At 72.0% G+C, this 57,671-nt stretch carries 50 protein-coding genes (1 of these 50 running past the window's edge); 32 read left to right on the top strand and 18 right to left on the bottom strand.

Annotation, left to right across the window (positions count from 1 at the left end; all coding sequences use genetic code 11):
* Window positions 1-33: 33 nt before the first annotated feature.
* The 5 genes from FH610_RS11605 to FH610_RS11585 form a co-directional block, all read right to left on the bottom strand.
* Complete coding sequence (locus tag FH610_RS11605) at window positions 34-933, bottom strand: ABC transporter ATP-binding protein (protein ID WP_240808903.1); 900 nt, start codon at window positions 931-933, stop codon at window positions 34-36.
* Window positions 930-1,859, bottom strand: coding sequence for an ABC transporter ATP-binding protein (locus FH610_RS11600; RefSeq protein WP_139574329.1), 930 nt, complete (start codon window positions 1,857-1,859; stop codon window positions 930-932). Before FH610_RS11600 ends, FH610_RS11605 begins: the two co-directional genes overlap by 4 nt.
* Window positions 1,849-2,838: a branched-chain amino acid ABC transporter permease gene (locus FH610_RS11595; RefSeq protein WP_139574328.1), complete on the bottom strand. Its 990-nt coding sequence runs from the start codon at window positions 2,836-2,838 to the stop codon at window positions 1,849-1,851. Before FH610_RS11595 ends, FH610_RS11600 begins: the two co-directional genes overlap by 11 nt.
* Before the next feature lie 13 nt (window positions 2,839-2,851).
* On the bottom strand, window positions 2,852-4,138 hold the full coding sequence (locus FH610_RS11590) for a branched-chain amino acid ABC transporter permease (RefSeq protein ID WP_240808902.1): 1,287 nt from the start codon (window positions 4,136-4,138) through the stop codon (window positions 2,852-2,854).
* A gap of 451 nt (window positions 4,139-4,589) precedes the next feature.
* Entirely contained in the window at window positions 4,590-4,970 is a 381-nt protein-coding gene (locus FH610_RS11585) for a PaaI family thioesterase (protein ID WP_139574534.1), read from the bottom strand.
* A 98-nt stretch (window positions 4,971-5,068) separates the two neighbouring features.
* Between FH610_RS11585 and polA the strand changes: the two genes are divergently transcribed.
* Window positions 5,069-7,750, top strand: a complete 2,682-nt coding sequence (gene polA, locus FH610_RS11580) for a DNA polymerase I (RefSeq protein ID WP_139574327.1) — start codon at window positions 5,069-5,071, stop codon at window positions 7,748-7,750.
* A gap of 117 nt (window positions 7,751-7,867) precedes the next feature.
* Here polA and FH610_RS11575 read toward each other — a convergent pair whose 3' ends face one another.
* Window positions 7,868-8,665: a DUF2127 domain-containing protein gene (locus FH610_RS11575; protein WP_205825702.1), complete on the bottom strand. Its 798-nt coding sequence runs from the start codon at window positions 8,663-8,665 to the stop codon at window positions 7,868-7,870.
* A 74-nt stretch (window positions 8,666-8,739) separates the two neighbouring features.
* Between FH610_RS11575 and FH610_RS11570 the strand changes: the two genes are divergently transcribed.
* The 4 genes from FH610_RS11570 to coaE all read left to right on the top strand — a co-directional run bounded on the left by FH610_RS11570 (window position 8,740) and on the right by coaE (window position 12,704).
* Window positions 8,740-9,786, top strand: a complete 1,047-nt coding sequence (locus tag FH610_RS11570) for a polysaccharide deacetylase family protein (protein ID WP_139574325.1) — start codon at window positions 8,740-8,742, stop codon at window positions 9,784-9,786.
* 207 nt (window positions 9,787-9,993) lie between these two features.
* Window positions 9,994-11,460, top strand: coding sequence for a 30S ribosomal protein S1 (gene rpsA, locus FH610_RS11565; protein ID WP_139574324.1), 1,467 nt, complete (start codon window positions 9,994-9,996; stop codon window positions 11,458-11,460).
* Window positions 11,461-11,614: 154 nt separating this feature from the next.
* Window positions 11,615-12,088 carry a GNAT family N-acetyltransferase gene (locus FH610_RS11560; RefSeq protein WP_139574323.1) on the top strand — a complete coding sequence of 158 codons (474 nt, stop codon included), beginning with the start codon at window positions 11,615-11,617 and terminating at the stop codon, window positions 12,086-12,088.
* 10 nt (window positions 12,089-12,098) lie between these two features.
* The gene (gene coaE, locus FH610_RS11555; RefSeq protein WP_139574322.1) at window positions 12,099-12,704 is read left to right on the top strand and encodes a dephospho-CoA kinase; all 606 of its coding nucleotides are present in this window, start codon (window positions 12,099-12,101) and stop codon (window positions 12,702-12,704) included.
* A 54-nt stretch (window positions 12,705-12,758) separates the two neighbouring features.
* Here coaE and FH610_RS11550 read toward each other — a convergent pair whose 3' ends face one another.
* Window positions 12,759-13,958, bottom strand: a complete 1,200-nt coding sequence (locus FH610_RS11550; RefSeq protein ID WP_205825701.1) for an aromatic ring-hydroxylating oxygenase subunit alpha — start codon at window positions 13,956-13,958, stop codon at window positions 12,759-12,761.
* Window positions 13,959-14,025: 67 nt separating this feature from the next.
* Window positions 14,026-14,619: a TetR/AcrR family transcriptional regulator gene (locus tag FH610_RS11545; RefSeq protein ID WP_240808901.1), complete on the bottom strand. Its 594-nt coding sequence runs from the start codon at window positions 14,617-14,619 to the stop codon at window positions 14,026-14,028.
* A 149-nt stretch (window positions 14,620-14,768) separates the two neighbouring features.
* Between FH610_RS11545 and FH610_RS11540 the strand changes: the two genes are divergently transcribed.
* Both FH610_RS11540 and FH610_RS11535 read left to right on the top strand, forming a co-directional pair.
* On the top strand, window positions 14,769-15,605 hold the full coding sequence (locus FH610_RS11540) for an alpha/beta fold hydrolase (RefSeq protein ID WP_139574321.1): 837 nt from the start codon (window positions 14,769-14,771) through the stop codon (window positions 15,603-15,605).
* On the top strand, window positions 15,598-16,158 hold the full coding sequence (locus FH610_RS11535; protein WP_139574320.1) for a TetR/AcrR family transcriptional regulator: 561 nt from the start codon (window positions 15,598-15,600) through the stop codon (window positions 16,156-16,158). Before FH610_RS11540 ends, FH610_RS11535 begins: the two co-directional genes overlap by 8 nt.
* An 11-nt stretch (window positions 16,159-16,169) precedes the next feature.
* On the opposite strand, the gene FH610_RS11530 is transcribed toward FH610_RS11535, so the two are convergent.
* Window positions 16,170-21,944 carry a WD40 domain-containing protein gene (locus FH610_RS11530; RefSeq protein WP_139574319.1) on the bottom strand — a complete coding sequence of 1,925 codons (5,775 nt, stop codon included), beginning with the start codon at window positions 21,942-21,944 and terminating at the stop codon, window positions 16,170-16,172.
* A gap of 78 nt (window positions 21,945-22,022) precedes the next feature.
* Here FH610_RS11530 and FH610_RS11525 point away from each other — a divergent pair, with 78 nt between their 5' ends.
* Window positions 22,023-23,213 (top strand): ArsB/NhaD family transporter, encoded by a 1,191-nt coding sequence (locus FH610_RS11525; protein ID WP_139574318.1) that lies wholly within the window; start codon window positions 22,023-22,025, stop codon window positions 23,211-23,213.
* 50 nt (window positions 23,214-23,263) lie between these two features.
* Here FH610_RS11525 and FH610_RS11520 read toward each other — a convergent pair whose 3' ends face one another.
* Window positions 23,264-23,665 carry a winged helix-turn-helix transcriptional regulator gene (locus FH610_RS11520; RefSeq protein ID WP_139574317.1) on the bottom strand — a complete coding sequence of 134 codons (402 nt, stop codon included), beginning with the start codon at window positions 23,663-23,665 and terminating at the stop codon, window positions 23,264-23,266.
* A gap of 109 nt (window positions 23,666-23,774) precedes the next feature.
* On the opposite strand from FH610_RS11520, the gene FH610_RS11515 reads away from it, so the two are divergent.
* The 6 genes from FH610_RS11515 (at window position 23,775) to FH610_RS11490 (ending at window position 29,182) form a co-directional block, all read left to right on the top strand.
* Entirely contained in the window at window positions 23,775-24,620 is an 846-nt protein-coding gene (locus tag FH610_RS11515) for an NAD(P)H-binding protein (protein ID WP_139574316.1), read from the top strand.
* A gap of 133 nt (window positions 24,621-24,753) precedes the next feature.
* A complete protein-coding gene (locus FH610_RS11510) occupies window positions 24,754-25,365 on the top strand; it encodes a biotin transporter BioY (RefSeq protein ID WP_139574315.1) in 612 nt (203 codons plus the stop codon).
* A gap of 28 nt (window positions 25,366-25,393) precedes the next feature.
* Complete coding sequence (locus tag FH610_RS11505; protein WP_240808900.1) at window positions 25,394-26,758, top strand: AMP-binding protein; 1,365 nt, start codon at window positions 25,394-25,396, stop codon at window positions 26,756-26,758.
* Window position 26,759: 1 nt separating this feature from the next.
* Entirely contained in the window at window positions 26,760-27,905 is a 1,146-nt protein-coding gene (locus FH610_RS11500; RefSeq protein ID WP_139574313.1) for a thiolase family protein, read from the top strand.
* Complete coding sequence (locus FH610_RS11495; protein ID WP_139574312.1) at window positions 27,906-28,580, top strand: energy-coupling factor ABC transporter ATP-binding protein; 675 nt, start codon at window positions 27,906-27,908, stop codon at window positions 28,578-28,580. It abuts the gene before it with no gap.
* On the top strand, window positions 28,577-29,182 hold the full coding sequence (locus tag FH610_RS11490; RefSeq protein ID WP_139574311.1) for an energy-coupling factor transporter transmembrane component T family protein: 606 nt from the start codon (window positions 28,577-28,579) through the stop codon (window positions 29,180-29,182). The genes FH610_RS11495 and FH610_RS11490 overlap by 4 nt, the downstream gene beginning before the upstream one ends.
* Before the next feature lie 38 nt (window positions 29,183-29,220).
* On the opposite strand, the gene FH610_RS11485 is transcribed toward FH610_RS11490, so the two are convergent.
* The 3 genes from FH610_RS11485 to FH610_RS11475 are packed head-to-tail and all read right to left on the bottom strand — an operon-like array spanning window position 29,221 to window position 31,732.
* The gene (locus FH610_RS11485; protein ID WP_139574310.1) at window positions 29,221-30,063 is read right to left on the bottom strand and encodes an inositol monophosphatase family protein; all 843 of its coding nucleotides are present in this window, start codon (window positions 30,061-30,063) and stop codon (window positions 29,221-29,223) included.
* Window positions 30,036-30,698 (bottom strand): hypothetical protein, encoded by a 663-nt coding sequence (locus FH610_RS11480; RefSeq protein ID WP_139574309.1) that lies wholly within the window; start codon window positions 30,696-30,698, stop codon window positions 30,036-30,038. Before FH610_RS11480 ends, FH610_RS11485 begins: the two co-directional genes overlap by 28 nt.
* Complete coding sequence (locus FH610_RS11475; RefSeq protein WP_139574308.1) at window positions 30,695-31,732, bottom strand: hypothetical protein; 1,038 nt, start codon at window positions 31,730-31,732, stop codon at window positions 30,695-30,697. The genes FH610_RS11480 and FH610_RS11475 overlap by 4 nt, the downstream gene beginning before the upstream one ends.
* Before the next feature lie 242 nt (window positions 31,733-31,974).
* On the opposite strand from FH610_RS11475, the gene uvrB reads away from it, so the two are divergent.
* From uvrB to FH610_RS11445, 6 genes are all read left to right on the top strand, one after another.
* Window positions 31,975-34,086, top strand: coding sequence for an excinuclease ABC subunit UvrB (gene uvrB, locus FH610_RS11470; RefSeq protein WP_139574307.1), 2,112 nt, complete (start codon window positions 31,975-31,977; stop codon window positions 34,084-34,086).
* A gap of 442 nt (window positions 34,087-34,528) precedes the next feature.
* On the top strand, window positions 34,529-35,065 hold the full coding sequence (locus FH610_RS11465) for a hypothetical protein (RefSeq protein WP_139574306.1): 537 nt from the start codon (window positions 34,529-34,531) through the stop codon (window positions 35,063-35,065).
* A gap of 329 nt (window positions 35,066-35,394) precedes the next feature.
* Window positions 35,395-35,877 carry an RrF2 family transcriptional regulator gene (locus FH610_RS11460; protein WP_139574305.1) on the top strand — a complete coding sequence of 161 codons (483 nt, stop codon included), beginning with the start codon at window positions 35,395-35,397 and terminating at the stop codon, window positions 35,875-35,877.
* 106 nt (window positions 35,878-35,983) lie between these two features.
* Window positions 35,984-37,249, top strand: coding sequence for a sensor histidine kinase (locus FH610_RS11455; protein ID WP_240808899.1), 1,266 nt, complete (start codon window positions 35,984-35,986; stop codon window positions 37,247-37,249).
* A gap of 334 nt (window positions 37,250-37,583) precedes the next feature.
* Complete coding sequence (locus FH610_RS11450) at window positions 37,584-38,171, top strand: hypothetical protein (protein WP_205825699.1); 588 nt, start codon at window positions 37,584-37,586, stop codon at window positions 38,169-38,171.
* Window positions 38,172-38,360: 189 nt separating this feature from the next.
* Window positions 38,361-38,966, top strand: coding sequence for a DUF4126 domain-containing protein (locus FH610_RS11445; protein ID WP_139574303.1), 606 nt, complete (start codon window positions 38,361-38,363; stop codon window positions 38,964-38,966).
* Between the two features lie 49 nt (window positions 38,967-39,015).
* On the opposite strand, the gene FH610_RS11440 is transcribed toward FH610_RS11445, so the two are convergent.
* Together FH610_RS11440 and FH610_RS11435 are read right to left on the bottom strand one after the other, a co-directional pair.
* Window positions 39,016-39,603 carry a Uma2 family endonuclease gene (locus FH610_RS11440; protein WP_139574302.1) on the bottom strand — a complete coding sequence of 196 codons (588 nt, stop codon included), beginning with the start codon at window positions 39,601-39,603 and terminating at the stop codon, window positions 39,016-39,018.
* Between the two features lie 100 nt (window positions 39,604-39,703).
* A complete protein-coding gene (locus FH610_RS11435) occupies window positions 39,704-40,399 on the bottom strand; it encodes an acyltransferase (RefSeq protein ID WP_139574301.1) in 696 nt (231 codons plus the stop codon).
* A 156-nt stretch (window positions 40,400-40,555) separates the two neighbouring features.
* Here FH610_RS11435 and FH610_RS11430 point away from each other — a divergent pair, with 156 nt between their 5' ends.
* The 9 genes from FH610_RS11430 to FH610_RS11390 all read left to right on the top strand — a co-directional run bounded on the left by FH610_RS11430 (window position 40,556) and on the right by FH610_RS11390 (window position 50,228).
* The gene (locus FH610_RS11430; RefSeq protein ID WP_139574300.1) at window positions 40,556-42,226 is read left to right on the top strand and encodes a CTP synthase; all 1,671 of its coding nucleotides are present in this window, start codon (window positions 40,556-40,558) and stop codon (window positions 42,224-42,226) included.
* Between the two features lie 14 nt (window positions 42,227-42,240).
* Entirely contained in the window at window positions 42,241-42,852 is a 612-nt protein-coding gene (locus tag FH610_RS11425) for an NUDIX domain-containing protein (RefSeq protein ID WP_240808898.1), read from the top strand.
* Window positions 42,853-42,887: 35 nt separating this feature from the next.
* Window positions 42,888-43,826: a site-specific tyrosine recombinase XerD gene (locus tag FH610_RS11420; protein WP_240808897.1), complete on the top strand. Its 939-nt coding sequence runs from the start codon at window positions 42,888-42,890 to the stop codon at window positions 43,824-43,826.
* Between the two features lie 98 nt (window positions 43,827-43,924).
* Window positions 43,925-44,812 (top strand): ParA family protein, encoded by an 888-nt coding sequence (locus tag FH610_RS11415; RefSeq protein ID WP_139574298.1) that lies wholly within the window; start codon window positions 43,925-43,927, stop codon window positions 44,810-44,812.
* Between the two features lie 44 nt (window positions 44,813-44,856).
* The gene (locus FH610_RS11410; RefSeq protein WP_139574297.1) at window positions 44,857-45,732 is read left to right on the top strand and encodes a segregation and condensation protein A; all 876 of its coding nucleotides are present in this window, start codon (window positions 44,857-44,859) and stop codon (window positions 45,730-45,732) included.
* A gap of 97 nt (window positions 45,733-45,829) precedes the next feature.
* Window positions 45,830-46,522: an SMC-Scp complex subunit ScpB gene (scpB, locus tag FH610_RS11405; protein WP_139574296.1), complete on the top strand. Its 693-nt coding sequence runs from the start codon at window positions 45,830-45,832 to the stop codon at window positions 46,520-46,522.
* The gene (locus tag FH610_RS43635; protein WP_205825698.1) at window positions 46,522-48,501 is read left to right on the top strand and encodes a pseudouridine synthase; all 1,980 of its coding nucleotides are present in this window, start codon (window positions 46,522-46,524) and stop codon (window positions 48,499-48,501) included. The genes scpB and FH610_RS43635 overlap by 1 nt, the downstream gene beginning before the upstream one ends.
* Window positions 48,502-48,616: 115 nt before the next feature.
* Window positions 48,617-48,976 (top strand): chorismate mutase, encoded by a 360-nt coding sequence (gene aroH, locus FH610_RS11395; protein ID WP_139574295.1) that lies wholly within the window; start codon window positions 48,617-48,619, stop codon window positions 48,974-48,976.
* A 157-nt stretch (window positions 48,977-49,133) separates the two neighbouring features.
* Entirely contained in the window at window positions 49,134-50,228 is a 1,095-nt protein-coding gene (locus FH610_RS11390; RefSeq protein WP_139574294.1) for a prephenate dehydrogenase, read from the top strand.
* Here FH610_RS11390 and FH610_RS11385 read toward each other — a convergent pair.
* From FH610_RS11385 to FH610_RS11375, 3 genes are all read right to left on the bottom strand, one after another.
* Entirely contained in the window at window positions 50,185-51,645 is a 1,461-nt protein-coding gene (locus FH610_RS11385) for an MFS transporter (protein ID WP_139574293.1), read from the bottom strand. The two genes, FH610_RS11390 and FH610_RS11385, sit on opposite strands and share 44 nt — an antisense overlap.
* Window positions 51,642-52,814 (bottom strand): MerR family transcriptional regulator, encoded by a 1,173-nt coding sequence (locus tag FH610_RS11380; RefSeq protein WP_240808896.1) that lies wholly within the window; start codon window positions 52,812-52,814, stop codon window positions 51,642-51,644. The genes FH610_RS11385 and FH610_RS11380 overlap by 4 nt, the downstream gene beginning before the upstream one ends.
* A 155-nt stretch (window positions 52,815-52,969) precedes the next feature.
* Window positions 52,970-55,150, bottom strand: coding sequence for an MMPL family transporter (locus FH610_RS11375; protein ID WP_139574291.1), 2,181 nt, complete (start codon window positions 55,148-55,150; stop codon window positions 52,970-52,972).
* 127 nt (window positions 55,151-55,277) lie between these two features.
* Here FH610_RS11375 and FH610_RS11370 point away from each other — a divergent pair, with 127 nt between their 5' ends.
* The 3 genes from FH610_RS11370 to der form a co-directional block, all read left to right on the top strand.
* Window positions 55,278-55,922 carry a MerR family transcriptional regulator gene (locus FH610_RS11370; protein ID WP_139574290.1) on the top strand — a complete coding sequence of 215 codons (645 nt, stop codon included), beginning with the start codon at window positions 55,278-55,280 and terminating at the stop codon, window positions 55,920-55,922.
* A 154-nt stretch (window positions 55,923-56,076) separates the two neighbouring features.
* Window positions 56,077-56,724, top strand: coding sequence for a (d)CMP kinase (gene cmk, locus FH610_RS11365; protein ID WP_240808925.1), 648 nt, complete (start codon window positions 56,077-56,079; stop codon window positions 56,722-56,724).
* A 156-nt stretch (window positions 56,725-56,880) separates the two neighbouring features.
* Window positions 56,881-57,671: the 5' portion of a ribosome biogenesis GTPase Der gene (der, locus tag FH610_RS11360; protein WP_205825697.1), read on the top strand. Its footprint extends 628 nt past the window's final position; the window shows 791 of its 1,419 coding nt (coding positions 1-791); its start codon is at window positions 56,881-56,883; the stop codon falls past the right edge of the window.

The raw sequence follows: 57,671 nt of genomic DNA, 5'->3' as shown, positions 1-57,671 counted from the left end.
GGCGGGATCCGCCGGGGCCCTCGCGAGAGCGGCTCAGGCCCGGGCGAGCGTGCCCAGGTAGAGCTGGATGACCTTCGGGTCGTTGATCAGGTCGCGACCGCTGGCCATGTAGGCGTTGCGGCCCTGGTCGAGCACGTAGCCCCGATGGCAGATCTGCAGGCAGCGACGCGCGTTCTGCTCCACCATGATCACGGTCACGCCGGCCTTGTTGATCTGCTGGGCCTGGATGAAGACCAGGTCCTGCAGCTTGGGCGACAGGCCCGCGGACGGCTCGTCAAGCAGCAGAACCGACGGCTCGGTCATGAGCGCCCGGCCCATGGCGACCATCTGCCGCTCACCGCCGGACAGCGAGCCGGCGCGCTGCTTGCGGCGCTCCCGGAGGGCGGGGAAGATCTCGCAGACGAACTCGAACCGCTCCTTGAACTTGCCGGGCACCTGGAAGGCGCCCATCTCCAGGTTCTCCTCGATGGTGAGGCTGGGGAAGACGTTGTTCGTCTGCGGGACGTAGCCGACCCCGCGGGCCACCAGCGAGTGGGCCTTGAGGTTGGTGATGTCCTCGCCGTTCAGGGTGACCGAGCCGGTGCGCACCGGCACGAGCCCGAACAGGGTCTTCAGCAGGGTCGACTTGCCGGCGCCGTTCGGGCCGATGATGCCGATCAGCTCGCCCTTCTTCACGTACAGGTCGGCGCCGTTGAGGATGTTGACGCCGGGGACGTAGCCGGCGTACAGCTCGTCGGCCCGCAGCAGCGCGCTTTCGGCTCCGGCGAGGTGGTCGGCGCGGTCGACGACGGCCGCCCGCGAGGCGGTCGCGGCGCCGTCCTCGTCCGCCGCCGCGACCGGCTCGGCCACGCCGGTGCCGTCCGTCGCGGCGACCTCGTCCGGCGTGGGCGCGCGGTCTGGCTCTGCGTGGTTTTCCGGCGTGGGGGCGGTCATGCCTTCTCCTCGATCTCGGACTCCAGCTCGGCCTCGGCCTCCTGCAGCTGCTCCTCGAACTCCTCGGCGGACATCGGCGCGTCGTGGTGGGCGCCCAGGTAGGCGTCGATAACGCGCGGGTCCGACATGATGGTGTCCGGCGGCCCCTCCGCGATCACGGCGCCCTGGGCCATCACGATCACCCAGTCGCTGATGTCGCGGACCATGTCCATGTCGTGCTCCACGAAGAGCACGGTCATGCCCTCCTCGCGCAGGTCCTTCACGTGACCGAGGAGCGACTGGGTCAGGGCCGGGTTCACACCCGCCATGGGCTCGTCCAGCATGACCAGCTCGGGGCCGACCATCAGGGCCCGCGCCATCTCCAGCAGCTTGCGCTGGCCGCCCGACAGCGAGCCGGCGAAGTCGTCGCGCTTGGCGTCGAGCTTGAAGCGCTCGAGGAGCTCCTCGGCGCGTTCGGTGATCTCGTCCTCCTGGCGGCGCCAGCTGCCGGGGATCAGCGCGCGGAAGAAGTTCTCGCCGCGCTGGTTCTGCGCGCCGAGCCGCATGTTCTCCATCACCGTGAGCTTCGACAGGGCCTTGGTGAGCTGGAACGTGCGGACCATGCCCGAACGGGCCACGCGGTGGGCGGGCACGCCCTTGAGCTGCTTGCCGTTGAAGGTCCACGACCCCTCGTCGGCGCTGTCGAAGCCGGTGAGCTGGTTGAAGAACGTGGTCTTGCCGGCGCCGTTCGGGCCGATGAGCGCGGTGATCGACCCGCGCTGGACCTCCACGTGATCGACGTCGACGGCGGTGAGGCCGCCGAACCGGCGGACGACCTTGTCGACGACGAGGATGGGGTCGGGCTTGGCGACCCCCGGCTCGCGATCGAGGCCCGCGAAGGCGGCCAGCGCCGCCGCCTTCTTCGTCGTGGTGCTGTCAGCGTGCATCGAGCGCGATCTCCCTCTTGTCACCGAAGATGCCCTGAGGCCGGAAGATGAGCAGGAGCATCAGGCCGAGACCGACCAGCATGAAGCGGACCGCGCCGATGTTGTTCACGGTGAACAACGAGGGGAGCATCCCCGCGCTCACGGCCTCGCTGAGCGTGTTCCCCACGAAGACCAGCAGCACCCAGAAGAGCGCGGCGCCGACGACGGGGCTGAAGACGCGGGCCGCGCCGCCGAGGATCACGATCGTGTACGCGTAGAAGGTGAACTCGGTGCTGAACAGGTCGGGCTGCACCGACGCCTGGCCGAGCGCGAACAGGAAGCCGCCGAGGCAACCGACCACGCCGCCGAGCACGAGCGCCTGCATCTTGTAGGAGAAGACGTTCTTGCCGAGGCTGCGCACGGCGTCCTCGTCCTCGCGGATGGCCTTGAGCACGCGGCCCCACGGGCTCTTCATGAGCAGGTAGACCAGCCCGCAGGCGATCGCGATGAGCACCCAGCCGACGGTCAGCACCCACGTCACCCGCTCGTTGAAGCTGATCGGGCCGATGCCGTACGTGCCGGGGGAGTAGGGGTTCATCGCGAAGAAGTCGCCGGAGAAGTTCTGCCGGCCGTCCGAGCCGCCGAAGACGCTGCTGAACTTGACCGACCTGAAGACGAGCCGGACGATCTCGGCCGCCGCGATGGTGACGATGGCGAGGTAGTCGGCGCGCAGCCGCAGAGTGGGGATGCCGAGCAGGAAGGCCAGCACGACGGTGGCCGCCAGGCCGATCAGGATGCCGAGCCAGAACGGCAGGTGGAAGGTGGCCACGGTGACGGCCATGCCGTACGCTGCGACGCCGAGGAAGGCCGCCTGGCCGAAGTTGAGCAGCCCGGCGTAGCCGAACTGGATGTTGACGCCGATCGCGGCGAGCGCGTAGACGACGGTCTCCAGGCCGATCGAGGCCTTGACCGTGGTGACGAAAATGGTGTTCCAGTCCACGTGTGGTCTCCGATCAGCCGATGCGCTCGCGCCGGCCGAGAATGCCCTGCGGCCGGAAGAGCATGACGAGGATGAGCACCAGCAGCGCGCCGACGGTCTTCAGCTCGGTCGGCACCACGACGGTGGACAGCTGGATGAACAGGCCGACGACGATGGAGCCGACGAGGGCGCCGAAGGCGGTGCCGAGCCCGCCGAGGGTGACCCCCGCGAAGACGAGCAGCAGGATCTGGAAGCCCATCTGGAAGCTGACGTTCTGCGACAGGCCGAGCATGACGCCCGCGAGCGACGCGACGGCGCCGCCGACGGTCCAGATGATCCGGATGACGCCGTCGACGTTGATGCCGGAGGAGGCCGCCAGCGCGGGGTTGTCGGCGACGGCCCTGGCGGCCTTGCCGAGGCGGGTCTTGAGGAGCGCGAGCCCGACGATCACGAGCACGGCGAGCTCGATGCCCATCGCGATGAAGTTCTTCGGCGCGGCGGAGATCGGGCCCACCTGGATGCCCGGCTGGGCGTTGTAGTCCGCGTACGGAGCGCCCTCGCCGCCGAAGAAGAACAGGAAGACGTAGCGGAGGAACAGGGCCAGGCCGATCGAGATGATCATCATGGCGACCAGGCTGCTGCCCCGTTTGCGCAGCACTCCCCAGAAGAACCGGTCCTGGGTGTACCCGAAGACCCCGCCGATCACGACCGAGATCACCGCGGCCCAGATGAGCGGGATGCCCACGACCACGTTGAAGAAGTAGGCGCACATGGCGCCGAATGTGAGCAGCTCGCCGTGGGCGAAGTTGGTGAGCCCGGTGGTGCCGAACACCAGCGACAGGCCCATGGCCGCGAGGGCGATGATGAGCCCGAGGTTGAAGCCCTCGAAGGTGAGCTGGGCGACCCGGTCCCAGAAGGAGGAGGAGTCAGACGAGGCCTGCGCGGCGCCCCCGCCCTGCTTGCCGGCGGGCGCGAGGGCGAACAGGACGTTGCGTTCGCTGCCCTCGTAGACCTGCACGTCCAGAGTGGCCCGGTTCTGGAACTTCAGCCCGATGTCCTTGGGGAGCGTCGACTGGTCAAGCGTGACCTTGTATCTGCCCGCCTTGGGGACCGGCACCTCCCACTTGCCGTCCGCACCCGTGGTGGCGTCCCCGACGGGTTTGCCGTCTTCGCCCGCCACGCTGATCTTCACGCCGTTCACCGGCTGGCCTTGGTTTTGGAGTGTGCCCTTCAAAGCCTCCCCGTCCGCCCAGGCGGGGGAGGAGAGCAGAAAGACGAGTCCACCCAGGAAGGCCGTGAACGCGATCACGGCTCTGCGCAATGGTGCTCCCTCTGTTTCAGGTCATGGCGGGGTCGTGCCCCTACTGCGGACGCGCAACATCGGCGAGGTTGCTGCGATGTTGTGGCCGGAGCATAAGCCTGAGACGCCCGTTTCGGGGTCGTTCGTCACCAATTGGTGACCATGGTGTGTCACTGACGTGAGAAAGGGTTCGCAGGTCAGGGCATGTAAGGAGTCAACCGCCGGGTCGGTGCTGTGGAAGAGCATGAGCCCGTGGGAGGACCTTTGGGACCGTACACAGCTTCCCCGGCTCCGCACGTTGTCTACTCGGTCTTCCCACGGGCTCTGGAGCCACAACGGTAGCGACCGGAGCGACTCCGGTGCAAAGAGAGTCGCAAGCCGTTCCGGTATGAGGCCCAATGCGTCGTAAGGGGTTTTCGTAGTGCTCGCCCGGCCGGCTCGCGGGCGCGCGCGGCCCGCGAGCCGGGCGGCCTCAGCGAGCGTCCCTGAGCATGCAGGTCAGACGGGCCGTGCAGACCGCCCGGCCCTCGTCGTCGGTGATCTCGATGGCGTACGTCGCAAGCGTGCGCCCGCCGTGCACGCGGGTGGCGACGGCCGTGACGTGGCCCGAGGTGGCGGAGCGGTGGTGGGTGGCGTTGATCTCGATGCCGACGGCGATCCTGCCCGCGCCGGCGTGCAGGGCGGCGCCGGTCGAGCCGAGGGTCTCGGCCAGCACGCAGGACGCGCCGCCGTGCAGAAGCCCGTGCGGCTGCGTGTTGCCCTTGACGGGCATGCGGCCGACGACCCGCTCGGCACTGGCCTCCAGGATCTCGAGGCCCATCCGCTGGTGCAGGTGGTCCCCGGGCGCGTTCATCGACGACACGAACTCCTCGGGATTCGTCAAGGTCAAGGGGACGCCTCCTGTGGGAAGAGCACGGGTTTTCTGTCGTACAGGGAGACTAGGCTGCGGATGTGCCGAAGAGTGAAGCGACCCCCACCCGTCCGTGTCTGCTGCTCCTGGACGGGCATTCTCTTGCTTATCGCGCGTTCTACGCGTTGAAGGACGCGAACCTCATGACCACCGACGGTCAGCACACCGAGGCGGTGTACGGCTTCACCTCGATGCTGGCCAACATCCTGCGCGACGAGCAGCCGAGCCACGTCGCGGTGTGCTTCGACCGGAGCGAGCCGACCTTCAGGCACGAGGCGTACGACGGCTACAAGGCCAACAGGACGGAGACCCCCGAGGACTTCCGCGGCCAGGTGCAGCTCATCTTCGAGCTGCTCGACGCGCTGCGGATCCCCCGCATGTCCGTGGCCGGCTTCGAGGCGGACGACCTGATCGCGACGCTGGCGACGCGGGCCTCGGGCGAAGGCATGAACGTGCTCATCGTGACCGGCGACCGCGACGCGCTCCAGCTCGTGGACGACAGAGTCACGGTGCTGATGACCAGGCGGGGCATCAGCGACATGACCCGCTTCACCCCCGAGGCCGTCACGGAGAAGTACGGCCTCACCCCGGCGCAGTATCCGGACTTCGCGGCCCTGCGCGGCGACCCGAGTGACAACCTGCCGAGCATCCCGAGCGTGGGGGAGAAGACCGCCACCAAGTGGATCTCCGAGTACGGCTCGCTGGACGAGCTGGTCCGGCGGGCCGACGAGGTGAAGGGCAAGGTCGGCGACAAGCTCCGCGAGCACCTCGGCCAGGTGATCCACAACCGGATGCTGACCGAGCTGAAGCGCGACGCCCCGGTCGACGCCGAGGTGTCCGCGCTGACCATGGGCCTGTGGGACCGCGAGGAGGTCAACAAGCTCCTCGACGCGCTGCAGATCCGCGGCGAACTGCGCGAGCGCCTGTTCAAGACCCTCGGCACCACGGAACCGGAGGCGGGCGAGGGCTTCGAGCTCGAGGTGACCGCGCTCGAGCCGGGCCAGGTGGCCGGCTGGCTGGCCGCCCTCCCCGAGGACCGCGCCGGGCTGGCCTTCCAGGGCGCGTACGGCAGCGGCACCGGGCGGTTCGAGGGCCTGGCGATCGCCTCGCCGGGCGGCGCCGCCTATCTCGACCCCACCCGCCTCACCGAGGAGGACGAGGCGGCGCTGCACGCCTGGCTGGCCGACGACGACAGGCCGAAAGCCGTGCACGACGCCAAGGGGCCGCTGCTCGCGCTGTGGGCCCACGGGCACGACCTGCGCGGTCTCACCTGCGACACGGCGCTCGCCGCGTATCTCGCGATGCCGGGGCAGCGGTCGTTTCCGCTCGACGACCTGGTCCTGCGCTACCTCCACCGCGAGCTGCGGGCGGAGTCCGCGCCCGGCGGGCAGACCTCCCTGTTCGAGGACGCCGACGAGGGCGTGGCCCGGGATCTGGCGCTGCGGGCCCAGGCCGTGCGCGACCTGGCCGACGCGCTGGAGTCCCACCTGTCCAAGCGCGGCGGCACCCGGCTGGTGACCGAGGTCGAGCTCCCGCTGGTGCGGGTGCTGGCCGAGATGGAGCGGGCCGGCATCGCCGCCGACCGGCAGTACTTCGCGGCGCTGGAGGCCGAGTTCGGCGCGGCCGTCAAGCAGGCGGTCGAGGCCGCCCACCAGGCGGTGGGGGAGCAGTTCAACCTCGGCTCGCCCAAGCAGTTGCAGGAGATCCTGTTCGGCAAGCTCGGCCTGCCCAAGACCAAGAAGATCAAGACGGGCTACACGACCGACGCCGACGCGCTCGCCTGGCTGGCCCAGCAGACCGACAACGAGCTGCCGGTGATCCTGCTGCGCCACCGCGACCAGACCAAGCTGCGCACCACGGTCGAGGGCCTGATCAAGGAGATCGCCGACGACGGGCGGATCCACACCACGTTCAACCAGATCGTGGCGGCCACCGGGCGGCTGTCGAGCGAGAAGCCCAACCTGCAGAACATCCCGATCCGCACCGTCGAGGGCCGGCGCATCCGCAAGGGCTTCGTGGTGGGGGAGGGCTACGACACGCTGCTGACGGCCGACTACAGCCAGATCGAGCTGCGGATCATGGCCCACCTGTCCCGGGACGAGTCGCTGATCGCGGCCTTCGAGTCGGGCCACGACTTCCACCAGGCCACCGCGTCCCGCGTCTTCGACCTGCCTCCCGAGCAGGTGGACGCCGACCTGCGCGCCCGGATCAAGGCCATGAACTACGGCCTGGCCTACGGCCTGTCCGACTTCGGCCTGTCGGGGCAGCTCAACATCCCCGTCGCGGAGGCCAGGGCGCTCAAGGAGGAGTACTTCGAGGAGTTCGGCGGCGTCCGCGACTACCTGGAGTCGATCGTCGCCCTGGCCCGCAAGGACGGCTACACCGAGACCATCCTCGGCCGCCGCCGCTACCTGCCCGACCTGACCAGCGACAACCGGCAGCGCCGGGAGATGGCCGAGCGGATGGCGCTCAACGCGCCCATCCAGGGCTCGGCCGCCGACATCATCAAGGTCGCCATGCTGAACGTGCAGAAGGCGATCGAGGGCATGCGCTCCCGCATGCTGCTCCAGGTCCACGACGAGCTGGTGTTCGAGGTCGCGCCGGGCGAGCTGGAGGAGCTGACCGAGGTCGTGCGCACGCAGATGTGCCGGGCCTATGACTTGAGCGTGCCGCTGGAGGTCAGCGTGGGCGTCGGAACCACCTGGGAGGACGCCGGCCACTGACCGCGACCCGAGTCGGGGTTCGCCGGGCTCATCGCACCGAGCTCGTCATGCCGGGCTCGTCACGCCGGGCTGATGCCACCGGGCTCGTCACATTGGGCTGGTTCGCCGGGCGACGGGTCAGGGGCGGCCGGTCGGACGGGTGGGCCTGTGGTCCCGTCCGGCCAGGGCCAGGCCCGCCTGCTCGACCTCCAGCAGGCTCGCCTCGTGCCGCTCCGTCTCGTACGCCGCCCGCCCGCCGCGCAGTCCGAAAAGGCGCTTGCTGAGCGCGATGTAGAGCACGGCCGCGATGTTGATCAGGAGGATCACGATCCGGAACGGGCTCACCTTCTCGGCGATCTCGTAGATCTCCACCGGGATGAACGCCGAGGTGACGATCACCGAGAAGTACTCGCCCCATCGCCTCAGCAGCCACAGGCCGATCCCCTCGGTCAGCAGCAGGGCCGCGAGGGCGAGCAGGGCGAGGAAGATCCAGGTGAGGGTCGTCGTCCGCGCGCCCAGCGCGGTCCGCAGCGTGTGCACCACGCCCGACTGGTCGAGGTTCCACCCGAGCTTGTGGGCCAGCGGCTTGACCAGCGGGAGGTCCTGGTCGAACGCCCGCCGTACGGCGTCGTGGTGGGCCCGGAACCGCCACACGCCGTACGCTCCCGCGATCACGAGAACGGCCTTGGCCCAGCGGAAGACCGCGATCAGCCGTAGCACGGCGGCGTCCCGCAGGGCCCGGCCCCGCAGCACCACGGGTGCGTCGCCGGCCGGTCCGGCACCGCGCGGAGGGCCCAGGGTGAAGTCGCCGCAGCGCAGGCAGCGCCACGCCTCGCCCAGCGCGGTCTCGGCGCGCAGGCGGCTCCGCAGCGCCTCCTCGTCCGGGGCGTACGTAACGTGCCCGTGCCGTCCGCAGGCACGCAAGCTCCAGTCCACAGGAAAATTGCAACACATGTGAATGCGGACACGTCGGGCAGTAAGGTCAAATAACTGTGCGCAACCTTGCCCGAATGACTGCAATCGCCAATGTCGTCGTTGTCGTGATCGGTCTTGTCGCGCTCGTGCTGCTGCCCCGGTCCACGGGCGAGGAACGGTCACAGGTGCGGGCGCAGCCGCGGTCGCCGTCGCCGTCGCCCAGCGCGGCCCCGCCGAAGGCGACCGCCGAGTCGGCCAAGAAGGTCAAGGCGAACGAGGCCGGCCTGGTGCCCGTGATCATGTACCACCGCATCCTGCCCAAGCGGCTGGCGTCCATCGACCGCACCCCCGCCCAGCTGCGCAAGGAACTGGAGCGCCTGGCCAAGGACGGCTATGTGCCGATCACCGCGGCCGAACTGGTCGCCAGAAAGATCGACATCCCGGCCGGGACCCATCCGGTCGTCCTGACCTTCGACGACGGCCACCCCAGCCACTTCGCGATGGACCAGAACGGCATGCCGAAGAACGACACGGCCGTCGGCATCATCTACGAGGTCGCGGCGAAGTACCCGAACTTCCGGCCCACCGCCACCTTCTGGGTCAACCGCGACCCCTTCGGCCTGCGCGACCGGGAGCGGCAGAAACAGGCGGTGAAGTGGCTGGCCGACCACGGCTTCGAGGTGGCCAACCACACCTACTCCCATCCCGATCTCCGCCGGCTCTCCAACAAGCGGGTCGGCGAGCAGATCGTCCGGCAGGAGCGGCTGCTGAAGAAGATCGGCGCGCCGGCCTCGACGACCTTCGCGCTCCCGTACGGGTCGCGGCCCAGGAAGCTGAGCAGGGCGCACGACGGCACGTGGGACGGCACCCGCTACCACTTCGACGCCGTCTTCCTGGCCGGGGCGCAGCCCACGGTTTCGCCCTACGCGAAAAGTTTCCCGCGATACGCGATCCCGAGGATCCAGTCCAATGGAAAACACGGCGAATGCCGGCGCTGGTGCACGACCTACTGGCTCGACTGGCTCGCCAAACATCCAGGAGAGCGTTATACGTCGGATGGGGATCCGGCCCGAGTGTCGGTGCCGCGTAAACTCCGGGCAACGCTCTCGCCGGCCCGGGCGAAGTCGGTGATCACGTACTAGGCGTTCGTCTGGTTGCCTCGGATTGACCCAGCTCGCTCCGTCTCATATGCTGATCGCTGCGCTGTGGGCTCGCGCGCGTCACGGACGGAGCGGGCTCGCGCTCGGTCATCTGGTGGCTACCAGGAAGCAGCATCATCCAGTGAACGAAAAACGGCCCGCCGCGCTTCTGTCACAACGACATCTGTCCGGTTCGGAGCAATTCCACACATGACGAGCAGCACTGAGGCCACCTCGAGCACCCCGCAGGTAGCGGTCAACGACATCGGTTCCGAGGAGGCCTTCCTCGCCGCGATCGACGAGACCATCAAGTACTTCAACGACGGAGACATCGTTGAAGGCACCGTTGTCAAGGTCGATCGAGACGAGGTCTTGCTCGACATTGGCTACAAGACCGAGGGCGTTATCCCGTCGCGCGAGCTCTCGATCAAGCACGATGTCGACCCGGCCGAGGTTGTCGAGGTCGGAGAGCACGTCGAGGCCCTGGTTCTCCAGAAGGAGGACAAGGAAGGCCGCCTCATCCTGTCCAAGAAGCGCGCCCAGTACGAGCGCGCCTGGGGCACGATCGAGAAGATCAAGGACGAGGACGGCATCGTCACCGGCACGGTCATCGAGGTCGTCAAGGGTGGCCTGATCCTCGACATCGGTCTGCGCGGCTTCCTCCCCGCCTCCCTGGTGGAGATGCGCCGCGTCCGCGACCTGCAGCCGTACGTCGGGCGCGAGCTCGAGGCCAAGATCATCGAGCTGGACAAGAACCGCAACAACGTGGTCCTGTCCCGCCGTGCCTGGCTGGAGCAGACGCAGTCCGAGGTTCGCCAGACGTTCCTCAACACCCTTCAGAAGGGCCAGGTCCGCAAGGGCGTCGTGTCCTCGATCGTCAACTTCGGTGCGTTCGTGGACCTCGGCGGCGTCGACGGCCTGGTGCACGTTTCCGAGCTGTCCTGGAAGCACATCGACCACCCGTCCGAGGTCGTCGAGGTGGGCCAGGAGGTCACGGTCGAGGTTCTCGACGTCGACATGGAGCGCGAGCGGGTCTCGCTGTCGCTCAAGGCGACGCAGGAGGACCCGTGGCAGCAGTTCGCCCGGACCCACCAGATCGGCCAGGTCGTGCCCGGCCGCGTCACCAAGCTGGTGCCGTTCGGTGCCTTCGTCCGGGTCGAGGAGGGCATCGAGGGCCTGGTCCACATCTCCGAGCTGGCCGAGCGCCACGTGGAGATCCCGGAGCAGGTCGTGCAGGTCGGCGACGAGATCTTCGTGAAGATCATCGACATCGACCTGGACCGCCGCCGCATCTCGCTGTCCCTCAAGCAGGCCAACGAGGGCGTCGGCGCCGAGGTCGAGTTCGACCCCACGCTGTACGGCATGGCGGCGACCTACGACGACCAGGGCAACTACATCTACCCCGAGGGCTTCGACGCCGAGACCGGCGAGTGGCTCGAGGGCTTCGACAAGCAGCGTGAGGAGTGGGAGCGGCAGTACGCCGAGGCCCAGGCCCGCTTCGAGGCGCACCGCTCGCAGATCGAGAAGGCCCGCCAGGAGGAGGCGGCGGCCAGCGAGGCCGCTCCGTCGTCCTACAGCGGCGAGACCACCTCCGCGCAGTCCGGCGGCGGCGGCGCCCTCGCCTCCGACGAGGCCCTCGCCGCCCTGCGCGAGAAGCTGGCGGGCGGCCAGAGCTGACACCCGGTCTCCCGACCGGAGGTCCAGCCGAGTCCTCCACAGCACCACGAAAGGCCCCGCTTCGGCGGGGCCTTTCCCCTTTCCGCGGTTCGTCGCGAGCAGGGGACACCTTCCGCCGGTTGGCGGAGGCGGGCGTGCCGATAGGGTGGCCCTCGTGGTGGAGATCGCGAGGGCCGTGCCCGCGGACGCGGGGGAGCTTCTCACCCTGCAGCGGGCCGCGTACGTGACCGAGGCGCAGCTCTACGGCGACCCGTTCATCGCGCCGCTCGTCGAGTCGCTCGACCAGGTGCGTACGGTGATCGAGACGGCGGTCGTGCTCAAGGCGACGGACGGCGGGCGGCTGGTCGGCGCGGTCCGGGGCCAGATGTCCAATTCGACCTGCCTGGTGGGCCGTCTCGTGGTCGCGCCCGACCGGCAGGGGCAGGGGATCGGCAGTGCGCTGCTGGCCGCGATCCACGAGGCCGTGCCCGAGGCGGCGGTGTTCGACCTGTTCACGGGGCACCTGTCGGAGGGCAACCTGCGGCTCTACCGCCGGCTCGGTTACCGGGAGACCCAGCGGGAACGGGTGCAGGACCACCTGACGCTGGTCCACCTGCGCCGGGAGCCCCAGCACCAGTCCGCCCGATAGGCTGCGGGACGTGCTGAGAGTTGGGCTCACGGGCGGCATAGGTTCGGGCAAGAGCGAGGTGTCGCGCCGGCTCGCGGCGCGCGGCGCCGTCGTCGTCGACGCGGACAAGATCGCCAGAGAGGTCGTGGAGCCCGGCACCCCCGGGCTCGCGGAGATCGTCGAGGCGTTCGGCGAGAACGTGATCCGCCCCGACGGCACCCTCGACCGGGAACGGCTCGGCGCGATCGTCTTCGCCGACGCCGAGAAGCTGAAGGTCCTCAACGGGATCGTCCATCCGAAGGTGGGCGAGCGCAGTGAGCAGCTCCAGCGAGAGGCCCCGGACGACGCGGTCGTCGTCTACGACGTGCCGCTGCTGGCCGAGAACAACCTGGCCCCGCTGTACGACGTGGTGATCGTCGTCGACACACCGGACGAGGTGCGGCTGGAGCGTCTGCTGCGGTTTCGCGGCATGCCGGAGGCGGACGCCCGCGCCCGGATCGCCGCCCAGGCCTCCCGCGAGGACCGGCTGAGGATCGCCGACATCGTGATCCGCAACGAGGGTTCCCTGGACGACCTGGACGCCCAGGTCGACAAGGTCTGGCAGGACCTGAGCGCCCGGGTCTCCGCGAAGGGCTGACCGGGCTGTCCACGCCCAGGAAGTCTCATGGACGTCCTGACCCCCCTAGCGAATCTACAGCGTAAAGCCGACGTCCTTGGCCATGCCTGCGGCGTCCCCGTGATCGCGGTCGGCGGCGCCTTCCACCCACGACCGGTAGGCGTCGAGGACCAGGCCGTGGAAGTGATGCACGCCGTGCTCGGACAGTCCTGTGCCGGACGGGTCGTAGACGATGCGGCCCTGGTCGAAGGCCGGAGTGTTCATGCCCCGCTGGACGCTCTCCACGATGGTGATGTCCTGCTGCTGCAGCACCTCGTCGATGTATCGCACCGCCTCCACCTCGGCGTCCATGAGCTCGGCCGTCTCGAAGTAGAAGTCCCAGGTCTCCAGGGTGCGGTCGGGACCGGCCGGAATGATCTGCAAGACCATGAAGTTGCCGCGACCGGGGTATCGAAGCAGACAGGTGTTGGGCCACAGCCACCACACCGCGTGCTGTGTGACCGACGCACCCGCGACGTCGTACGCGGCGTTCTCCTGCTTGCCGGCCTCGGCGAAGTGGCTCGACCAGATGCCGTGGGTCTTCACCTCGTAGGTGTCCATGTCGACGAGGTCGACGAACTCCTTGTGGGCGATGTGACAGTGGTAGCACTCCAGGAAGTTGTCGACGACGTTCTTCCAGTTGGACGCGATGTCGTAGGTCAGCCGCTTCGCGTGGGTCAGTCCGGCCACGTCGGGGGCCCATCTGGCGATGTCGGCCGCCAGATCCCCGGCCTGCTCGGCCAGGGGGGCGGCGCCCGGGTCCAGGTTCACGTAGACGAAGCCGCCGAACTCCTCCACCAGCACCTGGTCGAGGCAGATCTCGCTCTTGTCGAAGTTCTCCATCTTGTCGGCGCGACGAGCCGCCTTCAGCTGCCCGTCCAGGCCGTAGGTCCACGCGTGGTAGGGGCAGACGATGTTGCGCGTGGTGCCGGAGCCGGCGAGCAACTCGTGGGCGCGGTGCTTGCAGACGTTGTAGAACGCGCGCAGCGCTCCGTCACGATCGCGCACGATCGCGATCGGCATGCCGGCCACGGTGGCCGACACGTAGCTGCCGGGCGACGAGAGCTTCTCCACGTGGCAAATCCACTGCCAGGTGCGGGCGAAGACAGCCCGGACGTCGACGTCGAGCCACCGCGGGTCCGTGTACGTCTCCGCCCGCAGCGACATCGATCGTCCTGGGTCCTTGTGGAATCCGGCGCCGACGCGGCGAACGTCGGCCATCGTGACTGGTGCCATGGCGGGAGCATACGAGGGCCTGAACGATCGTTCAATATATGCCTGGACGTTCGTTCAATGTCGCCGGTCAGCCGGCGAGTGCGATCTCCTCGCAGCGGGCGACGCTCCTGCTGATCGAGGCGCGGTCGAGCCCCAGCAGGGCCGTGAGCCACAGACCGTTCTGGATGACGTCGATGTCGGCGGCCCGCTTGCCGCACTCGTCGGGTGGCAGCTCGGGGCGAGCCGCGCCGATGAGGGCGGCAAGCCCGGCACGGTAGCGTTTCTGGGCCTCCGTGTTGATGCGCTCGAAGTCCTCGTGGGCCTGGGCGAGCGCCCAGAGCTGCAGCCGCAGGGACAGGTACTCCGTCGTCAGGAACTCCGGGTCGGCCACCCGCGTCAGCGCGGCACGCAGCCGCTCTTCCGGTTCGAGGGCGAGGTCCGGCTCGACCAGTGCGATGTCCTGCTCCTCGATGCGGTGCAGGGCCGCACGGATCAGGCTCGTCTTGTCCTCGTAGTGGTAGTTCACCAGCCCCAGCGAGACCCCGGCCTCACGTGCGACGGCACGCATGCTGACCCCGGATATGCCCTGCAGGGACAGGAGCCGAAGCACCGCCTCGAGGATCAGCGCCTGCCGGTCGACTTTCTCATCGGCGTCCATCGCGCGCACGGGCCTCGGGCTCACGTCCACAACCTTAGTAGTGGCAGGAAGGTCGAGAGCGGCCGTCGCTCGCATCGATGCCCCAACCGGGACTCCGGCGACACGCCCCTGTCTTGACGCATCTGGCTAATGCCATTAGCCTTTCAGCTATGCACTTGAGCCTGGAGGATGGCGTGACCGAGTTCCTGAAGATCGGCGAAGGCGAGATCGCGTACGACGTGACGGGGGAGGGCCCGCTGGTCGTGATGGTCCCCGGCATGGGAGACAGCCGGCGCGCCTACCGTTTCCTCGCCCCGGCGCTGGCCGCCGCCGGATATCGCGTGGCGACCATGGACCTGCGCGGGCACGGCGAGTCGAGCCTCGGCTGGGACTCCTACACCCGCACCGACACCGCGGACGACATCGTCGCCCTGATCGAGCACCTGGGCGGGCCCGCCGTGGTCGTGGGGCACTCGTTCGCCGGGGGAGCGGCCACCATCGCGGCCGCGAAGCGGCCCGAGCTGGTCGGCGCCCTTGTGGAGGTCGATCCCTTCACCCGGGCGCAGAAGCCCGACCTGGGCGGGCTGCTGAGCAACGGCCACTACCGCAAGGGCATGACGCGGCTCATGGGCGTGGCGCTCCTCCGCAGCACCGGGCTGTGGAAGAGCTACCTCGACCACGCCTATCCCGGTGTCAAGCCTGCCGACTGGGCGCACTATCTGGCCGCCCTGGAAAGCGACCTGCGCAGGCCGGGCCGGATGGCCGTGGTGAGCGCGATGGGCGCGTCCGCGCCCACGGACGCCGGTGCCCACCTCGACGGCATCCGCTGCCCCGCCCTGGTCGTCATGGGCTCCCGCGACCCCGACTGGGCCGACCCCCGGGCCGAGGCGGACGGCGTCGTGGCCGAGATGCCGCAGGGGCTCGGCGACGTGGTGATGATCGACGGCGCTGGGCACTACCCGCACGCGCAGCACCCCGACGAGGTCGCCGCCGCGATACTCGCATTCCTCAAGCAGCGGGCCCGTGGCTAGGGCTGCACTGTCCCCGGACGCCGTCGTCGGCCTCGCGCTGCGGATCGTGGACGAGGAGGGCCCCGGGGCGCTCACCCTGTCCGCGGTCGCGGGGCGGGCGGGTGTCGCCACCCCCTCCCTCTACAAGCACGTGCGCAACCTCGCCGAACTGCGCGTCCTGGTGTCCGGGCGGGTGATGGGCGAGCTGACGGAGGTCGCGAGCGAGGCGGTGCTCGGCCGGTCCGGAGACGAGGCGCTGCGCGCCCTGATGGACGGCTGGCGCTCCTACGCCTACCGGCATCCGCACCGCTACTCGGCGATGATCCAGGCGCCGCGGCCCGAGACGGCCGAGACGGCGGACCGGCTGATCGGCATCATGCTCGCCGCACTGCGGGCGTACGGGCTGGAGGGCTCGGCCGCGATCCACGCGGTCCGCTGCCTGCGCGCCGCGATGCACGGATTCGCCGTCCTGGAGGCGGCCGGCGCGTTCCAGCTCGCCGAGGACCTCGACGAGAGCCACGCCCTGCTGGCCCACATGGTCGTCTCCGGGCTTCGCACCGCCCGCGAGCACTGAACCCTCCGGCGTCAGAACGGCTCGTCGAGGGCCAGCCGCCTGACCTCGGGCAGGTATTCGTCCAGCTCGCCGGGCTCGAACCGGCACATGCCGATCACGTGCCAGAACTGGCCCGTCACGTCGCCTTCCAGCTTGTACAGCCCGCCGGGCGAGAACGCGGCCCATCCCTCCGGCAGGCCGAGCAGCGTGACGCGGCGTTCGCGCCGGGGGACGTCCCACAGGATCACCACGCCGTCGTCCCCGGCGCTGGCGAGCAGGTCGCCGGAGGGGTGGAACGCGACCGACCAGATCCGGCGGCCGTGACCGGCGAGGGCGCCGACACGCGCGCCGGAGGCCGGGTCCCACAGGTGGACGGCGAGATCGTCCCCGGCGGTGGCCAGCAGGTCGCCCGACGGGCTGAAGGCCGCCGTCCACAGCCGCCCGCCGCCGGCGAGGACGTGCAGGCACTCGCCGGAGGCGACGTCCCACAGGCGGGCGGTGCCGTCGTTGCTCGCGCTCGCCAGCAGGTCGCCCGACGGGGAGAAGGCCACCGCGTACACCCGATCGTCGTGGCCGCTCAACGTCGCCGCCCACTGGCCGGTCGACGCGTCCCACAGCCGCACGTTGCGGTCGTCGCAGCCGGTGGCCACGAGCCTGCCGTCGGGGCTGAAGGCGATCGACCTGACGCGCCCCCGGTGCCCGGCGAGGTTGGCGACCTGCCGCCCGGAGGGGCGGTACCACAGCCGGACGCTGTCGTCGTCGTTCGCGGTGGCCAGCAGTTGCCCGTCGGGGCTGAACGCCTCGGCCCACACATGGTCGGTCTCCACGTTGAGCTCGCGCTCGTACGTCCCGGCCACCGGGTTCCACAGGTAGACGCCGCCGTCGTTGCTGGCGGTGGCCAGCAGCGGGCCTGCCGGGCTGAAGACGGCCGACACCAGCCGGTCGGCCGCCCCGGTGAGCGAACGCAGGCGGCGGCCCGTGACCGGGTCCCACAGCCGTACGTAACCGTCGTTGCCGCAGGCGGCGAGCATGCCGCCGTCGGCGGAGAAGCGGACCGACGTGATGCGGCGGCCGTGGCCGCGCAGCGTCTGGACGCACTGACCCGTGTGCGGGTCCCACAGGCGGGCGGTGCCGTCGTTGCTGCAGGTCGCGAGCTGCCGGCCGTCGGGGCGGAACGCGAACGGCCACACGGAGCCCCGGTGCCCGGTCAGCTCGGCACGCGCCTGCCCGGTGCGGTGGTCCCAGATCCGTACGACCCCGTCGCTGTCGCCGGTCGCCAGCAGTTCGCCGGTGGGGTCGAACAGGACCTGGTAGACGGCGCCGCGGTGCCCCGGCAGGCTGCCGGCGGCCGCGCCCGTGGCCGGGTCCCACAGCCGTACGGCTCCCTCCGTGTCGCCGGAGGCGAGCAGCCGCCCCTCAGGGTGGAAGGCGAGCGAGTAGATCCGGCCGGGGTGACCGGTCAGCTCGTGCAGCGGGACGCCGGTGCGGGGGTCCCAGACGCGCAGCACGCCCTGGCCGTCCCCGGCGGCCAGGCGGGTGCCGTCGGGGCTGAGGACCAGGCGGTAGACGGCTCCGCTGTGGCCGTGGAGGTGGTGGCGCACCTGCCCGGTGGCGAGGTCCCACACGCGGATCGCGCCCGCGCTGTCGCCGGTCACCAGCAGCCCCGGCAGGAACACGGCCGTGTAGATCGGAGCGGTGTGGCCGGGCAGCTCCCATGCGAGTTCACCGGACGCCCAGACCCGCATGATCCCGTCCGCGCCGCCGGCCGCGATCAGGTCGCCCGAGGTGACCACGGGCCACACTCCCTCGGGATGGCCGCGCAGGACGTGCGTCGGCTCTCCGGTGGCCGGGTCCCACACCCGGACGGTCCCGTCGTTCGCGCCGGTCACCAGCCCGGTCTCGCCGTAGGCGACCTTGTAGACGCGGCCCCGGTGGCCCTGCAGCGTGCGCAGGGCGGACCCGGTGACGCTGTCGCAGACCAGGACGCCGCCGTCCTCCCCGCCCAGGGCGATCACGCCGCCGCCGGGGTCGTAGGCGACCGGTTCCGGCAGGCGGCTGCTCTCGAAGTGGTAGCCGTACGGCACGCCGACGACGGCGGGGGCCAGCTCGCCGCCGACCCGCCCGCCGTCCGTGCCGGGGACGGCGGGCGCCACGGCCGCGCCGCGCAGCTCCGGCGCTCCCCGGGGGACGCCGGTGACGTCGATGAGCGCGGCCCGGTCCCAGCGGCTGCCCCCGACCGCGACGTCCCGCAGGTCGGCGCGGGCGAGCCGGGCCCGGGTGAGGTCGGCGCCGCGCAGGTCGGCGCCCACCAGAACGGCCTCGTCCAGGCGCGCCCCGGCCAGCCGGGCGTTCCTGAGCACGGCGTGGGACAGGTCGGCCCCGACGAGCCGGGTGTCGGTCAGGTCGGCGCCGGTGAGGTCGACGCCCTGCAACTCGCGGTAGGACAGGTCCTCGCCGCTGAGCCGGGCTCCGCGCAGGTCGGTCCTGGCCGAGGTGCGCAGCCGGGTGGTCACCTTGATGGCGTTGGCCCGTGCGACGTCGCCGGCACCGGGGGAGGCGAGCGTGCGGGCCGCCCACGCCTGCAGCCGCGAGGCGTCGGCCAGGTCGCACAGGAAGTCGACGGCCAGCGCCGACAACGGCCGCAGGCCGAGCCCCGGCGCGTGGCCGGCGTCGAGCGACCCCGCGAGGTGCCGGGCCACCAGCCACTCCACGACCGAGGCGTGGATGAACCCGAACAATCCCTCGTCGGTGCGGACCAGCAGGCTGCCGGCCCCGACGGCGTGCGCGGCCTGCTCGGGTGTCAGCCGCGAGGCCCCCTGCCCTCCCGCGGTCCCGGCGCCGTCCGCATCGGCCGGGCCTGTGCGCTCCGCCTGCTCGGAGCCGGCCCCCGGCCCGTACGGCACGCGGCTCTGCGTGTCGGCGGCCAGGCCGGTGAGCGTGTCGGCGACCTCGGCCAGCTCCGCCGGCCGCAGGTAGGTCTCGCCGGTCTGCCACAGCCGCAGCGCGAGCGTGGTCGCGGCCCGCCACAGCTCCTCGCGGGTCAGTCCGCCGGGGGCTCCGGCCACGCCGCGTACGCGCTCCTCCTCGAAGGCCAGCCAGGTGTCGAGGATCTCCTGGTAGAGACCGGCGGCGCTGATCGCCTCCCCGGCCCGGGCGACGGCGCGCAGCCTTTCGGCGGGCAGGTCGGCGATGAAGCTGAGCATGCGGGGGTTGTGCGCCAGGCCGAGCAGGTCGCCGATGCCCGTGAGCAGGGCCATCCGGTCGTCGGCCGCCTGCTGCGAGCCGTACCGGTTGACCAGGTAGGCGCGGATCTGCTCCTCGGTGAACTCCTCGATGCTGAGCACCCGGCGGTTCGGCAGCAGACCGACCTTCTCCCCGAGAGCGGTCATCACCTGGCTGCGCGACTTGAAGTGCTGGGTGCGCCCGGCAACGACGATCTTCGCCTTGTCCTCTGCCGCGCGCAGCAGGGTGTCGAGGTGGTCGGCCGCCCGCTCGTACGTCACTCGGGTGACCAGTTCGTCGAAGCCGTCGAACAGCAGCACGATGCGGCCCTGGCGCAGCATGTAGTGGAACGCCTTGAGGTCGATCAGCTCCTCGCCGTGGTTGGCGAGGTGCGCCGCGACCAGCCCGGCGACCGAGTGCGCCTTGTCGAGGGCGCGCAGCTCGATCAGGATCGGCGTGAGGTGCGGCAGCTCGGCGGGGATGCGCCTGGCCACCTCGTGCAGCGAGAACGTCTTGCCCCGGCCGAAGTCGCCGAGCACGAGCGCGAACCGCCCGTGGTCGGCCGCGAGCAGCCGCATCAGCTCGTCGGTCAGGTCGTCGCGCACCTCGCCGCCGGTCCGGTCGAGTTCCCTGAACCGCTGCGGCACGTACAGCTCCGGCGGGTAGCGGCGGTCGCCGCGCAGCCTCGCCGTCTGGCCGGCCACGTAGGACGACAGGTCGAGCAGGCCCTGGAACTCGGTGAAGCTGCGCAGCCGCAGCCCGCGCCGCAGCGCGTCGTCGCGTAACGCCCGGGACGGTTGCGGTCCCTGGTAGACCAGCTCGGCGGCGTGCTCCAGCCCCGCCGCGTGGACGTGACCGAGGAACGCCTCGACCCGCGCCTGGTCCAGCTCCCCGGCGTGCGCGCCGATCAGGACCTGGCGGACGAACCCGTCCTCGGGGTGGGTGACGAGCAGGCGCGGCGGATCGCCCGCCACACGGCGGATCTTGGCTCGTTCGAAGCGGGTCTCGCAGACCTCGGCGATCCGGTCCAGCAGCAAATCGGCCGGGCCCGCGGGCTCCTCCGGCTCCCGCGCCGGCGGCTCGGGAGCCGCCGCGGCGGGGGGCTGCGGCCGCCAGCCGCGCCAGCCGTACGGCAGGACCTCGGGGTCGCCCAGCTCCGGCCGGTCCCGGGTCCACCGGCGCAGCCCCTGCGGCGTGACCTGGAGGATCTGGTGACGGCCCGGGGCGAGCGCGGGCACGCACGGCAGCCCCTCCAGATCCCAGACTTCCTCCGGTCCGCCGCGCCGGGCGTCCCGCCCGTGGACGAGCAGGTCGAGCCGGGAGCCGAGGAGCCGTTCCAGGGTGGCGGCGTCGCGCAGGCCGGGGCGCGGGGGATGGGCGACGACGCCGATCCGCAGCCATCCCTCGAACGGCCGCAGCCGCTCGGCGAACCACGCCGCCTGGGCCTCGCCGACGAAGCCGTAGTCGTCCTCCTCGCGATGGCTCATCGCGATCGTGGAGTTGATCCCGGCGACGACCGTGCGCAGCTCGGGCAGCTCGAACAGCGTCCACGGCTGGGCGCTGTCGAACGCCGGGCCGTCGAGGCCCTGGTAGAGCTCGCCGAAGAGCGTGGAGAAGTGCCGCCACTTCGGCCAGTAGGGCGGCTGCGGGCGCACGTCGTCGGCCTCGCAGGTCGCGAAGTAGGCCCGGCAGGCCGCCTTGGTGACGTCGCGCGGCCCGGGGACGACCACCAGCCGTCCGGGTTCCAGCCCCAGCAGCACGCGCAGCCCGGTGAGGAACGCCAGCGCCTGCTCGCACTCGCGGATGCTGCCCGACTCGGTGAGGTCGCCGGTCACCATCAGGAGGTCGGGCCTGGGCACCCCGGCGTCGGCGAGGCGGGTCAGGTCGGCCCACACGCTCGCCTGCAACTCGCCCGCGTCGAGCGGCTCGTCCGCCTCGGCCAGGCCGCGCCCGAACCGCGGCCCGGCGACGTGCAGCACGGTCACCGAGGAGGCGCCGCCCGCGCGCTCGGCCGTCGGGAACGCCGGCTCGGCCGCCGGGGTGCGCCGGGCCCGGGGCACACGTACGGCGGGGGGCTCGGGGTCGGCGGGCGGCTGGAGGGCGTGCGCGCCCGGCCCCGCCGGGAACCGGGGCGGCTCGGCCGGCTTGGCCCGGCCGGCCAGCGCCTGCCGGATCCGGGTGAGCAGCAGCCGCCGCGCCTCGGCGGGGTCGGTCACGCCGAGGAGGTCCACCCAGGTGATCGTGGACAGCAGACCGTCGAGCGGGCAGTCCTCCAGCCGGACCGTCACGAGCTTGTTGGACGGGTTGTCGGGATCGGCGCGCAGCGCCGCCTGCCATTCGAGCCTGCCGTACCGGGAACCCAGGTAGTTGCGGGTGAGCACCGCGACGACCAGGTCGGCCTCGCTGACCCCGCGGTCCATGAAGTCGATGAAGTTGGTGCCCGGCACGAAGTCCCACGCCTGCAGCATCGTGCGATAGCCGGCGGCTTCGAGCTGCCAGGCGATCCACGTCGCCCACCGCTCGTCGGCGGGGGAGTAGCTGACGAAGATCTCGGTCCGCGCGTCCCCCCGCCCCGTGTGCGTCATGGAGCCCAGTATTCCCGCTGCCACCGACGGTTTGGAGGGGATCGATCATCTCGGTGGGCGGCGAGATAGGGTGTGCGCGTGGCGACCGGGCTGCGGAGACTGAGCGTTCTCGACTGGATCAGGTTCGGGCTGCTCGCGGCGGGCCTGGTCTTCGTGGCCACCGGCCTGCTGCCGGCCGAGTCGGCCAGGGACAGCATCGAACGCATCGCCCCCCTGCTGCTGTTCCTCGGCGCGGTGATCGTGCTGGCGGAGCTGACCAAGGAGGCGCAGGTCTTCGACGTCATCGCGACCCGCATCGCGATCGTCGGCCGGGGGAGCTACGCCGTTCTCTTCCTGCTCTGCACGGCCTTCGCCTCGCTGGTCACGATCGTCCTGAACCTGGACACGACGGCCGTGCTGCTGACGCCGGTCATGCTGGCCCTGGCGCCGCGCGCGAAGATCGCGCCGCTGCCGCTCGTGATGACAACGGTCTGGCTGGCCAACACCGCGAGCCTGCTGCTGCCGGTCTCCAACCTCACCAACCTGCTCGCCATGAACCGGGTCGCGCTGACCATACAGGAGTTCGCCGCGCGGATGTGGGCGCCCCAGGCCGTGTCGATCGCGGTGACGATGGCGTTCCTGTGGGCGTTCTACTGGCGGCGCGGCGAGCGGGGCGAGGACCGCTACGTGCCGCCGCCTCCGGTGCCGGTGGCCGACCGGGTGCTGTTCGGCGTCGCCGGAGTGGCGTGCCTGCTGTTCATCACCGCGATCCTGGCGGGCGTGGAGATCGGCGTCGCGGCTCTCGTCGCGGCGGTCGCGGTGGTCGCCGCCTTCGCCTGGCGCGACCGCGCGAAGCTCGTGTGGGGCCTGATCCCCTGGCGGCTGCTGGTCTTCGTCACCGGGCTGTTCCTCGTGGTCCCGACGCTCAGCCGCCTCGGCCTGGCGGACGTGATGCGCGCGCTCATCGGCGTGGGCGGCGAGGGGGACGGCGCCTACCGCGCGGCCGCCGCCGGAGCCGCGCTGTCCAACGTGCTCAACAACCTTCCGGCGTATGTCGCTGGTGAGCAGGTCGTCCTCGCGGCCAACCACACGCAGTTGCTGTCGCTGCTCGCGGGCACCAACCTGGGCCCGGTGATCACGCCGTGGGGCTCGCTCGCGACGCTGCTGTGGTTCGAGTGGTGCCGGCGGGGGGACGTGCGGGTGCCGCTGGCGAAGTTCGTCGTCACCGGCGCGGGCCTCGCCGTGACCGGTCTCGCCGCGACGGTGACCGTCCTGATCCTCACCGCCTGAGGCGCCGCCCGAGGGCCGCCCCGGCCGGGCCTCCGACGCTTGCGGATCGTTCAGCCGCGGGGCGCCCCCGCGTCGTCGTAGCGTCGCCGTGCCCGTTCGACGTGCTCGATGTTGGTGGCGGCCCACTCGGCGATCTGGGCGAAGAGGGGGGAGAGGGTGCGGCCGAGCTCGCTGATCTCGTACTCGACGCGCGGCGGCACCTCGGGATGGTAGGTGCGGACGACCAGTCCGTCGCGCTCCAGTTGGCGCAGGCGCTGGGTGAGCACCTTGGGGGTGATGTTCTCGATGCGCCGCTCCAGCTCCACGAACCGCTGGCGGCCGAAGGCCTGGAGCGACCAGAGGATGGGCGAGGTCCACCGGCTGAACACGATGTCGACGACCGGGGAGATCGGGCAGGCCAGCTCGGGGTCGGTCGTGGCGTCGGCCGCCGGCCGGCTCGTCTCGGTCGCCATGGGTTGCACTCCTCTGAGGTAGTTACTTTCCTCTAGGTACCTACTATACGGAGGCTGTTAGCGTCGCCGTCATCGCGAGAAGCCACAGGGAAAGACGCGGGAGTTGATCATGATTGTGGTGACGGGTGCGACCGGGAACGTCGGTCGGTCACTGGTGCGGGCCATGGCGGAGGCCGGGGAGCGGGTGACGGCGGTGTCGAGGGGGACAGCCCCGGTGAACCTGCCGAGGGGGACCGGACACGTGCGGGCCGACCTGGCCGCGCCGGAGACCCTGCGGCCCGCCCTCGACGGTGCCGAGGCGCTGTTCCTGCACGACGGCGGCACGGGCGGCGTCGGGCTCGACCCGAGAGCCATCCTGGACGTGGCCCGGGCCGCCGGGGTCCGGCGGGTGGTGCTGCTCTCCTCGCAGGGCGTGGTGACCCGGCCGGAGTCGGCGTCGCACGGAGGCGTCATGCGGGCGGTCGAGGAAACGGTGCGCGAGTCGGGCCTGGCCTGGACGATCCTGCGGCCCGGCGTCTTCGCGTCCAACGCCTACGCCTGGGCGGAGTCGGTACGCGCCGAGCGGACGGTCGCCGCGCCGTTCGGCGACGTCGGGATCCCGGTGATCGATCCGGCGGACATCGCGGAGGTCGCGGCCGTGGCCCTGCGCAAGGACGAGCACGCGGGTCGTGCCTACGAGTTGAACGGGCCGGCGGCCGTCACACCCCGGCAGCAGGCGGAGGCGATCGGCGCGGCCCTCGGCGAGCCGGTGCGGTTCGTGGAGCTGACCCGGGCCGAGGCGCAGGCGCGGATGGCCGCGTTCATGCCGGAGCCGTCCCTGGAGACCTCGCTGGCCGTCCTCGGCGAGCCCAACGCCGCCGAACTGCGGCTCAGCCCGGACGTCGAGCACGTGCTGGGCCGCGCGCCCCGCCCCTTCGCCGAGTGGGCCCGCCGCAACGTCGAAGCCTTCCGGTAGACAGCGACAAGGCCGCCTCCGGCGCTTCGGTCACCGGGCGGCCGGCGGCTATGGGCGCCGGTGAGAACGACACGGCGGAAAGTTGTGGGAATCCTCATTCGCCGTACGGAGGGTCTTGGTATGGGATCGATCCGTGACAGATGAACAGAGTCCGCCTCGGCGGCGCTTCCCCGCGGCGGACGTCGCCAGGGTCAGCGTCTTCGCCGCGCTGATCGCCGTGCTCGGAATGCCGGGCGCGCTGAACATCTTCGGCGACGCGGTGCCGATCACGTTGCAGACGCTCGGCGTCATGCTCGCCGGGGCGATCCTCGGCACGTGGCGGTCCGCCCTCGCCGTCGTGGTCCTGCTCGTGCTGGTCGCCGCCGGGCTGCCCCTGCTGGCCGGCGGACGCGGCGGGCTCGGCGTCTTCACCGGGCCCTCGGCCGGCTTCCTGCTCGGCTGGCTTCCCGGCGCGGCCCTAACCGGATGGATCGTCGAACGCGGCGGGCGCACGCCGTCCACGGTGCGGCTGGTGACCGCCTGCCTCGCCGGCGGCGTCGGCGTGGTCTACCTGTGCGGCATCCCCGTGCAGGCCCTGGTCACCGGGCTGTCCCTGGGCAAGACCGCGCTGCTCAGCGCCGCCTTCCTGCCCGGCGACCTGGCCAAGGCGGTGCTGGCGTCGATCGTGGCGAGGGGCACCCAGCGGGCCTACCCCGACGCGGTCCCCGCGGTGCACCGCGAGCGGCTGCGGGCAGGGGGGCGGTGACGCGCCCGTGCCGGTAGCCGCGCAGGTGATGCGACACGCCTCGGCCGCCCCGGACCGGATCGCGGTGTCCGGTCCCGGAGGCGACCTCAGCTACGCCGAACTCGCGTCCCGGGCAGGCCGCGCCGCCCGTGGTCTGGCCGGCGAAGGCATCGGGCGCGGCGCGCTTGTCGCGGTCGCCCAGGCCGACCCGGTGGCCCTGCTCGTCGCCGTGCTCGCCGCCGACCTGGCGGGGGCCACGCCGCTGCTGTGCGACCACGCCTGGAGCGAGGAACGGCGGGCGCAGGTCATGGCCGCGGTGCCGGTCGCCGCCCGCTTCGACGACCCGCTGCCGGAGGCGGACGGCCCGCCCGTACGGCACCGTCCCGCGCCGGACGACCTCACCTGGGCCTGCTTCAGCTCCGGCAGCACCGGCAGGCCCCGCGCCGTGGTGCGCGGCCGGGCCTCGTGGACCGGGTCGTTCGGCCAGCTCGACGAGATGACCGGGATCGGCCCCGGCGACGTCGTGCTGATCCCCGGTCCGCTGGTCTCCTCCCTGTACGGCTTCGCCGCCGTGCACACCCTGGCGGCGGGCGCGACCGCCGTGGTCCCCGGCCGGTGGTCCCCGTCCCTGCTGGCGGATCAGTTGCGACGGGCCACCGTCGTCCACGTGGTGCCCCACCGCCTGCCGGCCGTGCTGGACGCCCTGGAAGCCGGCCACGATGCGGCCGGAGGCCCGCTGCGCACCGCCGTGGTCGGCGGGGCCGCCCTGGACGCCGCCGCCAGGACCCGGGCAGCGGCGGCCGGAGTGCGTGTGGTCTCCTATTACGGCGCCACCGAGCTGTCGTTCGTCGCCGTGGACGCCGACGGCGCCGGGCTGCGGCCGTTCCCCGGCGTCGAGATCGACGTCAGGGTGCCGCCCGGGCAGGTTCTGGGCGAGGTGTGGGTGCGCTCCCCGTGGCTCTGCGAGGGTTACCTGGCCGGCGCGACCGGCCCCCTGCGGCAGGATGACGGCGGCTGGATGACGGTCGGCGACCTGGCGGAGCCGCACCGGCCCGGCGAGGTCCTGCGGCTGCGCGGCCGGGGCGACGGCGCGATCCAGACCGGCGGCGCCACGGTGGTGCCCGAGGACGTCGAGGAGGTGCTGAGGAAGGTGCCGGGAGTGGACGACGTGGTCGTGGTCGGCACGCCGCACCCCTACCTGGGCGCCGTGGTCACCGCGGTCGTCGAGGGCGAGGACGTCGTGAGGGCCGCGCTGGAGGCGGCGGCGCGCGCCGAACTCGACCCGGCCCAGCGGCCCCGGCGCTGGTACGCCGCCGCGTCCCTGCCCAGGACCCCCACCGGGAAGCCGGCCCGCGGCCTCGTCGCCGCCCGTCTCGCCGCCGGCGACGATCCCGGCCTGCGGCGGCTCGCCTGACATGGACGAGCACGCGGTCGTCGTGGCGGCCCGCCGCACCCCCATCGGCACCGCCGGCCACGCGTTCCGGAGCCTGACGGCCGACAGACTCGCCGCGCCCGTCATCGAGGCGGTCGCCCGCGAGGTGGCGCCTCTCGGCGTCCCGGTGGACGACGTGGTGCTGGGCAACTGCACGGGGCCCGGGGGCAACCTCGCCCGGGTCTGCGCGCTGGCCGCCGGGCTGGGTCACGAGGTGCCCGGCGTCACCGTCGACCGGCAGTGCGGCAGCGGGCTCGCCGCGATCCTGCTGGCCGCGCAGGCGGTCCGCTGCGGCGAGGCGGACCTCGTCGTCGCCGGGGGCGTCGAGAGCGCCTCCACCGCTCCGCTGCGGGTTCGCCGGGGGGAGGGAGAGCCGGGCGTGCCGTACGAGCGGGCGCCGTTCGCCCCGGAAGGGCACCCCGACCCGGACATGGGCCCGGCCGCCGAGGCGCTCGCCGCCGCGCGCGGCGTGACCAGGGAACGCCAGGACGCGTACGCCTGCCGGAGCCACGCCCTGGCGCTGGCCGCACGGGAGGCCGGACGGTTCACGCGCGAGATCGTCCCGATCGGCGGCCGGACGGACGACCAGCGGCCGCGCGTGCTGCGGCCGCGGTCGCTGGCCCGGCTGCCCGCCGCGTTCGTGCCGGGCGGTACGGTGACGGCCGGCAACTCCTCCCCGGTGAGCGACGGCGCCGCGGCGGTCGCGGTCGTGCCCGAGCGGCTCCGCGCGGCGGCCGGTCTGCCCGGTCTGCGCCTGCTGGCCGGCGCCGTCGCCGGCTGCGACCCCGCGCTCCCCGGGTGGGGACCGGTGCCCGCCGTACGGCGCGTGCTGCGGCGGGCCGGAGCGGACCTGGAGAGGGTGGCGGCGGTGGAGATCGTGGAGGCGTTCGCGGCGCAGGTGCTCGCGGTCACCGATGCGCTCGGCCTCGACCCTCTCGGCGCGGACGCGGGCCGCGTGTGCGCCGACGGGGGCGCGCTCGCCCTCGGCCACCCCTGGGGCGCGAGCGGAGCGGTGGTGGTGACCCGGCTGTTCAGCCGGCTCCTCGGGGCGCCGCCGGGGACCCTGGGCCTCGCGGCGGTCGCGGTCGGCGGCGGTCTCGGCATCGCCGCCCTGTTCGAGGTGGTGTGAGTGATCCGGCTGGAGGACGTCCATGTGCGGCTCGGGCAGCGCGAGGTGCTGCGCGGCGTCACGGCCTCGCTGACCGAGCGCCGCGTGGGCGTGGTCGGAGCCAACGGCTCGGGCAAGAGCACGCTCGCCCGCCTCGTCAACGGCCTGGTCCTGCCGTGCTCGGGCACCGTCACGGTGTCCGGGCTCGACACCCGCCGCCACGCGGCCCGCATCAGGCGCGGCGTGGGGTTCCTGTTCACCGACCCGGACGCGCAGATCGTGATGCCCACGGTGGCCGAGGATGTGGCCTTCTCGCTGCGCCGCAAGGGGCTGACGCGCGAGGAGGTCGAGCGCCGGGTGCGGGAGATCCTGGAGAGGTACGGCCTGGGGGAGCACGCCGACCACCCCGCGCATCACCTGTCCGGCGGCCAGAAGCAGCTGCTCGCCCTCTGCTCGGTCCTGGTGCTCGAACCGGAGATCCTGGTCATGGACGAGCCGACCACGCTGCTCGACCTGCGTCACTCCCGGCAGGTCGCCGCGCTGCTCCGGACTCTTCCGCAGCAGGTGGTCGTGGTGACCCACGACCTCCCGCTGCTGGAGGACTTCGACCGCGTGCTCGTGATCGACGAGGGGCGGATCGTCGCCGACGCCGAGCCCGCCGCCGCGATCGGCCACTACAGGAAGATGATGGCGTGAGCGGGCTCACGGGCGCCTACGTGCCCGGAGATTCGCTCCTGCACCGGCTGCCCGCCGGGGCCAAGCTCGCCGGGCTCGCCGCGTCCTGCACGGCGTTCCTGCTGCTGCGCTCGCCCGCGGCGCTCGCGGGCGCCGCTGCCGCCGTCGTGCTGCTGTACGTCGTCTCCGGCGTCGGCGTCGCGGCGGCCTGGGCGCAGGTGCGGCCCGTCCGCTGGTTCGCCGTGGCCCTGTTCGGCGTGCAGCTGGTGTTCGCGGACCTGCCCACGGCGGCGTCCTCGACGCTCCGGGTCGTGCTCGCCGTCGCCCTGGCCGGGCTGGTCACCCTCACGACGCGCACCAGCGCCCTCATGGTCTGCCTGGAGCGCTGCCTCGCGCCCGCCAGGTTCGCCGGCCTCGACCCGTTCCGCCTGTCGCTGCTGCTGTCCCTCACGCTGCGCAGCGTGCCGGTGATCGCGGATCTGGTCAGCCGGGTGCGGGAGGCCCAGCGCGCGAGAGGGGTCGAGCGGAGCCCGCGCGCCTTCGCCGTCCCGCTGGTGGTGGGCGCCCTGCGGCACGCCGACGCGCTGGGCGAGGCGCTCGCCGCGCGTGGCCTCGACGACTGAACGGGTCTCGACGACTGACTCTCGGGGTCGGCGGCGAGTCAGAGCGGCGGCAGGGCGGGCGCCAGCCGGCGGGCCTCGGCGACCAGGTCGAGCAGGTCCCCGACCAGGGCGGGCGGCGCGGCGACGAAGCTGCGGTCCTCGGGCGGGCCCTCGGCGGACGCCTCGAACGGCCCGCCGTCGAGCGTGCGGATCTCCACACCGGCCTCGCGTGCGATCAGGGCCCCGGCGGGCAGGTCGAGTCCCTCCGCGCGGTAGCCGATCATGCCGTCGATGTCGCCCCGCGCGAGCATGGCCCAGCACATCAGCGGCGCCCAGAGCTGGAGCACCCGCCGGGCGCGGGCGTCCATCGTCATCTTCAGCGACCGCGCCGCCGGGTCCAGCCGGGAGACCCCGTGGCCCTGCGTCCAGGCCAGCACCGGCCCGTGCCGGAGGTCGCGGCTCGGCGGCCCGGTCAGCGGCCCCGCCGGCCCTCGGGCCCCGGCGCCGCTGACGGCCGACCAGGTGCGGCCGGAGAGCGGCTCGTGGACCACCCCGAGCACCGGGCGGCCGCCGGCGCACAGCGCCAGGCCCACGACGTACGCGGGAAGGCCGATGGCCACGTTGTTCGTGCCGTCGAGCGGGTCGACCAGCCAGGTCCATCCGCCGTCCGGACGGGCACCGCCGTGGACGCCCGACTCCTCGGCCACGATCCGGTGGGAGGGGAACTCGGCCCGGATGCGGTCGAGGATCAGCTTCTCGGCGGCCAGGTCGAGATCGGTCACGACGTCGCCCGACCCGCCCTTGTCGTGGACGGCGACCGCTCCCGGGGCGCTCTCGCGCAGCACGGCCCCGGCGGCCAGGGCGGCCTCGACGGCTACCCGCCTGGCGTGTTCGAGGTCCACAGGTTCCTCCTGGCCAGCTCGGCGGCACGTGCGGTCTCGGCGTCGTCGAGGCGTTCCCGCCTGACGTGGTGGAGGGGCGTGGCGAGCGGCCCGAGCGACAGGTCCCCGAGGCCCGGCCGGCCGCGGCCGAGCGCCACGGTGGCGGCCTCGCCGTCCTCGGGGATGTCGCTGCTGTGGAAGGCGCCCGCGACGAGCGTGTAGGTGTCCCCGGCGCCGAACAGCTCGGCGCGCCCCGGGGCGTACGCCACGGTCCTCGGGGTGGGGTGGACGACGTCGCCCGACGGCGTGCTGACCACCTCGAAGACGCGGTGGGTGGGAGACCGGGTGGTGTCGGTCACCACGGCGTGGACGTTGCGCACCTGGCCGTACAGGACGTGGCTGACCAGGTCCCAGCTGTGGCAGTGGACCTGGGAGGTGGTGCTGCGGGCGCGCCGCGCGGCGGCGGTCCACACATGCACGCACACCCCGAGGTCTCCCTCGCGGACCAGCGGCAGGCAGAGGAACCCCAGCGGATGCCGCACGCCCCGCACGCGCGACCCGCGCGAGCCACCCTCTGCGATCTCGCCGAGCACGCCGAGGGCCCACTCGCGGACGCCGCCGCCGGCGAGCACGTCGAGCACGTCCCCATACCTCATGGCGCGTACGGATCCTTGGCGCGCAGCGCCTTGCGGGTGACCTCGACCACGTCGCGGTCGGTGAACGACTTGGGCAGGGGGAGGTCGACGCGGTCGAACAGCCTGCGGACCTCCTCGACGGTCGGCTCGTCGCTCAGTGGCACCGACCGGAATCGGTCGATCGCCACGCGGCGGGCCTGCTCGAAGCTCGTGCGCAGCTCGGTGCCGCAGCTCTCGTAGAAGAACGAGCCGCTGAAGGCGATGATGGCCCGGTTGGGGTCCTCGGACGTCATGATCAGGGCGCGGCCGGACATGTCCCAGCGGAAGGTCGTCATGACCGGCGAGAGCCCCACCGCGATGTCGAGCAGGCCGTACCGCTGGCGATACCAGAACGCGGCCAGGACGCTCGCGTACGACTCCTTCCTGGCCCGGTCGGTCGTCCACAGCTCACCGGTGCCGTCCGGGCGGTCCGACAGCGACCTGCGGTAGTGCGCGTAGCTCTCGCACACCGCCTCGTCCGTCGGGTCGATGATCTCCAGGCGGACCGTGAGGTGCCGCTTCTCGCGCCGTGCGGCGGCCACGCACTCGGGCAGCGTGACGGCGCGCATGTAGGTGCCGGTGCCGCCCTTGAACGTCCAGCGGTCGGTGCCCCTCCGGGCGTCCGCGTGCGCCTGCGCGATCTCGTGCTGGCTGCCCAGGATGCGGATGACCGTCATGTCCTCCAGAGCCCGGCGGGTGCCCGCGACCAGGTCCTCCAGCTCCTCGAGGCGGTCCAGGCGCTCGGGCAGCCGCGCGAGGACGCCGGAAGTCGCGTGCATGGCCTCCTCGACGGGCTCCTGCCGAACCCGGTCGCGCAGCAGCGCGGTCGCGACCAGGGCCAGGACGACCAGTGTGGTGCCGCTGACGAGCTGCGTCTTCACCTCGTCGGGGATCACGCGATCGGGCAGCACGCCGAGGACACCCACCGCCACGGCCAGGACGAGGGCGATGGCCCCGTCGACGTTCTTGGCCGCCCACGCGAGCGACTGGCCGACGGCACTCCGCAACCCCGCCATAGGTCAGCCCCGCCATCCCGTCAGTGTCGGCCCCCGACTCGAATCGTAACGACAGGGTCATGGTCCGGCAAAGGGTTCGCCTGATAGGGCGGGTCGCCCCGGAAGCGAGGGGCGGAGCGGGCATCGGGACCGGAATTGTCGGTGGCCGCGCGTAGGTTATGCATGTGAACCGGAGCGGGCGCGAGTGTCTCCGTGCGCCCGCCCGCGCCGGTGGACGGGGCGAGTGAGGAGCTGAGCGGGCGATGACATCCATGATGGACCTGAAGCGGAAGGTCGCGCCCTTCCAGGTCGTCACCGACATGACACCGTCCGGCGACCAGCCCACGGCGATCGCGGAGCTGGAGCGCCGGGTCAACGCCGGTGAGAAGGACACGGTCCTGCTCGGTGCGACCGGCACAGGCAAGACCGCGTCGGTGGCGTGGCTCATCGAGAGGGTGCAGCGCCCGACGCTGGTCATGCAGCCGAACAAGACGCTCGCCGCCCAGTTCGCCAACGAGCTGCGCGAGATGCTGCCCAACAACGCGGTCGAGTACTTCGTGTCCTACTACGACTACTACCAGCCCGAGGCGTACGTCCCGCAGAGCGACACCTACATCGAGAAGGACTCCTCGATCAACGAGGAGGTCGAGCGGCTGCGCCACTCGGCGACCTGGTCGCTGGTGTCGCGCCGCGATGTGGTGGTGGTCGCCTCGGTCTCCTGCATCTACGGCCTGGGCACGCCGCAGGAGTACGTGGACCGGATGGTCGGGCTCAAGGTCGGTCAGCAGATCGAGCGCGACCAGCTGCTGCGCAGGCTGGTCGACATGCAGTACACCCGCAACGACCTGTCCTTCACCCGGGGCACGTTCCGGGTGCGCGGCGACACGGTCGAGGTCATCCCGGTCTACCAGGAGCTGGCCGTCCGCATCGAGATGTTCGGCGACGAGATCGAGAAGCTGGCGACGCTGCATCCGCTGACCGGCGAGGTCGTCGCCGAGGACGACGAGCTGCACATCTTCCCGGCCTCCCACTACGTGGCCGGCCCCGAGCGGATGGAGCGGGCGATCGCCGGCATCGAGGCGGAGCTGGCCGAGCGGCTCGCCGATCTGGAGCGGCAGGGCAAGCTGCTGGAAGCCCAGCGGCTACGCATGCGCACCACCTACGACATCGAGATGATGCGCCAGGTCGGCACCTGCGCCGGCATCGAGAACTACTCGCGGCACATCGACGGCCGCGAGGCGGGCAGCGCGCCGCACACGCTGCTCGACTTCTTCCCCGACGACTTCCTGCTCGTGCTGGACGAGTCGCACCAGACCGTCCCCCAGATCGGCGCGATGTACGAGGGCGACGCCTCGCGCAAGCGCACGCTGGTCGACCACGGGTTCCGCCTGCCGTCGGCGATGGACAACCGCCCGCTGAAGTGGGAGGAGTTCCTGAAGCGCATCGGCCAGACCGTCTACCTGTCCGCCACACCGGGTCCGTACGAGCTGGGCCGCAGCAAGGGCGAGGTGGTGGAGCAGGTCATCCGCCCCACCGGCCTGGTGGACCCCGAGGTGATCATCAAGCCCACCAAGGGCCAGATCGACGACCTCATGGAGGAGATCCGGGCCCGGGCGGAGCGGGACGAGCGAGTCCTGGTCACCACGCTGACCAAGAAGATGGCCGAGGACCTCACCGACTACCTGCTCGACAACGGCATCCGGGTCCGCTACCTGCACAGCGAGGTCGACACGCTGCGCCGGATCGAGCTGCTGCGCGAGCTGCGCATGGGCGAGTTCGACGTGCTGGTCGGCATCAACCTGCTGCGTGAGGGCCTCGACCTGCCCGAGGTGTCGCTGGTGTCGATCCTCGACGCCGACAAGGAGGGCTTCCTGCGTTCGGAGACCTCGCTCATCCAGACGATCGGCCGCGCGGCCCGCAACGTGTCCGGCCAGGTCCACATGTACGCCGACAAGATCACCCCGAGCATGGAGCGGGCGATCGAGGAGACCAACCGGCGCCGGGCCAAGCAGATCGCCTACAACGAGGCGCACGGCATCGACCCGCAGCCGCTGCGCAAGAAGATCGCCGACATCCTGGACAGCCTGGTCCGCGAGGACGCCGACACCGCCCAGCTTCTCGGCGGCGCCGGGCGTCAGCAGTCTCGCGGCAAGGCGCCGGTGCCGGGCCTCGCGTCCCGCGGGGCCGGCCAGCACGCGAAGGCGATCGCGGGGGAGATGCCGCGGGCCCAGTTGGAGTCGCTGATCGAGTCGCTGACCGAGCAGATGCACAACGCCGCCGCCGACCTGCAGTTCGAGGTGGCGGCCCGGCTGCGCGATGAGATCAAGGAGCTCAAGCGGGAGGTCCGCGACATGCGCGAGGCCGGCGTGAAGTGACGGCTCAGCGACCGCGCGATCACCGCCCAGCGAGCGCGCAGTAAGGCCGCCTGAGCGCGGCGAGCGCTCATGATCGGGCGATGAGTGCACGGTCGGTTGGTGACCTGCACTACCGAATCGTGACCGCCCGGGCCCGCCGGCCCGGGCGAGCCGAGCAGGCGGCATCGCCCGGGCCGGCACCCGTGCCGCGAATTTCGGCGAAATTCAGTGAATTGTGCGCTGGAACCGCTGGTAAGCGAAGTGCGGAGTTTTGGCGTACTTATCCCACTGAAAGCGCTGTCGGCTGCGAGGAAATGAGCGCGGCGCGGCTCCGGGCGCGGTTGACCTGGTCTGTTGCGGGGAAGGCATTCGTCGGCGCGCGGATTCACGTCCACGCGTCATGGGAGCGGCCTATTCGAGCGGTTCCCGTCGGGCGAATCCGTCTGTGGCAATCGGGGAAATCATGCGTTCGACGACCACCGCGTCCAGCCCTGCCGCCCGCCTCGTGCTCACCGCGGGGTCGGTGACCGCGCTCCTCGCCGGTTGCGGCGAGGTTCCGGCGCGGTCGTTCGCCGCGGTGCCGGTGAGCAGGCCGGTCACGTTCGCCCCGGTTGCGACCAACCCGTCCGTGACGCCCGCAGCGTCGCCGATGCCCAGCCCGTCGGTGACGCCGAGCGACCTCGCCGGGTGCCGGGACGGCGACTGCGAGGTGCGGGTGCGTGAGGGAGACATCATCCCGATCGACCCTAAACTGGGCGTGGACGAGATCACCGTGGTGGGCCTGCGGGGAAACGCCGTCAGGCTCGCCTTCACCGGCACCTCGACGGTCGTCGACGGCGCGAACATCAGCATCAGCCGGAGTTGCTACAACGACCGCTGCCGGGTCAGGGGAGCGGTGACGATCAGCACGACCAGGCCGGGCCGCATCGGCGACGTCGCCCTACGGGTCGCGCAGGTCGCGGGTGACACCGCCGTGCTGGGGCTTGAGCCTGCCCCCTAGGGCGGCGACTGACCCGCACTCCGGCCCGAGGGCCGGCCGGATCCGACGCGATGTCTCGTCGCCCGGCTCACCCCCGCCTCGCCCGGCACATCCCCGCCTCGCTCGGCACATCCCCGCCTCGCTCGGCACACCCCCGTCTCGCTCGTCCTCACGCCGCTCGCGCGGGCTCCGCACCCGTGGAGCCGGGACTCCTGGCCATGCTCGCCACCGCTACGTCCTCACCCGGGTGCACTCCATACGGTTGATCGGTCCCACGAATGGCGGCGGCACCACTCCTGACCAGGCACGACGGCTCCCGGCCTCAATCCTGGATGTGTAGTATCCAGGTTATGCGGATGAGTGAGGGCGTCGAGTGGGCGATGCACTGTTGCCTGACGCTGGCATGGCTCGGCAACGAGGTGCCGGTTTCGACGGCGAAGCTCGCCGCCGGATTCGAGCTGCCGTCCGCATACCTCAACAAGCAACTCCAGGCGCTGGCCAAGGCGGGGATCATGACATCCACTCCGGGGGTGAGGGGCGGGTTCCGGCTGGCCCGGCCCCTGGAGGAGATCACGGTCATGGACGTCGTCACGGCGATCGAAGGATCTGGCGAGGCGTTCCAGTGCACGGAGATCCGGCGGCGTGGGGCCGGGGCGGAGAGGCCCGAGTGGCAGTTCCGCACCCCGTGCGCGGTCTCGACCGCCATGCGCAAGGCCGAGATGGCGTGGCGGCGAGCGCTTGCCGCGCAGACTCTGGCCGACGTGCAGGCCGCGGCGGACCGTCGTGCGCCCCAGGCGGGGGAGGCGATCCGGCGCTGGTACGCGCAGAACTGATCGTCCCGAAATAGAACCATTCGCCGGTACTAGGGAGGGGAAACCGGATGTGAACTCGCACTCCATACAAGCGCGCTCCACGATCGCCGCGGCAGGGCTCTTACTGGTGGCTCTGGTCGTGGGAGGCGTCGCCCTCGACCTGGCGGTCCGCTACAGAATCCAGAACGAAGTCTTCTTCGCGGCCGAGCAGGTCGCCGCACGATGGAGCGCGGCGGCGCGCAACGGCGCCGTGCCGCGTCCGATCCCCACCCTCACCGACATCACCCTCGTCCAGCTCGTGGACGCCCGCGGCAGGGTCGTCGACTCCAGCCGGGAGGCCGCGGGCATGCGGCCGCTCAGCACGCTGCGGCCTCCGGCCGACGATCGCCTCCAAGAGCGCACCGAGTGCTCCGGGCAGGACCGGTGTGTCATGCTCATGGCCAATCGGGTCTCTCCCGCGGCGGACTCGCCGGTCGTCTACGCCGGCACGGCGCAGCCGTCCCTCCTTGCCACGCACACTCTGGAGTACGTCATCGCCGCGGGCGGTGTCTTGATCTTGGTTCCGGTGGCCTGGATGACGTGGTGGGCGGTCGGCCGGACCCTTCGCCCGGTGGAGCGGGAGCGTCAGTTCGCCTCCACCACCTCCCATGAGCTCAGGACGCCGATCGCCGGCCTGCGGGCACGACTGGAGGAGGCTCTCCTCTACCCCGACGACGTCGACCCGCGCGACACCATCCAGGGAGCCTTACGGGCCACCGGCCGGCTCGAGGCGATCGTCGACGACCTGTTGCTGCTGACCCGGATGCGCGGCGCCGATGCGGCGCCGCCGGAGCTGGTGGAGCTCGGCGCGCTGGTGACGGAGGAGGTGTCGGCCCTGGGCTCCGGGGTGCCGGTGCGCGTTCGGGCGGTCGGCGACGTGCGAGTCCGCGGCTCCCGGATCCAGTTGGCCCGAGTGGTCGGCAACCTCTTGAGCAACGCGCGGCGGCATGCGGTCAGCGCCGTCACGGTATCGGTCGACTCGGTGGACGGCCAGGCTCTTGTGGCGGTCACCGACGACGGGGCGGGCGTCCCCCCGGCGGACCGCGAGCGTGTCTTCGAACGTTTCGTCCGCCTGGACGAGGCACGTCGCCGGGATTCCGGCGGCAGCGGACTCGGCCTCGCCATCTCTCGCGACATCGCCCGCGCCCACAAGGGCACCCTGCGCATCGAGGACTCGCCGGTAGGCGCCCGGTTCGTTCTGATGCTGCCGCTGGCGGGAACGGCGGGAGCCGCAGGGGAAGGGACCGTCGCGCCCCGGAAAACCGCCGTCAAGCCCAGGAGGAACATCTGGCCCGCGCGCCGACCGCCAGGCCGGTCCATGAGCGCGACCGCGTCGGGTGACGCCTGGGAGTGAAGCTCCGGCCCTGCCGAGCGGGTGGCGCTGCTGCGCCGGCGCGCGGCATGGCGTTTCCTGCCGTGACTTGGGTTCATGCGTTCCCCCGCGCACCGTTGTCGACACGGGTATCGGAAGGGGCCTACGCGCCCCCCGTCGAAGAGGTCACGCCGTGATGTCCCCCAGGCGGATCAGGCGACGGAAAAGCGTTCGCCCGTGGCGAGCGGCACACCTAGCCTGGTGGCCGGGTCGATCACGACCGGCGCGGCCCGGCCGGTCCGCGTCCATGATGCAATCCCCGGCGACGACCCGCCCGGTGCGGCGGACGGGCGGGGACGTCCACCGGGAGGTGGCCATGCGACCTGCGGTGGGGGAGCCGCTGCGGCGGTGCCCGTCCTGTGGCGGCTGGGAGTACGGCGGTGCCCCCGATTGCCCGCGGTGCGCGGAACTGGTCGACGCCATCGTGGAAGAGGGCTGGCGGGACTTCCTCCTGCGCGAGTTCGGCGACCGGGTCACGCCCGACGGCGAGCGGGCGATCGCCGAGATGGTGGCCGACGAGCCGGACCGGCATGACTGGCGCGTGGTCGACGCCGCGCTCGACCGCCTGGCCTGCGACGAGTGCGGCGGCCCGCTGGGCCGCCGGGCGGGGTGCCCGCGCTGCGACGTGGCGCACGGCATGCGTTACGTCGCCAGGGAGACCGACCGTCCCGGGGTGCCGCCGGGTAACGAGCACGCAATCCGGGTGAACGTCTCGGTGGTCCGGCGGCCCGAGGGCGTCTCCACGCCCGAGGTGCTCGCCAGACGCCTGCTCCTGCCCGCCATGCTGGCCGGCTTCCTCCCCACGAGAGAGCAGGCGCAGCGCCTGGGCGCGCTGGTGAAGCGCGGCGCCCGGGCCGAGGACGTCGCCACGGCGATCGACGAACTCGCCGCCGCGACAGGCTGACGGCGCCTCCGGGCATCGACCGGGCGGCCGGGCAGACCGGCCGCACCGAGCCGCCGGTCCGGTGCCCGCGCCCGGCTCATGCCTGTGGGGTGTCGTGAGCCCGATTCGCGGTAGTAACCGGGGACACGGCGCCGGGGCCGTCCGTTGACGGGAAGGCGGGATTGTCCCGCCGTCCGGAGGAGGTTGCTCATGTTCGCGGCGCTCACCGGGCTCGGACTGTCGACCGCGGCCGGGCTCAACGCGTACATCCCGTTGCTGCTCGTCGGCGTGCTCGCGCGGGTCACCGACGCCGTGCGGCTGCCGGCCGAGTACGCCTGGCTGTCCGACACCTGGGTCCTCGCGATCGTCGCCGTGCTGCTGGTCGCCGAGTTCGTCCTCGACAAGGTGCCCGTGGTCGACCACGTCAACGACATGATCCAGACGGCGGTGCGGCCCGCGTCGGGCGGCGTGGTCTTCAGCGCCACGGCGGCCGCGGCGAAGGTCGACAACTCGGCGTGGATGGCCGAGCACCCGGCGGTCGGCTGGGTGCTGGGCATCGCCGTCGCGCTCGCCGTGCATGTGATCAAGGCATCGGCGCGGCCGGTGGTGAACGCCACCACGGCGGGCGTGGGCGCGCCGGTCGTCAGCACGGTCGAGGACGTGGGCTCGCTCGGCATGAGCCTGATCGCGATCTTCCTGCCTGTCCTGGTGGTGGTGGCGCTGGCCGTGCTGGCGTTCGTGGCCTGGCGGCTCATCCGCAGGGTGCGGCGCTACCGGGCGGCCCGCCGCGCCCGGGCCGCCGCGCCGCCCGGCTGACCGGCGGTCGCGGCACCCGAGCCTCGCGGCCGACGCCCGGCAGGGTGGGTCAGCCGATGAACGGGCTCAGGTCCAGGTCGATGTCCACGTCGAAGCCGACATAGGTCGTGAGGCGCTTGCGGTGGATCCCGGTCGGCACATACGCCTTGACGCTCGGCTCCAGCTCGAACGTGTACGCGACCGGTTCCTGGTCCTCCAGCTCGACGCGCCAGAGATATCTGATCCCGGCATCCGAGTACTTGATCGGCTTGGTCGTGCGGTCCCGCTCCTCCGAGTCGGGCGACACCACCTCGACGACAAGGTGAACCTCCTCGGGGCGGTAGGAGGTTCTGCGCAGATCAGAGACTGCCTCCCTGTTGACGACAAGGACGTCCGGTTCCGGTCGCTGCCGCAGGCCCAGAGTTATCGACATCTCCCTGGCAACCGCGAGATGACCTGGTGGCCGGATTCCGCGCTCGCGGTCGACCAGCAGGTTGACCATCAACATATGAAAGTTGGTCTGGGGAGACATCATGATGAGGGACCCATCGATCAGCTCGACGTGCGCGGGGGCGTCAGGGGGAAGATGGTCGAGCATGTCGGCGGTCCATCCGCCCGGCGGACCGGGGTAAAACCACTCGGGGAAAGCTGCGGTCATCCGGCGTCCTCCTCTCCCTAGGGCGATCACTAGGCATGACAATCCTGCCACCCACCGTAGTCATAGGCGACTCATTCGGCGAGAGGTTGCCAGCGACCGGCTAGGCCGTACGTGACTCGCGCTCGGGCCGGGGGCGGGGGTCGGCGGGAAGGGGAGAGGTGAGGCGGGCGGCGGAGGGGCTGTGCCAGCCGAGGTCGGGGGAGTGCCGCCGGACGACCTTGGCGGGGACGCCGGCGATGACCGAGTGATCGGGGAACTCCCCGCGCACCACGGCGCCGCCCGCGACCACCGACTGGCGGCCGATGCGCGTCCCCGGCAGGATGATCGCCCCCGTCCCGATCCAGGATCCCGAGCCGATGGAGACCGGCTTGTTGCGCGGCCACTGCCGCCCGATGGGCGTCTCGGGGTCGTCGTACACGTGGTTCTGGTCGGTGATGTAGACGTAGGGGCCGGTGAAGACGTCGTCGCCGATGTCGATGGACTGGTGGCCGACGATGTGGCTGCCCCTGCCGATCGAGCAGCCCCGGCCGATCCGCACGATCGAGTCGGGCCCGAGGTCCACGCCGGGGCCCATGCCGGCGGAGATCGACACCCGCTCCCCGACGAGCGTGTGCGAGCCGATCTCGATCCACTGCTCGCCGAAGATGGCGCCCTGGGGGAAGGACAGGCACACTCCCTCGCCCATGCTGCGGAACCGATAGCCGCCCTGGGCGGCCGGGCTGATCGCCGCGGCCTCCCGCACATAGGCCCACCCCCGGTGGACCAGACGGCCGACGGCGCGCTTCACGAACGACATAACGCGACAAGTTACCGTTAGGTCGGCTTGTCCGCTATGGCGGGTTAGTGCACGTGGCAAGCCCAATGTTGCCCGACGTTTGATATTCTGAGAGCCCGTGGGCATCGCGGCGTCCAAACCGGACGGCCGGATCGACATCGACCACGGGAGCTCTTCTTGCGCAGCGCCGCACAAACCAAGCATCTGTTCGTCACCGGCGGCGTCGCCTCCAGTCTCGGCAAGGGACTGACGGCCTCCAGCCTCGGTCGTCTCCTCAAGCTTCGCGGCCTTCGCGTCACGATGCAGAAGCTCGATCCCTATCTCAACGTCGACCCCGGCACGATGAACCCCTTCCAGCACGGCGAGGTGTTCGTCACCGACGACGGGGCCGAGACGGACCTCGACATCGGCCACTACGAGCGCTTCCTCGACACCGAGCTGCACGGCTCCGCCAACGTCACCACCGGCCAGGTCTACTCGAACGTGATCGCCAAGGAGCGGCGCGGCGAGTACCTGGGCGACACCGTCCAGGTCATCCCGCACATCACCAACGAGATCAAGGACCGCATCCGCGGCATGGCGGGCCCGGACGTCGACGTGGTCATCACCGAGGTCGGCGGCACGGTCGGCGACATCGAGTCGCTCCCGTTCCTGGAGGCCGTCCGGCAGGTCCGCCACGAGGTCGGCCGCGACAACGTCTTCTTCCTGCACGTCTCCCTGCTGCCGTACATCGGCCCGAGCGGGGAGCTGAAGACCAAGCCCACGCAGCACTCGGTCGCCGCGCTGCGCAGCATCGGCATCCAGCCCGACGCGATCGTCTGCCGCTCCGACCGCCCGATCACCACCTCGCTCAAGCGCAAGATCAGCCTGATGTGCGACGTGGACGAGGACGCCGTGGTCTCCGCCGTCGACGCGGCCTCGATCTACGACATCCCGAAGGTCCTGCACGCCGAGGGCCTCGACGCGTACGTGGTGCGCCGGCTCGGCCTGCCGTTCCGCGACGTGGACTGGACCGAGTGGGACCAGCTCCTGCGCCGGGTCCACCGCCCGGCCAAGGAGGTCACGATCGCGCTGGTCGGCAAGTACATCGACCTGCCCGACGCGTACCTGTCGGTCACCGAGGCGCTGCGCGCCGGCGGCTTCGCCAACGACGCGCGGGTCAACATCCGGTGGGTCAAGAGCGACGACTGCGAGACCCCCGAGGGCGCGGCCCGCGAGCTGGACGGGGTCGACGGCGTGCTGATCCCCGGCGGCTTCGGCGTGCGCGGCATCGAGGGCAAGGTCGGCGCCGTACGGCACGCCCGGGAGCAGCGCGTCCCCCTGCTCGGCATCTGCCTCGGCATGCAGTGCATCGTCATCGACGCGGCCCGCAACCTGGCCGGGATCGAGGACGCCGACAGCACCGAGTTCGACCCCGAGACCATCAACCCGGTCATCTCCACCATGGCCGACCAGAAGGACGTCGTCGCCGGTGAGCGCGACATGGGCGGCACCATGCGGCTCGGCCTCTACCCGGCCAAGCTCGTGGAGGGCTCGCTGGCCCGCCGCCTGTACGGCAAGGCCAAGGTGGAGGAGCGCCACCGGCACCGCTACGAGGTGAACAACTCCTATCGGGAGCGGCTGGAGAAGGTCGGCATGGTGTTCTCCGGCCTGTCGCCCGACGGCCGCCTCGTCGAGTACGCCGAGCTGGCCACCGACCAGCACCCGTTCTTCATCGGCACGCAGGCCCATCCGGAGTTCCGCTCCCGCCCGACCCGGTCGCACCCCCTGTTCAAGGGGCTGGTGCAGGCCGCGCTGGAGTACGCGGGCCGGCGGGAGAACGTGGCGAAGGCGGGCCGGGCCAAGTGACCGAGGAGAACACGGTGAACGTCGAAGACGCCGAGGAGTCCTGGAACGTCGTCGCCTCCGCCGAGCACTTCGCCGGGCGGATCATCACGGTGCGCACCGACACGGTGGAGATGCCCGGCGGGGTGACCGCCGACCGCGACTACGTCGTCCACCCCGGCTCGGTCGCGGTGCTCGCCCTCGACGACGAGGACCGCGTGCTGCTGATCCGCCAGTACCGGCATCCGGCGCGGCGCCTGCTGTGGGAGCTGCCGGCCGGCATCCGCGACGTGCCGGGCGAGCCGCTGGTGGAGTGCGCGGCGCGCGAGCTCGCCGAGGAGGCCGCCTACCGGGCGCGCACGTGGCACACGCTGGTCGACCTGCGCACCTCCCCGGGCATGTCGGACGAGCGGATCCGGGTCTTCCTGGCCCGCGACGTGGAGCCGATCCCCGACGAGGAGAACACGTACGTGCGCCACCACGAGGAGACCGACATGCCGGCGGCCTGGATTCCCCTGGGTGCGGCGGTCGACAAGGTGCTGAGCGGAATGATCCACAATTCTCCTGCGGTCGCCGGTATCCTCGCCGCATACGCTGCTTCCGCCGACGGATTCAAGGGCCTTCGTCCCGCCGACGCGCCGGAGGCATGATTCCGTAGGGAGACGTCCTGAGCGAGCCCGAGGCGGTGCTGTCCAGCTACCTCGCCCATCTGGCGGTGGAGCGAGGGCTGTCTGCCAACACGCTCGCCTCCTACCGGCGCGACCTGCGCCGATACGTCGAACACCTCCGGGCGCGCGGGCTCGAGACGTTCGCGCAGGTCGCGGAGTCGGACGTGGTCGCCTTCCTCGCCGCGCTGCGGGAGGGCGACGAGGACCACCCGGCGCTGGTCGCCAGCTCGGCCGCCCGCGCCGTGTCGGCCGTACGCGGGCTGCACCGCTTCGCCCTGCGCGAGGGGGTGGCCGGGCACGACCCCGCGCACGAGGTGCGCCCGCCGCGCCAGCTCCGGCGGCTTCCCAAGGCGATCACCGTCGCGGAGGTCGAGCGGCTCATCGCCGCCTGCGGCCCGGAGGACTCGCCGCTCGCCCTGCGCAACCGCGCGCTGCTGGAGGTCCTGTACGGCACGGGCGCCCGGATCTCGGAGGCCGTAGGGCTGGCGGTGGACGACGTGCCCACGGGGCCGGCGCACGACGAAGACCATGACCACGACGGGGACCAGGACCAGGTGTGGCTGCGCGGCAAGGGCGGGCGGACCAGGATCGTGCCGCTCGGCCGCTTCGCCCGCCAGGCGCTCGACGCGTACCTGGTCAGGGCCAGGCCCCGGCTGGCGGCGCACGGCCGGGGAACGCCCGCGCTGTTCCTCAACGCGCGGGGCGGAAGGCTCACGCGGCAGGGCGCCTGGGAGGTGCTGCAGGCGGCGGCGGAACGAGCCGGACTTTCTGGTGTATCGCCGCACATGTTGCGCCATTCGTTCGCAACCCACCTCCTGGACGGGGGCGCCGACGTTAGGGTTGTCCAAGAGTTGCTCGGCCACGCCTCGGTGACCACCACGCAGGTGTACACCCTGGTGACGGTCGACAAGCTCCGGGAGGTCTACGCGGCGGCGCATCCCCGCGCGCTGCATTAGAAGGCCCATCTCGCGGGCCTTTGGCGCGCCGCCTTGCCGACCACGTGCCTACCCTTTAGATTCGATCAGGTTCGAGGGCCGTCAGGGAGGACCAACAGGTGACTGCGACCACAGAGGGGACGTGGGTGGGGGCTCCCGGCGCGATCGGGCCTACCGGCCGTCCCCGTCCGGTGTTCCCCGATCCGACCCCGCCGGAGTCGCACGGGCCCGCGCGCATCGTCGCGATGGTGAACCAGAAGGGCGGCGTCGGCAAGACGACGACCACGATCAACCTGGGCGCCGCGCTCGCCGAGGTCGGCCAGCGGGTCCTGCTCGTGGACTTCGACCCGCAGGGCGCGCTGTCGGTCGGTCTCGGCATCGACCCCCGGCCGCTCGAGGCGACGGTCTACGAGCTGATCATGGAGGAGCCCGACGTCACGGTCGAGGACGTGCTGCTCGACACCACCGTCGAGGGCATGCAGCTCCTGCCGAGCAACATCTTCCTGTCCGGCGCGGAGATCCGGCTCGTCAACGAGGTGGCCAGGGAGTACGCCCTGCAACGGGTGCTGGAACCCCTGCTGCCGCACTACGACATCTGCCTGATCGACTGCCAGCCGTCCCTCGGCCTGCTGACGGTCAACGCGCTGACCTGCGCGCACAGCGTGATCATCCCGCTGGAGTGCGAGTTCTTCGCGCTGCGCGGCGTCGCGCTGCTGATGGAGTCGATCGGCAAGGTCCAGGAGCGGCTCAACAAGAGCCTGGAGATCGACGGCCTGCTCGCCACGATGTACGACCCCCGGACGCTGCACGCCCGCGAGGTGCTGCAGACGATCATGCAGGGCTTCGGCGACAAGGTGTTCCACACGGTCATCAACCGGACGGTTCGCTTCCCCGACGCCACCCTGGCGGGGGAGCCGATCACGCAGTTCGACCCCGGCTCGATGGGCGCCACCGCCTACCGTGAGCTGGCCCGCGAGCTGCTGGCCAGGTGGCCCGCCCGCGTTTGACAGTGATGCCGTTAGGTGCCGCGCGATCGCGCCGGTAGGGGACAATGGCAGGTGTGACGACCGGCCAGGAGACCGACCAGGGGAGCGAGGAGAGCGCTCCGAGCGGCTTCCAGGTGCACCTGGACGTCTTCGAAGGGCCGTTCGACCTGCTGCTGGGGCTGATCTCCAAGCACAAGCTGGACATCACCGAGGTGTCCCTGCACAAGGTCACCGACGAGTTCATCGCGTACATCCGGTCGCGGGGCCCGGAGTGGGACCTCGACCAGACGAGCCGTTTCCTGCTCGTCGCGGCGACCCTGCTCGACCTCAAGGCGGCCCGGCTGCTGCCCACCGGAGAGGTCGAGGACGAGGAGGACCTCGCCCTGCTGGAGGCCCGCGACCTGCTGTTCGCGCGTCTGCTGCAGTATCGGGCGTACAAGGAGGTCGCGAAGATCTTCGCCGGCCGGATGGCGGAGGAGGCGCTGCGCTTCCCGCGCGCCGTGCCGATGGAAAAGCGCTTCGCCGACCTGCTGCCGGAACTCGTGCTCGGCATCGGGCCCGAGCAACTCGCCAAGATCGCGGCACGGGCCTTCACTCCCAAGGCGCCGCCGTCGGTGTCGGTCTCGCACATCTACCAACCGCTGGCCAGCGTCAGGGAGCAAGCCGCTATTCTTGTCGAGCGGCTGAGGCGGCTGCACACGGCGACCTTCCGGGCGCTGACCGCCGACTGCTCGGGGACGTTCGAGATCGTCGCCCGCTTCCTGGCCGTCCTTGAGCTGTTCCGGGAGGCCGCGGTCTCCTTCGAACAGGTCGAACCGCTCGGCGACCTGTACGTCACCTGGACGGGAACCGCCGACGGCGACGTCACGGTGGGCGACGACTACGACGAGGGCCGGCGCGAGGAGCGGCCTGCCGAGGCGGCGGCCGCACGGGACGAGTGAGGCGGCCCGCCAGGGCCGACCACTCGAGGCCGCGCCGAATCAGGACGCCGGATGAGCGGTGCGACGGAGACGTGACCCGTACGACGAGCGAGGAGCGATGGAAGCGAGCGACACCCCCGGTTCCGGCGACGACCTCTCCGGCTCCGCCGGCGATGTGACGGGGCGGGACGGCGGCGCGCTCGCGTCCGGCCTCGGATCGCCGGATCCGGTCCCCGTCGCCCGGGAGCCCGAGGCGGAGCCGCCGGGCGAGGGGCTCACGCTCGCCGCGGCCCTCGAGGCGATCCTGATGGTGGTGGACGAGCCGGTCGCCGAGGTGACCCTCGCTCAGGTGCTGGAACGCCCGACTGCGGAGGTCGCCGCCGCGCTCCGCGCGCTGTCGGAGGAATACACGGCCGCCGGACGGGGTTTCGACCTGCGAGAGGTGGCCGGAGGCTGGCGCTTCTACACCAGGGCGGAATGCGCCGCGCTGGTGGAGAGGTTCGTCAGGGACGGCCAGCAGGCGCGGCTGACGCAGGCCGCGCTGGAGACCCTCGCCGTGGTCGCCTACCGGCAGCCGGTCAGCCGGGCCCGGGTGGCGGCGGTGCGCGGCGTGAGCAGCGACGGCGTCATGCGGACGCTGGTCGCACGCGGCCTCGTGGAAGAGGCCGGAACCGACCCGGAGAGCCAGGCAGTGCTCTACCGGACGACGAGTTACTTCCTGGAGAGACTGGGGCTGCGGAGCCTCGACGAGCTTCCCGAACTCGCCCCGTTCCTCCCGGACGACGTGGAAATTCTTGAGGAGCAGAAGTAGTGAACAACAGGCGTGGCACCCCGTCCGGTGAGGGACGCGGTCGGAGCCGGAGCACCGGTCAGCAGGGCGCGAGCTCGCGTGGATCCCGTGGCGGATCCGGCGGCTTCCGCCCCCAGGGCGACCGGCGCGGCGGTTCCCGCGTCCCTGGTTCCCGGTCCGGGTACGGTTTCGACTCCAGGTCCGACTCAAGGTCCGACTCCCGGCCCGACTCCCGGTCCGACTCCCGGTCCGACAGGCCGGACTCCAGGCGGTTCCGCGACGAGGAGGCCCCGCGCGGCGACCGGTACGGCGACCGCCGTTCCGGCGACGGCCGCGACGACCGCTCCCGCGGCCGTTACGGTGACACCGGTCGTCACAATGACACGGGCCGTTACGGTGACACCGGCCGCCGCGACGCGCGTTCCGGCGGCGAGCGGTATCGCGACGACGACCGGGCCCCCTTCCGCGGCGAGCGGGGCGGTTCTCGCGGCAGGTACGGCAGGCCCGAGGGCGGCCGTTCCGGCGATCGTGACGGCGGCCGTGGCTTCGATCGCGGGTCAGACCGCGGGTCCGGCCGTGGGTTCGATCGCGGGTCAGACCGCGACGGCGGCCGTGGCTTCGAGCGTGACTTCGACCGTGATCGCAATTCCGGCCGGGAGCGCGGTGCCCGGGACGCGTTCTCCGCCGACCGTCCGTCGTTCCGTACGGAGGGGACCGGTTCGCGCGGCCGGTACGGCAGGCCGGAGGGCGGCCGGGACCGGCCGCGTGACCGCGACGGCGGTTACGAGACGACGCGTGAGCCGAGGCGGGCGGCCTTCCGCGACGAGGAGCGCGGCGACCGTGGGGCACGGAGCGGACGCGGCGACCGTGAGGGATGGAGCGGACGCGGCGACCGTGAGACAGGGGGCGCGCGCGGCGACCGTGAGACAGGGGGCGCGCGCGGCGACCGTGGGGCACGGAGTGAGCGCGGGGACCGCGAGGCACGGAGCGCGCGGCCCGAGCGCGGCGACTTCCGCGCGGCGCGCGGCGGCGGCAGGGGCCGCGCGAGCCGCGACGAGGTGCAGACGATCGGCCGTCTGGGCGGCGGGCGCGGCCGGTTTGGCGGCGCCGGAGCCGGCGGAGGCTCGCGCGGCGCGGCGCGGCCCGCGGGAGGTCTCAAGAGCCCCGGCGCGAGCGGCCCGGTGAGCAACCCGTTCAAGACGTCCCGGCAGCCGCTGCGCGACCCGGACTTCTACGACGAGGACTACACCGACGAGCGCGACACGACCGAGGTGGCGGGCGGTGAGCGGCTGCAGAAGGTGCTCGCCCAGGCCGGGGTGGCCAGCCGGCGGGCGTGTGAGGAGATGATCGGCGACGGCCGGGTGTCGGTGGACGGACAGACGGTGCGCCGCTTCGGCGCGCGCGTCGATCCCGCCAAGCAGGTCATCCGGGTCGACGGCAAGCGCATCCCGACGTCCTCGGAGACCGTTTACTACGCGCTCAACAAGCCGATCGGCGTGGTGAGCACGATGGACGACCCCGAGGGCCGGCCGTGCCTGAACGACTACGTGCAGGACCTCGCGCCCCGGCTGTTCCACGTGGGACGTCTCGACACCGAGACCGAGGGCCTGCTGCTGCTGACCAACGACGGCGAGCTGGCTCACCGGCTGACCCACCCGAGCTACGGCGTGCAGAAGAAGTACTGGGCCAAGGTGCCGGGTCCTATTCCGCGCGACCTGCACAAGGTGCTGCGCAAGGGCGTGGAGCTGGAGGACGGCCTGGCCAAGGTGGACGAGTTCCGGGTGGTGCAGGAGCACGGCCAGCAGGCGCTGGTCGAGGTCGTCCTCCACGAGGGCCGCAAGCACATCGTCCGGCGGATGATGGAGACGGTCGGGCACCGGGTGATCGACCTGGCCCGCATCGAGTTCGGCCCGGTCAAGCTCGGCCGGCTCAAGCCGGGAACCATCCGGACGCTCACCGTGCAGGAGATCGGTGAGTTGTACGCGGCGGTCGGCCTGTAGCCTTTCCGCGCGGCGGACGAAAGCCGCAGGCCAGGCAGAATTGGCTGAAAGTCACGTAGATGGGGCGGGCTCGTCTCCGTAGGAGACCGGCCCGTCCCAGCGAGAGGGGAACGACATGGTGCGGGCGATTCGCGGAGCCATCCAGGTCGACGGCAACGATCGTGACGCGATCCTCGCCGGGACGACCGAGCTGGTGACCGAGGTGATGGGGCGCAACAACCTCACGACCGACGACGTCATCAGCGTGATCTTCACGTGCACGCCCGACCTCACCGCCGAGTTCCCCGCACTGGCCGCGCGCAAGCTCGGGTTCCACGACGTGCCCCTGCTGTGCGCGAGCGAGATCGACGTGCCGGGCGCGCTTCCGCGCGTGGTGCGGCTGATGGCCCACGTGCAGACCGACCGTCCCCGGCAGGAGATCCAGCACGTGTACCTGCGCGGCGCCGTGGCGCTGCGCGTGGACATCGCCCAATGAGCATCCCCCTATAGGCATCGCCGGTCGACATCGCCCGGTAGGCGTAGCCCGGCAGGACCATGCCGGGACGGCGGGGCCGGCGAACCATCACAATCCACCCACGAGACATCCGTCGCGGGACAGCGCACCTGGGGACGGCGACGGCAGGAAGAGCACGATGACTCCCATCGAGGACGCCGGGATCGGCAGTGTGGTCGTTGTCGGGACGGGCCTCATCGGCACGTCGATCGCACTGGCGCTGCGGCAGCGGGACGTGCGGGTCTTCCTGGCCGACCGGGACGCGGGAGCCGTACGGCTCGCGCGTGAACTGGGCGCGGGGGAGGACTGGACCGGTGAGCAGCGGGCGGATCTCGCGGTCGTCGCCGTGCCGCCCCAGTTCGTCGCGCAGCAACTGCTCGACCTGCAAAAGCGCGACAGCGCCCGCTTCTACACCGACGTGGCCAGCGTGAAGGCGCTCCCGCTGGCCCAGGCCGCCCAGCTCGGCTGCGACCTGACGACGTACGTCGCGGGGCATCCGCTGGCGGGCCGCGAGCGGTCCGGCCCGGCGGCGGCCCGCGCCGACCTGTTCCTCGGCCGTCCGTGGGCGTACTGCCCGACGGACGAGGCGTCCCCGCGGGCGGTGGCCGCGGTGGAGCGGCTGATCTCGCTGTGCGGGGGCAACGCCGTTCGGGTGGACGCGGCCGAGCACGACCGCGCCGTCGCGGTCGTCTCACACGCCCCGCACGTGACGGCCGCCGCGGTGGCGGCCCGGCTGGCGGAGGCGTCGGAGACGGCGCTCGGGCTGTCGGGGCAGGGCGTGCGCGACGTGACCCGCATCGCCGCCAGCGATCCCGCGCTGTGGACCGGCATCCTCGAGGGCAACGCGCTGCCCGTCGCCGAGGTGCTGGAGGCGCTCGTGGACGACCTGAGCGCCGCCGCCCGGTCGCTTCGCGCGCTGGCGGGCGACGGAGCGGCCATGGGGCAGGTCACCGACCTCCTGTCGCGCGGCGTGCGGGGGACCGGCAGGATCCCCGGCAAGCACGGCGGTCCGGCGCGGACGTACGCGGTGGTCCAGGTGCTCATCGGCGACCGTCCCGGCGAGCTGGCCCGCCTGGTCCAGGCCGCGGGCGAGACGGGCGTCAACATCGAGGACATCCGCCTGGAGCACGCCACCGGACTGGAGCTCGGCGCGGCCGAACTGTACGTCCGCCCGGAGGCGGCGGAAGCGCTCACCCACGGCCTGCGCGAGCGCGGTTGGCAGGTGCCGGGCTGACCCGGTCTCCCGGTGAGGCCGGTGATGTCAGACCGGCCACCGGCCCCGGGGCGGTGGCGGGAGCGGGGGCGATGTAGCGGCGCAGGTCGGGGATCGCCCAGGCGATCGCCGACACGGTGACCACGGTGAGCAGCCCGCCCGCACAGATGACGATGCGCGGGCCGGACAACGCGCCCGCGGTGTCGTGCAGGGGCGCGCTCGTGAAACCGTGCAACGCGGCGCCGGCAGACCCGTGCAGCAGATTCGCGATCTGCGGCCCTCCGACCAGCACGACGGTGAGCGCGCCCTGCACGCGCCCGCGTACGGCGTCGCCGGTGTGCGCCTGAATGATCGTGGTGCGGAATGTGCTCAGCACGAAGTTGACCGCGCCGCCGAGCACGAGCGCCGCCAGCGCGATCCACAGCTCGGCGGCCAGGCCGACGAGCACGACGGCGATCCCCCACGCGACGGCGGCGCCCGCCACGAATGCGCCGTGGCGCCGCGCGCGGGTGAACGTGCCCGACAGCAGCCCGGCCGCGAAGACCCCGGCGGGGTAGGCCGCGTAGAGCAGTCCCGTCTCCGTGCCACCCCCGGCCGTGCCGCCGAAGACGTGACGGGCCAGCTCGGGAAACAGCGCCGACGGCATGCCGAAGACCATGGCCGCGAGGTCCACGGCCAGCACCGCCACCGGCAGCCTGTCGGCCGCCAGGTATCGGAACCCGGCCAGCGTCCGGCCGGCCGCCGAGGCTCCTCGGCCGCCCTTTGCCGTGCCCGCGGCGGGAGTGGGCGGCAGCGGCGGCAGCATGGCGACCGCCCACACCACGGCGAGCAGCGCGACGGCGTCGAACAGGTACAGCGTGCCGAGCCCTGCAACCGGGACCAGCACACCGGCGAGCATCGGCCCCAGGACCGACCCGCCGTAGCGGACCAGCGAGCTGAGGCTGTTGGCCGCCGGCAGCAACTCGGCCGGGACGAGGCGGGGCACGGTGGCCCCCGTCGTCGTCAGGACCGTCCCGTAGGTCAGCCCCTGGAAGGCCACCGCCACCAGCAGGACGGGGACGGAGCGGCCACCCAGGACCGCCTGGAGCCACAGCGCCGCGTACGTCAGCGCCAGGCCGAGGTCGGCGGCGAGCAGCATCGTCCGCCGGTCCATCACGTCGGCGAGGGCGCCACTCCACACCGCCGCCGCGACCAGCGCTGCGAACGACACCCCCGCGGCGGCTCCCACGGCCGCCGACGAGCCGGTGACCGTGAACAGTTGCGTCGGCACCGCGACCACGCTGAAGGACCCGCCCACAGCGCAGATCACCGAGGCGGCCCACATCCGGCGGAACGCGGGGATGGCCAGCGGCCTGCAGTCGACGGTGAAGGCCCACGCGGAGGCCGGCCTGGAGGAACAGGTGGAGGAACGGGGCGGCCGCACCGTCGTGGCGCTCATCGCGCGGCCCCGCCGTCGCCGGCGGCCGGGGATCCCTCCGCCGCCGTGTCAGCCACCGTGTCAGCCGCGTTGTCTGCCGCGGTGTCGGCCACCACGTCGGCCACCACGTCGGCGACCACGCAGGCCACGTTGTCGGGGGCGCCGGCGGCGTACGCCCGGTCGATCAGCTCGTCGGCGACCTGCCGCGGACCGCCGGGACCGGCGAGCGTCTCGCGCAGCACGCCGACCGGCACGACACCCGGCAGGCCGTCCGTGCAGAGCAGGTAACGGTCGCCGGGGACGGCCTCGTGCATCGACAGATCAGGCAGGGACGATCCTGTGCCGGTCAGCGCGCGTACCAGAAGCGAGCGCCGGGGGTGGGAGACGGCCTCCTCCGGGGTGAGCCGGCCCTCGTCGATCAACGACTGCACATACGAGTGGTCGTGGGTGATCTGGAACAGTCCCCCGTCGCGGAAGAGGTACGCCCGGCTGTCGCCGATGTGCACCAGCGCCAGCCGCGACCCGGACCACACGAGCGCGGTCAGCGTGGTGACCGCCTCTCCCGAGGGTGTCGAGGCGGCGATGTCCCGGATCGCCCGCTCGGCGTCGCCGACGGCGTCGGCGAGCGCGCCGAGCAGGTCCTCGGGGAGCACGGACAGGGTCTGCAGGCGCTTGAGCGCGTCGACGGCCGCCGCGCCGGCGCGGTCGCCGCCCGGGCCGCGCATCCCGTCGGCCACCGCCAGCAACCGCTCGCCGGCGTACGCGACGTCCTCGTTGCTCGTCCGCACCGGTCCCGGCTCCGACCGGGCGGCGTAACGGATCCCCGGCATGGTCGTGGTGTCCTTCACGGTGCTGCCCCTTCCCGACAGGTGGTCGACGAGGAAGGCGGCGAGCCGGCCCCGGGCCTCGGTCTCGGCCGTGACGTGCCGCCAATAGGCGGCCACCTCCTCGGCCGCGTCCGGCACGGGCAGGTCGCACACCCGCCGGATGCGCGCCAGCGGCATGCCGAGCCGCCGCAACCAGGCGATCAGGCGGGCCCGCTCCAGCTGGGCCGGGTCGTAGTAGCGGTATCCCGACTCGCCGTCCACCGCGGCCGGCCGCAGCAGCCCGACCTCGTCGTACAGCCGTAGCGCCTTGGGCGACAGCCGGGCGGCCCGTGCGAACGTCCCGATGGTCAGCAGCTCCCGCACCACTCCTCCTCGTCCCGGCCGCCATGGCCGGTGCCGACGATGCTGGGGCTTCACCCAGGGGCAAGGTCAACACGCGGAGGAAGCTACAGGAGGATGCGCGGGGGCCCGGAACGAGCGCGGAGCGAGCGCGGAACCGGCGCGCGGAAGGCCCGACCTCAGAGGCTGGGGACCGCCTCCTCGGGGCAGGGTACCGCGGGAGCGTGCTCCGGCAGGCCGTGCCGCCGCCACCATCGGGCCAGGGGCCGGGGCGCCCACCACGCCCGTTCGCCGAGCAGCCGCATGGTGGCAGGCACCAGCAGGCCGCGCACGATCGTCGCGTCCACGGCGACCGCGATCACCAGGCCCACGCCGATCATCTTCATGATCGTCACGCTGGAGAAGGCGAAGCCCGCGACGGACACGGCGACGAGGAGGGCGGCGCTGGTGACCACCCCGGCCGTCCTGGCCAGCCCGCGCGCCATCGCCTCCGCGGGATCGGCCCCGCGCTCGCGCTCCTCGCGTACGCGCGACAGGAGGAACATCTCGTAGTCCATCGCCAGCCCGAAGGCGATCGCAACGATCAGCACGGGGAAGTTCACGTCGACGGCCCCGACGGGCTCGAAGCCGAGCAGCCCGGCCAGCCGGCCGTCCTGGAAGATCAGCTTGATGGCGCCGAAGGACGCCGACAGCGACAACAGGTTCAGCAGCACCGACTTGATCGGCAGGATCACCGAACCGAACGCCAGGAACATCAGGGCGATCGACACGACGGCCACGAACAGCGCCATCCACGGCAGGCGGGTGACGACCATGTCCACGATGTCCACCCGTGAGGCGGGCATCCCGGTGAACGACGCGACGGCCCCGGCCGGAGGCGGCACGGCCCGCAGGTCCTCGACCATCCGCACGGCCGCGCGAGACATCGGGTCCATCGCGTAGCCGAGGGTGATCCTGGCGAGAGCGCCGGTGGTCCCGGTGACGGCCGCGCTCTCCACTCCGGACACGGCGTCCAGGCGGGCGGCGTAGCCGTCCAGCGCCGCCCTGTCCAGGGCGCGCGGCGCCTCGACGACGGCCGTCACGATCTTGGCGGGGTCGGCGGTGAAGCGCTCGGCCAGTTCCCGGGTCACGGCGCGCGCGTCGGCGCCGGAGGGCAGCACCCAGTCGCCGGGCCTGGCCCAGTTCACGCCGAGGAACGGCAGGCCGAGCGCCACGAGCGCCGCGACGACGGCGAGCGCGCTCGCGAGGGGCCGCCGCATGACGGCGTGGGCCAGGCGATACCACCGCGCGCCGGAGGCGGCGGGCCGGGCGCGGCCCAGCCCCCTTTGGCCGGCCTGCCGGCCGAGCCCCCTTTGGCCGACCCGTCGGCCGAGGGCCGCCAGCAGCGCGGGCAGCACGGTGAGGGAGGTCAGCACGGCCAGGACGACCGTGGCGGCGCCCGCGTACGCCATCGACAGCAGGAACCGCGAAGGGAACACCGCGAGGCCCGCGAACGACAGCGCCACGACCGCGCCGGAGAACGCGATCGTCCGGCCGGCCGTGGCCGTCGTCCGTTCCACCGCCGTCGCGACGGACGCGCCCCTGCCGAGCTCCTCCCTGAACCGGGTGACCGCGAGCAGCGCGTAGTCGATCGCCAGGCCGAGGCCGAGCACCGTGACGACCTGGATGGCGAACGTCGAGACGTCGGCGACCAGCGTGACCAGGCGCAGCACCGCCATCGTGCCGAGCGCGGCGACCACGCCGACGGCCAGGGGCAGCGCCGCCGCCATGAGGCTGCGGAAGACCACCGCCAGCAGGATCAGCAGGATCGGAACCGAGATCGCCTCGGCCAGGCCGATGTCGTGCGCGATCGTGCTGTTGACCTGGTCGGTCATCGCGGTGATGCCGCCGAACCGCACGGCCGGGCCCTCGACCTCGAACCTGTCCCGGATGCCGCGCAGGGCTCGTACGCGCTCCTGGTCGTCGGGGGAGCGGAACTGCACGGTGACGTACGTCGCGTGCCGGTCCTCCGACACGAAGCCGGGCGAGCCGGTCGACCAGTACGACTCCAGCCGCACGATGCCCTGACGGGGGAGCGCGTCGAGGGCCCGGCGTACGGGCCCGGCGAAGGCGGGGTCGTCCACGGTGAGGCGGTCGCTTTCGTACAGGACGACGACGTCGGCCGTGTGACGGCCCAGCGGACCGGCGAGCAGCCGGTCGGCGTGCGAGGACGGGCTGCCGGGGTCGTCGAAGCCCGCGCCGCCACCGAGGCGGCCGAAGACGCCGACTCCCCACGCGCCCGCGACCACGGTGAACAGCAGCGCGCCCAGCAGGATCAGGCGACGGTGACGGACCGCGAAGCGGCCCAGAGCGCCGAACATGCGCTTCCCCCATTTCAATAGTAGAGAGTGCCACTATCCATAATTGATCGATAGCGACGCTATCCATATCCGTGGGTGCGGGCAAGCCCCGGGCCTATCCTGTGAGGGTGCGGCGAGGGAGAGGGACATGCGGATCGCGGAGCTGAGCAGGCGGACCGGGGTCCCGATCCCCACCATCAAGTACTACATGCGGGAGGGGCTGGTCCCGCAGGGAGAGCGGACCGGCCCCAACCAGGCGCGGTACGGCGAGGAGCACGTCAGGCGGCTTCGGCTGGCCAGGGCGCTGGTCGAGGTCGGCGGGCTGCCGGTGGCCTCGGCCCGCGAGGCGCTCGCGCTGATCTTCTCCTCCGGCATCTCGGAGTTCGACGTGCTCGGCAAGGCGCAGTACGCGCTGACCCCGCCCAGGGAACGCGCCGAGGACGACGTCTGGGACGAGGCCGCAGCGCAGGTCGACGAGTTGATCGCCCGGCGGGGCTGGCAGGTCAAGCCGGGCAATCCGGCCAGGCGGACGCTGGCCGACGCGCTGGCGACCCTGCGGCGCCTCGGTGAGGACGACTACCTGGACCTGCTGGAGACCTACGCCGAGACCGCCGAGCACCTGGCGGACACGGAGGTGCGGGCGATCAGCCGGCGGGGCGACCTGCACGCCATGGCCGAGGCGATCGTGATCTGGACCGCTCTCGGCGACCCCGTGATCGCCTCCCTGCGCCGCCTGGCCCAGGAGGCGCAGGCGGCCCGGCTGATCGGCGGGACCACCGAGGAGACCGCCTGAGAGCCGTCTCGCGGGTGCGGCCGGCGAGCCCGAGGTGATCGCGCGGGAGGCCCTGTCCCGTCGCCGATGCATGCTTTCCGGCGGTATCCCGGTAGCCTCGGGGACGACGATTCGAAGGGGAGAAGGAGAGCCGGTGTCGGGTCTGGTCGTCGCCATGGACGGTCCCTCGGGATCGGGCAAGTCGAGTGCCTCGCGAGGCGTCGCGCGGGCGCTGGGCCTGCGATACCTCGACACGGGCGCCATGTACCGCGCGGTCACCTGGTGGATGCTTGATCAGGGCGTGAACCTGGAGGACGCCGCCGAGATCGCCGCGAGGTCCGCCGAGCCCACACTCGTGATGAGCACCGACCCTGACGCGCCGGGCGTCACCGTGGACGGCGTCGACGTCAACGGGCCGATCCGCGGCCCCGAGGTGACCGGCGCGGTGTCGGCCGTGAGCGCCGTGCCCGAGGTGCGCCACCGGCTGGTGGCCCTGCAGCGGGAGATCATCGCCGAGTCCCTGCCTGGCGGCGGGATCGTGGTCGAGGGCCGCGACATCGGCACCGTGGTCGCGCCGGACGCGCCCGTCAAGATCTACCTCACGGCGAGCGCCGAGGCGCGCGCCCTGCGCCGTACTGCCGAGCTGGACGGGACGACCGTGGAGGCGCAGAGGGCCGCGATGGCCCGGCGCGACGCCCTCGACTCGACGCGCAAGGCCGACCCGCTGGCGATGGCCGCGGACGCGGTGGAACTGGACACGACGCCGCTGGACCTGGACGAGGTGATCGCCGAGGTGCTCCGGCTCGTCAAGGAGCGGGTCTGACGCCCGCACGCACCGCCTGACCGCTTCCCGCGCCGCGTCCGCCGCGCCGGAGTGGGCCGCGCGGTGCGACGTACGAACGAGCCCGGCCCCGGAAGCGGTCCGCCGGGAGGCCTCACGGGAGGCCGGGGAGAACGGGAAGAGCCGATGAGGCAGGGTATGGACGTGACGGGGGAGTACGACGAGGACGAGGGCGGCTGGATCGAGGCCGAGCTCGCCGAGCTTTCCACGGAGGAGGCGGAGCGGGAGCCCGACTCGGGCCCGCTGCCGGTCGTCGCCGTGGTGGGGCGCCCCAATGTCGGCAAGTCGACACTGGTCAACCGCATCATCGGCCGTCGTGAGGCGGTCGTGGAGGACGTGCCCGGCGTGACCCGCGACCGGGTCACGTACGAGGCGACCTGGCGGGGCCGGCGGTTCACGCTGGTCGACACCGGCGGCTGGGACCCCGACGCGACCGGTATGGCCCTGCGCATCGCCGAGCAGGCGCAGATCGCGGCCGAGCTGGCCGACGTGATCCTCTTCGTGGTGGACGCCAGCGTCGGGGTCACCGACTCCGACGAGGCCGTCGGCGCGGTCCTGCGCCGCTCGGGCAAGCCGGTCGTGCTGGCCGCCAACAAGGTCGACAACCAGCAGATGGAGCTGGAGGCGACCGGGCTGTGGTCGCTCGGCCTGGGCGAGCCGCACCCCGTCTCCGCCCTGCACGGCCGCGCCAGCGGCGACCTGCTCGACATCGTGCTCGACGCGCTGCCCGAGACGCCGCCGCAGACGTTCGGCGAGCGGCGGGGCCCGCGCCGGATCGCCCTCCTCGGCAAGCCCAACGTGGGCAAGTCGTCGCTGCTCAACAAGCTCGCCGGGGAGGAGCGGGTGCTCGTCGACCCGATGGCCGGCACCACCCGCGACCCGGTCGACGAGCTGATCGAGCTGGGCGGCACGACGTACCGGTTCATCGA

Origin of the sequence: Microbispora catharanthi (assembly GCF_006334915.2) — a bacterium.
Classification (GTDB): Bacteria; Actinomycetota; Actinomycetes; order Streptosporangiales; family Streptosporangiaceae; genus Microbispora; species Microbispora catharanthi.
Note: the sequence above shows the minus strand (reverse complement) of the source record. Positions and strands in the feature narration are given on the sequence as shown.

Coding starts and splice junctions, on each gene's coding strand:
- FH610_RS11605 (WP_240808903.1), bottom strand. CDS start 933: ATGACCGCCCCCACGCCGGAAAACCACGCAGAGCCAGACCGCGCGCCC.
- FH610_RS11600 (WP_139574329.1), bottom strand. CDS start 1,859: ATGCACGCTGACAGCACCACGACGAAGAAGGCGGCGGCGCTGGCCGCC.
- FH610_RS11585 (WP_139574534.1), bottom strand. CDS start 4,970: ATGAACGCGCCCGGGGACCACCTGCACCAGCGGATGGGCCTCGAGATC.
- FH610_RS11570 (WP_139574325.1), top strand. CDS start 8,740: ATGACTGCAATCGCCAATGTCGTCGTTGTCGTGATCGGTCTTGTCGCG.
- rpsA (WP_139574324.1), top strand. CDS start 9,994: ATGACGAGCAGCACTGAGGCCACCTCGAGCACCCCGCAGGTAGCGGTC.
- FH610_RS11550 (WP_205825701.1), bottom strand. CDS start 13,958: ATGGCACCAGTCACGATGGCCGACGTTCGCCGCGTCGGCGCCGGATTC.
- FH610_RS11530 (WP_139574319.1), bottom strand. CDS start 21,944: ATGACGCACACGGGGCGGGGGGACGCGCGGACCGAGATCTTCGTCAGC.
- FH610_RS11520 (WP_139574317.1), bottom strand. CDS start 23,665: ATGGCGACCGAGACGAGCCGGCCGGCGGCCGACGCCACGACCGACCCC.
- FH610_RS11515 (WP_139574316.1), top strand. CDS start 23,775: ATGATTGTGGTGACGGGTGCGACCGGGAACGTCGGTCGGTCACTGGTG.
- FH610_RS11505 (WP_240808900.1), top strand. CDS start 25,394: ATGCGACACGCCTCGGCCGCCCCGGACCGGATCGCGGTGTCCGGTCCC.
- FH610_RS11500 (WP_139574313.1), top strand. CDS start 26,760: ATGGACGAGCACGCGGTCGTCGTGGCGGCCCGCCGCACCCCCATCGGC.
- FH610_RS11480 (WP_139574309.1), bottom strand. CDS start 30,698: ATGAGGTATGGGGACGTGCTCGACGTGCTCGCCGGCGGCGGCGTCCGC.
- FH610_RS11475 (WP_139574308.1), bottom strand. CDS start 31,732: ATGGCGGGGTTGCGGAGTGCCGTCGGCCAGTCGCTCGCGTGGGCGGCC.
- uvrB (WP_139574307.1), top strand. CDS start 31,975: ATGACATCCATGATGGACCTGAAGCGGAAGGTCGCGCCCTTCCAGGTC.
- FH610_RS11465 (WP_139574306.1), top strand. CDS start 34,529: ATGCGTTCGACGACCACCGCGTCCAGCCCTGCCGCCCGCCTCGTGCTC.
- FH610_RS11460 (WP_139574305.1), top strand. CDS start 35,395: ATGCGGATGAGTGAGGGCGTCGAGTGGGCGATGCACTGTTGCCTGACG.
- FH610_RS11450 (WP_205825699.1), top strand. CDS start 37,584: ATGCGACCTGCGGTGGGGGAGCCGCTGCGGCGGTGCCCGTCCTGTGGC.
- FH610_RS11445 (WP_139574303.1), top strand. CDS start 38,361: ATGTTCGCGGCGCTCACCGGGCTCGGACTGTCGACCGCGGCCGGGCTC.
- FH610_RS11440 (WP_139574302.1), bottom strand. CDS start 39,603: ATGACCGCAGCTTTCCCCGAGTGGTTTTACCCCGGTCCGCCGGGCGGA.
- FH610_RS11435 (WP_139574301.1), bottom strand. CDS start 40,399: ATGTCGTTCGTGAAGCGCGCCGTCGGCCGTCTGGTCCACCGGGGGTGG.
- FH610_RS11410 (WP_139574297.1), top strand. CDS start 44,857: ATGGCAGGTGTGACGACCGGCCAGGAGACCGACCAGGGGAGCGAGGAG.
- scpB (WP_139574296.1), top strand. CDS start 45,830: ATGGAAGCGAGCGACACCCCCGGTTCCGGCGACGACCTCTCCGGCTCC.
- aroH (WP_139574295.1), top strand. CDS start 48,617: ATGGTGCGGGCGATTCGCGGAGCCATCCAGGTCGACGGCAACGATCGT.
- FH610_RS11390 (WP_139574294.1), top strand. CDS start 49,134: ATGACTCCCATCGAGGACGCCGGGATCGGCAGTGTGGTCGTTGTCGGG.
- FH610_RS11385 (WP_139574293.1), bottom strand. CDS start 51,645: ATGAGCGCCACGACGGTGCGGCCGCCCCGTTCCTCCACCTGTTCCTCC.
- FH610_RS11375 (WP_139574291.1), bottom strand. CDS start 55,150: ATGTTCGGCGCTCTGGGCCGCTTCGCGGTCCGTCACCGTCGCCTGATC.
- FH610_RS11370 (WP_139574290.1), top strand. CDS start 55,278: ATGCGGATCGCGGAGCTGAGCAGGCGGACCGGGGTCCCGATCCCCACC.
- cmk (WP_240808925.1), top strand. CDS start 56,077: ATGGACGGTCCCTCGGGATCGGGCAAGTCGAGTGCCTCGCGAGGCGTC.